A 55302-nucleotide genomic window follows, 5' to 3' on the forward strand; every position below is an offset into this window, starting at 1 on the left:
CGGTGAAATCACGGCTCGACCGGGAACAATCGCTGTCGTTCCTCGAATTCAACTACATGATCCTTCAGGCCTACGACTTCCTTGAGCTCAACCGCCGCTATGGCTGCCTGTTGCAGATGGGCGGATCAGATCAGTGGGGCAATATCGTCAACGGGATCGATCTGACGCGCCGGGTGCTGGACGCCGAGATCTTCGGCCTGACCTCGCCCCTGCTGACAACGAGCGACGGCAAGAAGATGGGCAAGAGCCAGTCGGGTGCGATCTGGCTGAACCCGGATATGCTCAGCCCCTACGAATTCTGGCAGTTCTGGCGCAATACCACGGACGCCGATGTCGGGCGTTTCCTGAAGCTTTACTCCGAACTGCCGGTGGAGGACTGCGACCGGCTCGGCGCGCTTCAGGGGTCCGAGATCAATCAGGCCAAGATCGTGCTGGCGAACGAGGTCACCAAACTGGCCCACGGGGCCGAGGCCGCCGCCGCCGCCGAGGCGACCGCGCGCGAAGTCTTCGAGAAGGGCGGCGTGGGCGAGGACCTACCGACCCTCACGCTCTCGGTGGGTGATGTCGCCGACGGGATCAGCCTGGCGCAACTCTTCGTGCGCTCGGGCCTCGCCAAATCCGGCAAGGACGCGAAACGTCTGATCGCCGAGGGCGGCGCGCGGGTGAACGATGACCTCGCCACAGATGCGGGCCAGATCTTCGGCGCGGGCGATTTTGCCGATGCCGTGAAACTGACGGCGGGCAAGAAGCGCCACGCCCTGGTGGTCATCGGGTGACAGGCACGGCCCGACAGCGGCGAGGGCGGATCGCGGCGCTTGATATCGCCCGCACCGTCGCGCTGATCGGCATGGCCATCTACCATTTCACCTACGATCTGGAGATGTTCGGCTATCTCACCCCGGGCACCGCCGTCACCGGCTTCTGGGCGATCTTCGCGCGCCTCGTCGCGGGCAGCTTCCTGTTCCTCGCCGGTATCAGCCTCTGGCTTGCCCATGCGCAGGGCATCCGCTGGCGGCCCTTTGTCCGCCGCTTCGCAATGATCGCCGGCGCGGCCCTCATGGTGACGCTGGGCACACGCATCGCGCTGCCACAGACATACGTCTTCTTCGGCATCCTCCATTCCATCGCCGCGGCGAGCCTCGTCGGCCTTCTCTTCCTGCGCCTGCCCGCCGCCATCACCATCGCCGTGGCCGCCTGTGTCTTCGCCATATCCCGACTGCCGCACGGGCCCGCCTTCGACGTGCCGCTCCTCTGGCCGCTCGGCCTGTCGACAAACGCGCCCCCCGCCATCGACTATGTGCCGCTCTTTCCCTGGCTCGCCCCCTTCCTCGCGGGCCTTGCGCTCGCCAAATTGGGCACAAGAACCGGGCTCTGGTCACGCCTCACGCATCACAGCGAACCTGGCCTCCTCGCCTGGCCCGGTCGCCACAGCCTCGCGATCTACCTCATCCACCAGCCTGTACTGATCGGCCTCGTCTGGGCCGCCACGCAGATCATGCGCTGATCCACTTTCTGTCCGAAAATACTCCCGCCGGAGGCAACCCGAGGAGGAGGCCGAAAGGCCGACGACGAGATAAAATCTCGCGCCGCAGGCGCTCATTCTGAAAACGCCTAGTCGCCCAGCATCCATTTCCCATCGGGATGGAAGGCATGGAAGGCAAAGGCAAAGATCACGTCATGAACCAGATCGCGGCCGGTCGCCGCGTCCTTCACCCGGATATTTCCCACATCGCGACCCTCAGCAATCCGGGCACTGTCAAGGGCAGAAGCCTGCCCGGCACTCCAGTCGATGATCACCCCGCCTTCCTCCAGCCGCCCGGCCTCCGCCACGCGCTCAAGCGGCCAGCCCCGGTTGCCGACACGCACGATGCGCGACAGGGGCTCGATCCCATGGGGCGGCATCTCGCCGGAATAGAGGAAAGGTTTGGCCAGACCGTCATAGCCGACATAGGGGTTCTGACCATAACGCCGGGGCCAGCCGGGTTCCGCCATCACCAGTCCATCCGGGTTTCGCGCCCGGAAAGCCCCCCAGCTTTCCATCCAGCCCGGAAGCTGCGTCAGCTTCTTGCCGGTCATCTCCCCGACGATCCCCTCGCCCAAAGCCTGCTGCCACCAGCTTTCGGTCTGCCGGTCATACATGATCATGTCCGAATGCCTGAGCTTGCCCGACACCCCGAAACTCAGGACCCACCCCTCCAGCCGCCGGTCAAAGATCATCCCGGCATTGCAGAGTGGGCAGAAGGTCACCGCGACCGGCACGCCCGCCACCTCGTCATTCACGATCTCATGCCAGGTCAGGTAACGTATCGGCCAGGCCCGTGCCTCGGCACCGTCCACCTCCAGCGCCATGACCGGTTCGGCATCGGCCAGCCGTGTTTCTGAACCGACCGGGATCATCTCGACATCATTAAGCGCCGGAATTCCGTCCTTCGGCGGGCCGCCCGACAGGATCTCCTCAAATGGCACTGCGGATCGGGAGAAATCGGTCTTCGGCCACTCACCGCGCCAGCGCTCGGGCGAGGCCAGAAGCGGAGCGGCCAGCACGAGGCCGGCAGCGAAGATCAGAAGATGGCGAGCATGAAACATGAAAACCCCCGCCTGCGATGGTGGCGCGGACGGGGGCGTTAGACCAGCCTTTGGGCGGGCATCTCACTCGAAGGTGAAAAGATGTGTCACTTGACGACCGTTACCTTGACCATCCGGTCGGGGTCGGTAACGGCGCCGTTCAGATCGGGTTCGCCCTTGCGGATCGCATCGACGACCTCCATCCCCGACACGACCTTGCCAAAGACAGTGTACTGGCCGTTCAGAAAGCTGCCTTCGGCGAACATGATGAAGAACTGCGAATTGGCGCTGTCGGGATTGCCCGCCCGCGCCATGCCGACGGTGCCGCGCTGGAAGGGAAGTTTGGAAAACTCGGCCGGCACGTTCTCCAGATCGGACCTGCCGGTCCCTGCGGCGGAAATGTCACCGCCATATTTGCCAAACTTCACGTCGCCGGTCTGGGCCATGAACCCTTCGATCACCCGGTGAAAGACCACATCGTCATAAGCACCGCTTTCGGCCAGTTCGACGATCCGGGCGACATGCTGCGGCGCGACTTCCGGCAAAAGATCGATCACGACCTCGCCGTTGGCTTCGCCCGCCACCTCGATCACAAGGTTCGGCCCCGGCCCGTCCTCGGTCGAGACCTCTCCGGTCGTGTTGCGCATGTAAAGGAAGGCAGCCGCGCCAATCGCAACCACCCCGACCGCCATGGCGCCGAGAAAGACGCGCGTATCAGACATCCGCCGCGACCTTGACCGAGATCATCCGGTCGGGCGATGCAGGCGGTTCGCCGCGCTGGATCTTGTCGACATGCTCCATCCCAGAAATCACCCGCCCATAGACGGTGTATTGCCCGTTCAGGAAATGGTTGTCCTTGAAGTTGATGAAGAACTGGCTGTTGGCCGAGTTCGGATTGGCAGACCGCGCAGCACCCAGCGTTCCCCGGTCATGCGGCAGCTTGGAAAATTCGGCCGGCAGGTCCGGCAGGCTCGATCCGCCGGTGCCGGACCGGCGCGGATTGTAGTCCTTTTCCATATTGGCATGCTCGACATCGCCGGTCTGGGCCATGAAGCCCTCGATCACCCGGTGGAAGGCCACGTTGTCGTACTGCCCGCCGCGCGCCAGTTCTTTCATGCGTTCGGAATGTTTCGGCGCCACGTCGGGAAGCAGCTCGATCACAACATCGCCGTCTTTCAGCGTCATGATGATGGTGTTTTCGGGGTCCTTGATCTCGGCCATGTGGGTCTCCTTGACTGTTGCGGGGGAACCTAGTGCGGGTGGACGCCCAAGAAAAGGGCAAAGCGCGCGTGTCGGTTGACCTTCGCCTATGGTTCGGGCGATCTGGCGGGAAGAAGTGTATCACCGCCTGCCCGCCCGAAAGGATTCGCCCGATGAGCTGGAAAACGATCGACGACATGGACTTCAACGGCAAGGTCGCCCTCGTCCGGGTCGATATCAACGTGCCGGTCGAAGCGGGTCGCGTCACCGACGCGACGCGGATCGAAAAGATCGTGCCAACGGTGAAGGCCATTCAGGAAAAGGGCGGCAAGGTCGTGCTCCTCGCGCATTTCGGTCGCCCCAAGGGGCAGGTCGTGCCGGAGATGAGCCTGCGCGTGACCCTGCCCGCGCTTGAAGCCGCCCTTGGCCAGAAGGTTTCCTTCGCCGAGGATTGCATCGGCGGCCCGGCCAAGAAAGCCGTCGCGGCGATGGCGCCGGGCGACGTGCTCCTTTTGGAAAACACCCGGTTCCATGCGGGCGAGGAAAAGAATGACCCGGCGATGGCGGCCTCGCTCGCAGCACTTGGGCAAGTCTATGTGAATGACGCTTTCTCGGCCGCGCACCGGGCACATGCCTCGACAGAAGGCATCGCGCATCTGATGGCCTCCTGCGCGGGGCGGCTGATGGAGGCGGAACTGAAAGCGCTGGACGCGGCCCTCGGCGATCCCATGCGGCCCGTCGTGGCGGTCGTCGGCGGGGCCAAGGTTTCGACCAAGCTCGACCTTCTCGGCAACCTCGTGGAGAAGGTGAACCATCTGGTGATCGGCGGCGGCATGGCCAATACGTTCCTTGTTGCGCAGGGGATCGAGGTCGGCGCCTCGCTCGCGGAACGCGACATGGCCGACACCGCCCGCGCGATCCTCGCCAAAGCCGAAGAGGCGAACTGCGCCATTCATCTGCCCACCGATGTTGTCGTTGCGCGGGAATTCAAGGCCGGTGCCGCGAATCAAACCGTCGCCGCCGGTGCCTGCCCGGCAGATGCCATGATCCTCGATGCCGGACCCGCGACGGTCACGGCCATCGCCGATGTCTTCACCGCCTGCCGGACGCTGATCTGGAACGGCCCCTTGGGCGCGTTCGAGATTGAGCCCTTCGATGCCGCGACGAATGCGGCGGCAGCCAAGGCGGCGGAGTTGACAAAGGCTGGCCACCTGACCTCGGTCGCGGGGGGCGGCGATACGGTGGCCGCGCTGAACAAGGCGGGCGTGGCGGGAGATTTCTCCTATATCTCCACAGCAGGCGGCGCGTTCCTCGAATGGATGGAAGGCAAGACCCTGCCCGGCGTCGCAGCCCTTGGCTGATCCGGTACTTACCCGCCCCGCCCGGCCGGACGATGCCGGGGCGATGTGCGCGCTTCTCAACGCGATCATCGCAAAGGGCGGAACAACGGCCCATCAAAGACCGTTCGACAAAGCGCGGATGCTGGCTCATTACATCCGCCCGCCGCGCCTGATTTCCTGCACCGTGGCCGAGGATGCGGGCGGCCTTCTGGGTTTTCAGCACCTCGAATGGTGCGATCCCGACTGGCCGGGACCGGGAAAGCTGCCCGCCGATTGGGCGGTCATCGCAAGTTTCGTCGCCGACGGCGAACAGGGTCGCGGAATCGGCAAGGCGCTGTGGTCGGCCACAAGGATTGCAGCCGAAGCCGCCGGTGTCCGCACGATCGACGCGACCATTCGCGCCGATAACACCGCAGGGCTCAGATACTACGGCGCGATCGGATTTGCCGATTACGACCGGCTCGTCGCGCTGCCGCTGCGGGATGGGACCAGGGTGGACCGGCAGCGCAAGCGCTTCGATCTGCCTTCCCGGGCGTAAGGTGGGTCGAAACCCACCTTACCAGGCAAGCCGGGACGTTACCGGGCGTTGTCGACGGGAATGTCGAGCGTGACCTCCCCGGCCTTCTCGAATGTCAGGGTGACAGTCACGCTGCCCCCATTTTCCGGGCGCTCCGCAAGCCCCATGAACATCACGTGATCGCCCCCGCGCTGCAGCGCATGGGTGCCTCCGGCCGGGACCTCAAAGCCTTCAGGCACATGCATCATCTGCATGACACCGTCGCTGCCGGTCTTGTGGGTATGCAGCTCGACCCGCTCGGCAATGTCCGAAGCGACGTCGACCAGCCGGTCGGGCTCCGCCCCGTGATTTTCGATCTGCATGAAGGCCGCACCTGCCATAGCCCCGGGCATGAACCGGGCATAGGCATCGGTCACGATGATCGTGTCCGCCGCGAAAGCGGGCACTGCAAAGGCGACCGCACAGGCGGTCAGAGTGGATTTCAGGAATGTCATCTTTTTCTCCTTGGTTTCAGTCTGATGGTTCGATCAGGCTGAAACCGGAGGTGCCCGCGCCCGCGACACCGGGGGCGCGTGGAATGTCGAAGACACGCCGTGAGAAACCACGACCTTCTCGGCCCGAACCACGGGTCGTTCAGGCTCTGGCGCGGTCAGCACATGGGCCGACAGAACCGATGCCACAAGGTCGGGGCAGAAATGGCTTTCGCCGGTGGGACTGCCATCGGCGTCGAGCGTGACCTGAACCAGACCGCCGCCCGAGCAGAGCACCACCACCTGCCCCGCAACGGAGACCTGACCCCGAGCGGTCGCGGCAGCAAGGCTCATCGCCGTCACGGCGACGACGAGAATCAGGGCAATCGCCTTGCGGAGCGGAAGGAAGATCATGGCCGGAACCTAGAGGCGGGAGTGGGGATTGAAAAGGCCCGCGCCAATCGGTCGCAGAGTGGGGGGAAACGCCCCGGTTTCAGATGTTTGGCTGGAACGGTGGTGAATTCGGTTAAGCCCCATACGATAAGCAGCGGTCGGACTCGGGACGAAACGGACCTTGCCGCATGCACAACGGTAGCCGGGTGGGCGCCTGCCCGTGGGGTGGCGCGGCAACCAGTATTCAATACAATTTATGGCAGCAAAACCCCTCTGACCTCATGCGAGGCGCGCGGTTGCAAAAGCGCCAGCCCGCCCGGACGGGCAGGCGCTCGCCCGGCGCCTTCGGCTTGTTCCGGGCGAAAAGGGTCGTACGCGCCAAATTCCGCAACGGGCTCAGAGCAAGCCTGTGCGATTTCCAGGCAATCAAAAAGAAAAGGCCGCGCAATTGCGCGGCCTCACTATCCCTCGGGATCGGCAGATCTTACTTGATCTTGCCTTCCTTGTATTCGACATGCTCACGCTTGACCGGGTCGTACTTCCGCACAACCATCTTCTCGGTCATGGTGCGGGCATTCTTCTTGGTCACGTAGAAGTGCCCGGTGCCCGCCGTCGAGTTCAGACGGATCTTGATCGTCGTCGGCTTCGCCATAGTCGTTCTCCACTAGCCGGACGGCAGCGCCGCCCGCGAAATCCTTGAAGCCCGCCTTTTAACCGTCTTCCCGGCCGAGTCAACCACCTCTTCGCACCGAACTGCAACGCCGGCCGGAAAGCGGTCAGTGCGTCAGTTCCAGATGCGCGAACGGAACTCCCAAGGCGATACGCCGTTCCCATCCTTGTCGGCCTGTTCGAAATGCGCGCGGGCCGCCGCAATGAACTCTTCCCGCGTCACAACGCCGTCCCCGTCGCCATCCATGGGATCAAAACGGGCCTGCTTGCGCGCCTGCCTGGCGTTCGAGTCGAAGCCGCCGACCCAGCCCATTCGGATCGCCATGAATTCGTCGAGCGTCAGGGCGCCGTCATCATCGAGGTCGAGCGCACTGAAGACCGCCGTGGAGTGCGCGGCGGCTTCCTCAGCCGTGACGGTTCCGTCCTGATCCAGATCCACCGGCGCGAATCCGCCGCGCCCCGGCATCATATGCCCCTGCCCTGGCGCACCGCCCCAACCGGGCATCATGCCTGAACCCGGCATACCGCCCCAGCCCTGCATCATGCCACCCCAGCCCGGACCACCGCCCCAGCCAGGCATTGTACCCGGGTCAGGGTATCCATCCGGCGCACCCCAGCCCGGCCCCCAGCCGGGGACCATTCCTCGGCGCTGGCTGAACCAGCCCCAACCTTCCGGCTCGCCGCCCCACGGCGCCATCATGCCATAACCGGGCATGCCAGGGCCCTGCCCCATGCCGTATCCCGGCCCAGATTGCGCCTGAAGAGCGGGCGCAACGACGCAAGCGGCGATAAGTGTCGCCATAAACGCATGACTTTTCATCGGATGTCCTTTCATGACCGCGATTGTCATCGCAGCCAAGAAAAGCCGAACTGGAGGTTCTCGCCCTGACGAATGTCAATCGCGGACTTCACGCTTGCGTGAGAGCGGAACGCCGCGCAGCGACCGGACCTGCGCTCCTGCGATACGCCCCCCTGTGTCAGGCGCCTGGCGGCGTCCGCCCCATTGCCGCGTGAAGCCGCGCCCGCGTTGCGGTGTCGAGCCCCAGTGCGGTGGCGAGCTGGTCCAGATAGGTCTGCTCTGCCGGCGTATCAAGCTGGATCGCCATCAGTGACGACGAGTAGACCTGCTCGCGCATCGAGGCGCCCGCTGCCTCGGCCATGGCCATCGCATCGACAGGCCGGTCAAGCTCGGCCTCGACAAAGGCGATCTCTTCGTCGCTGGCATCCGTGAGGTGATCAAGGATCTTCGCCCGTTCCTCGGCGTCGATCTCGCCATCCGCCTTGGCGGCCTGGATCATCGCCCGGATCATCAGGCGGGCATTTTCCTCGGCGATGGGCGAGGCTGGTGTCGCCCCGGTCATCGCCTCCATCATGTCGCCCATCGCCTTGCCGCCCGCCGTCGCCGCACTGGTCATGGACCCGATCAGGCTGCCGATTCCGGCCTCGGCAGCCTCCGACGCGCCCCCGAACTGTTCGTACATCTGCCGCACCATCTTCGCACCGCCCGGCAGGCCCATCTTCTCGGCCTGCTGGCCCCATTGATCGACCGCACCGCCCGGTTCCCCGGCCTTTTTCAGAGCGTCCTTGACGCCATCCATCCCGCCGACTTTGCGGTACTTGTCATAGCCCCGCGCGGCGGCGAAACCGACGGCGAGCGTAGCAAGGGTCTTGACGAAACTCATGAGGAACCTCCCGGACTGATTTCGCCCATCATAACGTGGGGATCGCGGCACGGGGGGAGAAAATGCGCGGATGGCCTGTAAGCCGGATTCTGTCTACCCCGGACCGTGATCCGGGGCTGGATGACCATTCCTCTCGCCCCGCCGTTACCGGCGGGATCAAGCTGCCAACCCGGGCCTCTCGGGCTGAAGCGTCCCTGCGGTCAGTATCCTTGCGGACTTGCCCCGCGCGAGGCCCCTATTTGGCATTGCTCCCGGTGGGGCTTGCCGTGCCGGTCCTGTCGCCAGTCCCGCGGTGGGCTCTTACCCCACCGTTTCACCCTTACCTCCGCCGAAACGGGGGCGGTATATTCTCTGTGGCGCTTTCCCTCGGGTTTCCCCGGCCGGGCGTTACCCGGCACCGTTGCCTCATGGAGTCCGGACTTTCCTCGTCCCCGAAAGGGGCCGCGATCATCCGGCCATCCGCGCGAAGACGGAGTTATGCGCTGATCCGGGCGGCGTCAACTGCCCTGCAGACCTGGTGCGGCGCATCACGCGGTTCAATATGAAAAGGGCGGCGCTTTCGCACCGCCCTTTCCGAATATCCGAACGTTACCGTTCAGCTCAGGCGAGCTGGAGGTTCGTCGCCGATTCACGGCCGTCACGGCCGGCTTCGATGTCGAAGGTCACTTTCTGACCGTCGGCCAGTTCGCGGATGCCCGAACGCTCAAGCGCCGAGATGTGCACGAACACGTCTTTTTTGCCGCCATCGGGAGCAATGAAGCCGAAACCTTTGGTAGCGTTGAACCATTTCACGGAGCCAGTAGCCATCGTGATATCTCCTCAGTAGTACCGCCCACACAGCGCAGCGGTCCGGCGCAGTCAGTCACAATCGAAGAACTGAGGCCGGTAAGGGAGACAGTGGTCGAAAGAGGTAACGTCGCCAGCGTCATATGCGCGTTCGCCGACGAATTTGCAAGAAATATCGGCAAGATGGCATGGGCAGGCTAAAACCCGCCCACGCGAGCTGATGTTATTTCTTGGTGATACGCCCGTCGAGGTAAGGCGTGTAAGGCCCCTTGGCGGCAAGATATTCCGCCGTGACATCGGCCAGATCGGGGCCGAAATCATAGGCGTTCATGCCGTCAGTCGCGAACATGTCAAAGCCGTCCCCGCCATTCCTGACATAGTTGTTGGTTACGACGCCGTAGACGGTATCGGCCTCAATCGGCGCCCAGTCATCGCCCGAGCCGACCATCACGTCCGACACGCGGGACCCGGGCTCGGCCGCCGGATCGAAGGTGTATTTCAGACCCGCGACCTGAGCGAAACGGCCAGCACCTTCCTCGACCTGGCTCACGCCGTTTTCAAGGGCGGCCACGATTGTTGCGCCCTTGGCCTGGAAGGTCGAAAGCGTGTTCTGGAACGGCAGCACGGTCAGCACCTCGCCCATCGTCACCTCGCCCGCATCGATGGAGGCGCGCAGGCCGCCGCCATTGGCAATCGCAATCTGGATACCCTGATCGGCGACGCGCGCCAGCATCGCATCGGCGACAAGATTGCCCATCTGGCATTCGACCGCCCGGCAATTCGCCCTGTCACCGTCGATGGCTTCGGCGGCCTCGGCCACGACCTTGTTGCGGATCTCATCGAGTGGCACGGCCAGTTCCGCGATCCGCTCCTTCGTCGCCCCGTCCTCGGTGACGGCCGCGTCCATGATCAGCGGTTCGCCCGTGGCCTCAATGATCTCACCGGCATCATTGAAGGTCACGTTCAGCTCGCCCAGGAACTTGCCATAGGCATAGGCCGAGACGATGGCGGTATTGCCCACCATGGTCGGATAGGGGCCTTCAGCACGGTCATTGCTGTTCGACAAAAGCGTATTCGTATGGCCGCCGACGATCACATCGACGCCCGTCGTTTCCGCCGCGACCTTCTGATCGACGCCATAGCCGGAATGCGACAGAACGATGATCTTGTTCACGCCCTCGGCGGTCAGTTTGTCGACCTCGCCCTGAACCGCGCCGACCGGATCGGTGAAGATCACGTTCTTGCCGGGGCTTGCCAGTTCGTCGGTATCCTGCGGCGTCAGGCCGATCAGGCCGAGTTTCTCGCCGCCCTGTTCGATGATCACCGATTTCTGGATTGCACCGTCCAGAAGCGGCTCGCCCGAGATATCGGCGTTCGACATCAGGATGGGAAAGTCGACCGTATCAACGAACCCGCGCAGAACTTCCGGCCCGTCGTCAAACTCGTGGTTGCCCACGGTCATCGCGGTATAGCCAAGCTTGTTCATGAATTCGGCCGAGGCCGCACCCTTGTAATATGTGTAAAACAAGGTGCCCTGGAACTGGTCGCCGCCATCGACGAGGATCGAGTTGTTCGACCGCGCCCGCGCCTCGGCAATCGCTGTCACCAGACGCGCGGTGCCGCCAAAGCATTCGCCCGCGTCGTTATCTTCGGCTGAACAACCCGAGTCGTATTTGGAGATTGGCTCAAACCGTGCATGAAAATCGTTGGTATGCAGAATCGTCAGCGAATAATCCGCCTGCGCCATACCCGCCGAAAGCGCGAGAAGTGCCGCGGAGGTGAGAATCCGGGTGGCCATGTGAAACTCCCTGTTATCGTTGATCGCATCAGAATGGGCGCAGATCGACGCGGTGTCAAAGCCCATCAAATGTGCCCTAGCGGCACTTTGTGACGCCCTGATAACGCAGGCGGGATTGACCGGACGGGCCTGACCGGGCATGAGCGGGCCATGCTGATCTACAAGATCTTCCGCCGCCCCGAATGGGATGCGTTCCGCAGCGCGGGCAAGACGCTCGGCGCGCCCGTAGATTTGGCCGATGGGTTCATTCATTTCTCCACCGCCGAACAGGTGACCGAGACGGCGGCAAAGCATTTCGCCACCGAAAGCGACCTTGTGCTCGTGGCCTTTCGGGCGGGTGACCTCGGCGCCGATCTGCGCTGGGAACCCTCGCGTGGCGGCGCGCTCTTTCCCCATCTTTACCGGCCCCTTTCGATCTCGGAGGTCGTCTGGGACAAGTCCCTGCCGCTTGGGGCCACCGGGCATATCTTCCCTGAGGGCATGCTGTGAATCTCATCGAACGCGCCGGTCTTTGTGCGTTGCATCAATTCGATCCTGAGGTCGCACACGGCCTGTCGATCCGCGCGCTTTCCGCTGGCCTCGTACCGCTGCCCGGCGTCTATCAAAGCCCGAGGCTGAAAACCCGCATCGCCGGGCTCGACCTGCTGAATCCGGTCGGACTTGCGGCAGGCTACGACAAGAATGCCGAAGCGGTTACGCCGCTCTCCCGCGCGGGTTTCGGCTTCGTCGAGGTCGGTGCGGCGACCCCTCTGCCGCAGCCCGGCAATCCGAAACCCCGCCTTTTCCGCCTGACCGAAGACCGCGCCGTCATCAATCGCTTCGGCTTCAACAATCAAGGTGCCGAGGCGATCGCCGCGCGGCTTGCCGGGGCCAAGCGCCATGTGCCGGTGGGCCTCAACCTCGGGGCCAACAAGACATCGGCCGACCGCGCCGCCGATTTCGCGAAGGTGCTGGCGACCTGCGGGCCGCATGTCGACTTCGCCACCGTCAACGTCTCCTCGCCCAATACTGAGAAACTGCGCGATCTTCAGGGCAAGGCGGCATTGTCCGCGCTGCTCGCGGGCGTGATCGCCACCCGCGATGGCCTGCCCCGCCGCATTCCGGTCTTCCTCAAGATCGCCCCCGATCTGAACGAGGCTGAACTGGCCGACGTGGCCGAGGTTGCCCTGACCTCCGGCATCGACGCGGTGATTGCCACCAACACCACGCTGTCACGCGACGGGCTGAGAAGCCGACACCGGGACGAGGCTGGCGGCCTGTCCGGCGCGCCGCTCTTTGAAAAATCCACACGCATCCTCGCGCGGCTTTCCCAGTTGACAGAGGGCAAGCTGCCGCTCATCGGCGTTGGAGGGATATTCTCGCCCGATGACGCGTATCAGAAGATCCGCGCCGGTGCTTCGGCCGTACAGATTTACTCAGCAATGGTCTATCAGGGTCTGTCGCTGGTCACCGAGATCGCCAGGGGCCTTGATGCGCTTCTCGCCCGCGATGGTTTCGCGACGGTGGCCGAGGCCGTCGGCACCGGACGAAAGGACTGGCTATGACAGAGATCTGGCACAATCCCCGTTGCTCCAAATCCCGCCAGACACTGGCGCTCCTGGAAGAACGCGGAATCGCCCCGACGATCCGCCTTTATCAGCAGGACGCACCAACCGAGACTGAAATCCGTGCCGCGCTTGCCGCGCTCAACATCCCCGCCATCGCCCTGATGCGCTCGGGCGATGCGCTCTTCAAGGAACTCGGCCTGACCAAAGACATGGAAGATGACCGCCTGATCACCGCCATGGCTGCGCATCCCGCGCTGATCGAACGGCCCGTCGTCCTGCATGAAGGCCGCGCCGCCCTCGGCCGCCCGCCGGAATCGGTGCTCGACCTCTTCTGATCTTCTTCTGTTCGGAAATACATCGAGGGGTCGTCCTTTGGTGCGCCATTGGTTTGAGAACCAATGGACGACGGGCAGCGCCCCCGGCACTCAGGCCGCCACCTCTTCCGCCCGCCGGTAGCGCAGGGCCATCGTCACCCCCCGCGCCACGTTAAGCACCATGAGTGCGGCCCAGAGCCCGTGATTGCCGAAGGCGTCGGGCAGGGTCATCAGGGCCACGACATAGATCGCGACGGAAACCAGCATCGCATTGCGCATCTCGCGGCTGAGCGTGGCGCCGATGAAGATGCCGTCGAACATCCAGCTCGCAACGCCGATGACGGGGGCAAGCGCCACCCAGATCAGGTAACCCCGCGCAGTGGCGCGTACATCCGGCTCGGTCGTCATCAGGTCGATCAGCAAAGGCCCTGCGATCCAGAAGAAGAGGCCAAGCGCCACCGCTCCGCCCACGCCCCACTGGCTGGTCACAACCGACGCGCGGCGCACGGTATAGGCCGACCGCGCGCCGACCGCCTGCCCTACGAGCGATTCCGCAGCAAAGGCGAACCCGTCGAGCCCGAAGGCCGTGATCTCGAGAAACTGCAACAGGACCTGATTGGCAGCCAGCGTCACATCCCCGAAATGCGCGCCCCAGAATACAAAAGTGGTGAAGGAGGCCTGCAGAACGACCGAGCGGATCATGATATCGCCGTTGACCTTCATCATCCGCACGATACGGACCCGGTCAAAGACCCGTGCCCAGTCGCACCATTGTCCGCCAGCAAAGGCCGGACGGCAGAGCCAGAGGCCAAGGGCAAGGCCGCTCCATTCCGCAATCAGCGTGGCGATGGCCACACCTTCCACCCCCCAGCCAAAGCCGAGGACGAAGACAAAATCGAGCCCGATATTCAGCCCGTTCATCCAGAGTTGCAGGACCAATACGCTGCGCGTCCGTTCGACCGCGATCAGCCAGCCTGTTACGGCATAAAGCGCGATGGTTGCCGGGGCGCCCCAGATGCGGATCGCGAGATACCCGCGCGTCAGCGCCTCCACCTCGTCCGAGGCGGGCGCCAGCCAGAAAGCGGCACGGAAGAGCAGCACCTGAGAGAGAATAAAGACGATACCGGCCGCGGCTCCAATCATCAGCGCCCGCATCAGGATCGCGCCGGTTTCAGCGGGGTCCTTTGCGCCATGGGACTGAGCGACAAGGCCCGAAGTCCCCATCCTGAGGAATCCGAAGATCCAGTAGATCGAGGCCAGAACCACCGCGCCCACACCCACCGCACCGATTGGCGCGGCCGCGCCCATCTGGCCGACAACGCCGGTATCGACCGCACCCAGAAGCGGCACAGTGGCATTCGACAATACGATGGGCAGCGCGATCTTCAGAACGCGACGGTGGGTGATTTCAGCCATCCGAACGGTCAGGCATCAGGAAATGCCCCGTTCCTTGCGCGAAAAGCCGCGACCGGTTGTCCTGCCAGGCTTCGACATGCACGCTGGCATAACGCCGCCCCGACCGGTTGACCCGCGCCCGCGCATAAGCGTCGCGCGGCAGGCCGGTGCGCAGATAATCGACGGTGAAGTCGATGGTCTTTGGCAGGCGCGGCAGATGGTCCGGGTCGAGCGTCTTCGGATCGAGCCGCCCGCTTTCCATCTCTTCCCAGATCAGCGACCACGAAAGCTCGATGATCGCCGCCACCTCAAGGAAAGCCGCCGTCACGCCGCCATGGATCGCGGGTAGCATGGGATTGCCGATGAGCTTGTCATCAAAGGGCAGGACAGCCGTCAGTTCATCACCGCGCCGTTCGAACTCGATGCCAAGGAACTGGATATAGGGAACGCCATGCACGATGGCCTTCAGGGCCGCATCGCGGCGTTCCTTGACGACCTGAACCGGCTCGGGCTTGGCGCGCTTCGTCATGCGCTTCCCTCCCTCTTCGGTGTGGGTGCCCGTTCCAGCGTGAAGGCCCCGGTTGCGGTTGCCACCGGCAGCGACATATCCGCGTCATGCGCTGTCGCGCGGACGAAGGCGACAGAGCGGGTGACGTGATAGCACTCGGCCCGCGCCGTGATCCGGTCGCCGGGCTTGGCTGGCCGCATGTAATCAATTCTAAGATCAATCGTCGCCGTCCCGATCACCCCGGTCGGGTGGCTCATCACCGCCGCACCGCCGCAGGTATCCATCAGGGCAGACACCGCGCCGCCATGGATGACACCCGTCTGCGGATCGCCGACGAATCGCGCATCATAGGGCATGGAGATCACCGCCACCCCGTCTTCGAGGCTGTCGAGCACCATTCCAAGCGCCCGGCTATGCGGGATCGCCTCGATGAACTGACGCGCGGCGGCGGTTTTTCTGCTTTCCATGGCCCGGATCCTTTCGGCCCGAGTTATTGGCCCTTGCCAAACCAGCCGCAAGTGGTATCTTCTGCAATTGAGAATAATTCTCAATTGCAGAGCATCATGCACAATACCGACCTGACCACCCCCACCCTGCCCGGAATTGGACTGACCCGGTTAGGCCCATTCCGCCCACGTCGTCTGCTATTGGTCGCAGCCCTTGTGGCGCTCGCGCTTGCACCCGGGGAACTGGGCGAGTTGACGCGCGGGCTGATGCAGGACGCGTTCGTGCAGGTCTCGGCCTTTGTCGCGGCAACGCTTCTTTTGTTTTACGGGCTCGAGAAACTCTTCCGCTTCGATATGGGCCTTGCCATGGGCAAGGCGCGTGGCATGCAGGTGCCGATTGCCGCCCTTCTTGGCGCGACACCCGGCTGCGGCGGCGCTGTCGTCGTGGTGGCGGCGTATGCCTCGGGCAAGGTTTCGTTCGGCGCGGTCGTGGCCACGCTGACCGCAACGATGGGAGACGCGGCCTTTCTCCTGATCGCGACCCGACCCGACGCGGCGCTGGTCCTGCTGCCCGTGCAGTTCGGCGCCGGCATCCTGACCGGCTGGCTCATCGACCGCTTCGTCGTGACCGACTATCGTCCGCAGGGCGGCGCCTGCGACATCGCCCCACGGATCGGCAAGACGCGCCTTCGCGACTACGCCTATCTTGCCGCTGCCATTCCCGGCCTGATCGTGGGGGCCGCACAGATCGGTGCGATTGAAATCAACCATGTCCTCGGCATACCTGTGACATGGTTCGCACTGGCGGGCGTCTTCACCGGCCTCGCGATCTGGGCCGCCTCACCCGTGAACGCGATGACGAATGCCTCGGACGGGCCGGTCACGCGGATGGCCGAGGAAACCTCCTTCATCTCGGTCTGGGTGATTATCGCCTATCTCGCCTATGACTACGCGGCCGCATATGCCGGGCTCGACCTGAAGGCGATGTTCGCCTCAATCGCGCCGGTTCTGCCGCTGATCGCCGCCGCTATCGGATTTGTCCCCGGCTGCGGGCCGCAGGTTCTGGTAGCAACGCTCTACATCAATGGCGCAATCCCCTTCTCGGCGCTGATGGCCAATGCGATCTCGAACGACGGCGACGCGCTCTTTCCCGCCATCGCTCTGGCCCCGAAAGCGGCGATCATGGCCACGGTATTCTCGACCATCCCTGCGCTGATCCTCGCCTACGGCTTCTACATCTTCGCGCCCGGGTTTCTGAACTGAGGTCAGGCGGCGATCGCGAGTTGTACGACGCCTCTCCTGCGGTTACCTTTTGCGCAGGAGGAGTCAGATGGCCGACGAAGAGCTCACCTTCAAGCAGATGTGCACGCGGTTCGACGTAACCCCGCGCACGCTGCGCTACTACGAATATATCGAGCTTCTGGCCCCCCGAAAGGACGGACGCGCCCGATTCTACGGTCCCCGCGAAAGCGCCCGCATGAAGCTGATCCTGCGCGGCCGCCGCTTCGGCTTCAGCCTTGAGGAAATCCGGCAATGGCTGCTTCTTTACGACCAGAAGGGCACCAAGGAGCAGTATCAGGTCTTCGTCGACCTCGCGAACCGGCAACTTGGCGAATTGCAGACTCAACGCAGCGAACTGGACCAGACGATCGGTGAACTGACCGCTTTGCGCGACACGACGGCCGAGTCGCTGAAGGGCTGAACCCCGCCCGCCGCCCCAATCCGGCGGCACGGAAATGTCGCCCGATTGGCAAAAATCCTTAGGACATTACGTCATAATTTTTGTGACGCCACGTTACAGTGACGTAAGCGTCAACTTCCCTTGTAAGGATCGAATTAACGTTCAATCTGCCCTACATGACGTTACGACAACCATGAAGGGCCCAACCGTGAGCACTGAAACCATGACCATCCGCGAAATGTGCGACGCGTACGACGTGACACCGCGCACGCTTCGCTTCTACGAATCCAAGGAACTCCTCTATCCGATACGCGAGGGGCAGAAGCGGCTTTACACGAAAAAGGATCGCGGACGCCTCACGCTGATCCTGCGCGGCAAACGCTTTGGCTTCAGCCTGGAAGAGATCCGGCAGCTTCTGGACCTCTACGATCCGCAAAGCCTGAACATGGCGCAGGTGGCCAAGACGCTCGACGTCGCCAAGCACCATCTGGCCGATATGACGCAACGGCGTGACGAACTGAACGTCGCAATTGCCGAACTCGAAGCCCATATCGAACTGGGTGAAAAACACCTCGTTAATCCGAAACCGATCAAGATCTGACACCAACGGAGAGCATTCATGCCCAGCTACACGGCGCCTACACGCGACATACAATTTGTCCTGAACGAGGTTCTGGACGTCGCGAACAGCGATGTGCCGGGCTATTCCGAACTGGAACCGGATTTTACGGCCGCCGTTCTGGAAGAATGCGGCAAGCTCAACTCTGAAGTGTTGGCGCCCCTGAATGTCGTCGGCGACAAGGAAGGCTGCCGGCTGGAAAACGGCGTCGTGCGCACGCCCACGGGCTTCAAGGCAGCCTTCGATCAGGTTCGCGAAGGCGGCTGGACCGGCCTCGACATGCCCGAAGAGTTCGGCGGCCAGAACATGCCTTACGTCATGGGCATCGCCACGCTGGAAATGTTCGCCTCGGCCAACCAGGCCTTCGCCATGTATCAGGGCCTCACCCATGGCGCTGCCTCGGCAATCCTTGTCCACGGTTCGGAAGAGCAGAAAGCGACCTACCTGCCGAAGATGGTCAATTGCGACTGGACCGGCACGATGAACCTGACCGAGCCGCATTGCGGCACCGATCTGGGTCTGATGCGGACCAAGGCCGAACCGCAGGACGATGGCAGCTATGCCATCACCGGGCAGAAGATCTTCATCTCGGCCGGCGAACACGACATGGCCGACAACATCATCCATCTGGTTCTGGCCAAGATCCCCGGCGGGCCCGAGGGCATCAAGGGCGTCAGCCTCTTCATCGTGCCGAAATTCCTGTTGAAGGAAGACGGAAGCCTGGGGGAACGCAACGCGCTCTCCTGTGGCAAGATCGAAGAAAAGATGGGCATCCACGGCAATTCGACCTGCGTCATGAACTATGACGGGGCCAAGGGTTTTCTGATCGGCGAGATGCATAAGGGTATGCGGGCCATGTTCACGATGATGAACGAGGCGCGTCTGGGCGTCGGCATGCAGGGGCTGGCGCAGGCTGAGGCCGCCTATCAGAACGCGGTCGCCTATGCCAAGGACCGGTTGCAGGGCCGCGCCGTGACAGGCGCCGAGAACCCCGACGGCCCGGCCGACCCCCTCATCGTCCATCCCGATATCCGCCGCAGCCTGATGGACCAGAAGAGTTTCACCGAAGGCGCCCGCGCCTTCATCCTCTGGGGCGCGATGCTGATCGACCAGGCGCAACGGGCAGGCGACAAGGATGCCGACGGGCTGATTTCGCTCCTGACCCCGGTCATCAAGGGCTTCCTCACCGATCGCGGCTACGACATGACCGTTCAGGCCCAGCAGGTCTATGGCGGCCATGGCTATATCGAGGAATGGGGCATGTCGCAGTACACCCGCGACGCCCGCATCGCGATGATCTACGAGGGTGCCAATGGTGTGCAGGCGCTCGATCTGGTCGGCCGCAAGCTGGCGCAGGATGGCGGCAAACACGTCATGGCCTTCTTCGACATGGTGAAGGGTTTCTGCAAGGAAAACGGCGATGTGGAGGGCATGGCCCCCTTCATCGAACCGCTGAAAGCCGCATCGAAGGACCTTCAGGCGGCAGGCATGTTCTTCATGCAGAACGGCATGAAAAACCCCAATGCAGCACTCGCAGGCTCCTATGACTTCATGCATCTCTTCGGCCATGTCTGCCTCGGCCTGATGTGGGCACGCTCGGCCAAGGTGGCGCTTGTGGCACTCGCTGGCGGCGCCTCCGACAAGGGCTTTTACGAAAACAAACTTACGACGGGGCGCTATTACATGGCCCGGCAACTGCCGATGACGGCGACCCATCTCGCGCGTATCCAGTCGGGTGCCGATGTCGTGATGACGCTGCCCGCCGACGCGTTCTAAAGTCTCGAGGAAGAGACACGCATGGACGGCTCCCGCGGCACCTCGCGGGGGTCAGACCGAACGCCACAGGACCCGAATGCCCAAACGCCTGCGCCTGACCCGACGTTTCCCGGCCGCGATGTCGAACGACGCCTATCGCACCCTGTCGCGCTTCGCGGACGAGGCCGAGATCACCACCGACGAGGCACTGACATTCCTCTTCGAGCATTTCGGATCGGTGACGCACAAGGACAACCTCACCCACCGGCTCAGGCTTTTCAAAGCCGAGCTTGAAGACCGAAAGGCATGAGCAGGATGGCGATGGCGGAATTGAGTATTTTTGCCAAGAAGAAATACAAGATGCGCCCCGGAAACGACGTCGGCCCTCAAAGCTGGGGTGCTTCTCGTCGATCCCGGAGCGACTTCTCCTTGGGCGGTCATCGGCACTCCTGCCTGTACCGCCCCACGAAACTCGCCCGATTCTGGTTAACAAATCCTTGTTCTTCTTGGCGAAAAAACTCCACGGGGGTGCGGGGGTGTGAAACCCCCGCTGGCGCAACAATCAGCAGGGGCACGGCATGACGGCAAAACTCCACTGCTTCGGCGAAAGCGGCAATGCCTATAAGGCGGCGCTGACGTTGGAACTGTCCGGCTATGACTGGGAACCAGTCTTCGTCGATTTCTTCAACGGCGCGACGCGCACGCCCGAGTTCCGCAAACTCAATGTCATGGGCGAGGTGCCGGTTTTCGAGGAAGACGGTCAGACCCTCAGCCAGTCGGGCGCGATCATGTATCATGTCGTCAGGCGGACGGGAAAACTCGGCGGCGCACCGGACGAGGCTGATGAGGTGCTGCGCTGGGTCCTGTGGGACAATCACAAGATGTCATCTCAGGCCGGGATGACCCGGTTCCTGATGAACTTCCTGCCCGAGTACAAACGCCCCAAGGATGTCATCGCCTTCATGCAGGCCCGTCTCAAGAACGCCTATGCCGCGCTCGACGCCCATCTGAAGGGCCGCGACTGGATCGTCGGCGGCGCCCCGACCATCGCCGACATCTCGGCCTGCGGCTATCTCTATTACCCCGAGCCCTTCGGTTTCGACCGCAAGGACTGGCCCGAAATCGACCGCTGGCTGGCGGGCATCTCTGCCCTGCCCGGCTGGAAACATCCCTATGACCTGATGCCCGGCAACCCCTCTGACCGGGCGGCGAACTGACCGGAGGACACCATGACCGAAGCCTATATCTACGACGCCGTGCGCAGCCCGCGCGGCAAGGGCCGCGCCGATGGCGCGCTCCATGAAGTGACCTCCGTCGCGCTTTCGGCGAAGATTCTGAACGCAGTCAAGGAACGCAACAACCTTGCGGGCCACGCGGTTGAGGACGTGATCTGGGGCAACGTAACCCAGGTCGGCGAACAGGGCGGATGCCTTGCCCGTTCGGCGGTGTTGCTGTCGGACCTCGACGAACGCATCCCCGGCCTTGCCATCAACCGCTTCTGCGCAAGCGGCATGGAGGCCGTGAACCTCGCCGCCAACCAGGTAAAGGGCGGTGCCGGGTCCGCCTATATCGCGGGTGGCGTCGAGATGATGGGCCGCGTCGCCATGGGGTCGGACGGGGCCGCGATCGCCGTCGATCCGACCTTGGCGATGAAGACCTATTTCGTGCCGCAGGGCATTTCCGCCGACATCATCGCCACCGAATACGGGTTCAGCCGCGATGACGCCGACGCGCTTGCGGTGGAGTCTCAAAATCGCGCCGCAAAGGCTTGGGAAGACAAGCGTTTCGCCAAGTCTATCGTCACGATCCGCGACCAGAATGGGCTGCCGATCCTCGACCATGACGAATACATGCGCCCCGGCACCGACATGCAGACCCTTGGCGCGCTGAAAGCCTCGTTCAAGGATATGGGCGAGGTCATGCCCGGTTTCGACAAGGTCGCGCTGATGAAATATCCGCATCTGGAGCGGATCAACCATATCCACCATGCCGGCAACTCCTCGGGCATTGTCGATGGTGCCGCCGCCGTCCTGATCGGCAACAAGGAATTCGGTGAGGCCCACGGCCTGAAACCCCGCGCCAGAATACGGGCGACGGCAAAGATCGGCACCGATCCAACCATCATGCTCACTGGCCCCGTACCGGTGACCGAGAAAATTCTGAAGGACAGCGGCATGTCGATCAGCGACATCGACCTTTTCGAGGTCAACGAGGCCTTTGCCTCGGTCGTCCTGCGCTTCATGCAGGCCTTCGACGTCGACAATTCCAAGGTCAACGTCAATGGCGGCTCCATCGCCATGGGCCACCCCCTCGGCGCGACCGGCGCGATCATCATCGGCACGCTCCTGGATGAGCTGGAGCGCAGCGGCAAAGGCACGGGCCTTGCCACGCTCTGCATCGCGAGCGGAATGGGTGCGGCCACGATCATCGAGCGGGTGTGACGATGCCCGTCATCGACAAGAGCAAGGTGCCGGTCAAGACCGGCTCCATCTATCCCCAACCCTATGCCAGCCAGATGGCGGGGCGTTCCAGCCTGCGCCTCGGCGATGCAGGCGGGCTTACGCAGTTCGGCGCGAATGAGGTGATCCTCCAGCCCGGCGCGCTGTCATCGCTGCGCCACTGGCATCACCGCGAAGATGAGTTTGTCATGGTGACCCAGGGCGAATGTGTGCTGGTGCAGGACGAAGGCGAAACCACCATGCGCCCCGGTGACTGCGCGGCCTTTCCGGCCGGCTATCCGAACGGCCATCATTTCATCAACAAGACGGACGCCGAGGCACGGTTCCTCGTCATCGGCTCCCGCATGAACCCCGAAAAAGCCACCTATTCCGATGTCGATCTGGAAGTGGAGCTGAAGGACGGCAAGGCCACCTTCACCCACAAGAACGGCACCCCCTATCAGGGAGACAGAACATGACCGATTTCACCTATGCCGTGGACGCTGACGGCGTCGCAACCATCACATGGGACGTCCCGAACAAGTCGATGAACGTGCTGAACCTCGACAGCATGGTGACGCTGGAGGGCTTCGTCGATCAGGCTCTGGCCGACGACAAGGTCAAGGGCGTGATCCTGGCCTCCGGCAAGAAGGATTTCGCCGGAGGCATGGACCTGAACGTCATCGCCAAGATGAAGGAAAGTGCCGGGGACTATCCGGCGCGGGGCCTTTTCGACGGGATCATGAAGTTCCACGGGCTGGAGCGGAAGATCGAGCTTGCGGGCATGGACTTCAAGACCAAGAAGGGCGGCAAGCCCATCGTCGCGGCCCTGCCCGGCACGGCCCTCGGCATCGGGCTCGAAATCCCGCTCTCCTGCCACCGCATCATCGCCGCCGACAACCCGAAGGCCAAGATCGGCCTGCCGGAAATCATGGTCGGCATCTTCCCCGGCGCGGGCGGCACGATGCGGCTGACGCGCAAGCTGGGCGCGATGGCGGCGGCGCCCTTCCTGCTGGAAGGCAAGCTTTCGGACCCCAAAAAAGCCAAGGCAGCGGGCATCATTGATGAGGTCGTAGCCCCGGAAGAGCTGATGAGCCGCGCCAAGGAATGGGTGCTGTCGGCAACGGATGCCGATATCGTCAAGCCGTGGGATGCCAAGGGCTACAAGATGCCGGGCGGCGCACCCTATCATCCGGCGGGCTTCATGACCTTTGTCGGCGCCTCGGCCATGGTCCATGGCAAGACGCAAGGCGTCTACCCGGCGGCAAAGGCTCTGCTGGCGGCGGTGTATGAGGGCGCTTTGGTGCCCTTCGATACCGCGCTGAAGATCGAGGCGCGCTGGTTCACCAATGTGTTGATGAACCCCTCGTCGGCGGCGATGATCCGCAGCCTCTTCATCAACAAGGAGGCGCTGGAAAAAGGTGCGAACCGGCCCAAGGTCGAGGATCAGACGGTGAAGAAAGTCGGCGTGCTCGGTGCGGGCATGATGGGCGCGGGCATCGCCTATGTCTCGGCCAACGCGGGCATCGAGGTTGTGCTGATCGACGCGGCTCAAGATGCGGCCGACCGGGGCAAGGCCCATGCCGAGGGTATTCTCGACAAGGGCATGAAGCGCGGCAAGGTCACGGCCGAGAAGAAGGTCGAAGTGCTGGCCCGGATCAACGCCACGACCGACTATGCAGCCCTTGAGAGCTGCGACCTGATCGTCGAGGCGGTGTTCGAGGATATGGGCGTCAAGGCCGACGTGACAGCGAAGGCCGAAGCCGTCATCCCGGCGGGCGCGATCTTTGCCACCAACACTTCGACCCTGCCGATCTCGGACCTCGCCAAGGCATCGAAGCGGCCCGAGCAGTTCATCGGCATCCACTTCTTCTCGCCTGTCGACAAGATGATGCTGGTGGAGATCATTAAGGGCAAAGAGACCGGCGACGTTGCCGTGGCCAAGGCGCTCGACTTCGTACGTCAGATCCGCAAGACCCCGATCGTCGTCAACGACGCGCGGTTCTTCTACGCCAACCGCTGCATCATTCCCTACATCAACGAGGGCATCCGCATGGTGGCCGAGGGCGTCGAACCGGCGCTTATCGAGAATTCCGCGAAACTCCTCGGCTTCCCGCTCGGGCCGCTGCAACTGGTTGACGAAACCTCCATCGACCTTGGCGTGAAGATCGCCAAGGCGACGAAGGCCGCGATGGGTGACGCGTACCCTGACAGCGCCGTGGATGAGGTGCTGTTCGCCATGGCCGACAAGGGCCGCCTGGGGCGCAAATCCAGTTCGGGTTTCTACGCCTATGACGAAAAGGGCAGCCGTCAGGGGCTGTGGCAAGAGCTGGGCGCGGTCTGGCCGGTGGCCGACACGCAGCCCGATCTGCACGAGGTCCAACACCGGCTGATGATGGCGCAGGTGCTGGAAGCGGTCAGGGCGCTGGAAGAGGGGGTTCTCGAAGACATCCGCGAAGGCGATGTCGGCGCGATCCTCGGCTGGGGCTTCGCGCCATGGTCGGGTGGGCCGTTTGCCTGGCTCGACATTATCGGGGCCGAACAGGCTGTAGCGATCTGCGGCGGGCTGGAGAACCGTTACGGCGCACGCTTTGCGGCACCGAAGCTCCTCCGCGACCTCGCCGCGAAAGGCGAGACTTTCTACGGTCGCTTCACGCACACCGCCAAGGCGGCCTGACCCTCGGGCGGGGGGGCCGGTCCCCCCGCCTGCCCAACCGGCGGCGGCGAGCGCGCGCCAATCGCGCACAGTTCGACCGCCGCCGAAGCATCCCCCGATAATAACGAAGTACGAAGGGCTTGCGGCCCCACGGGCGGCATGCAAGCTGCGACGCAGGGGGTGCCATGGCTTTTCCGATTCACGAACTGGCGGCGCTTGGCACCGCGACCTGCTGGGCGACAACCGGCATTCTTGCCTCGGATGCCGTCCGGGCGCTCGGCCCGTTTTACTTCAATCTGATCCGTCAGGGTCTGGTGGCTCTGCTTCTGGCGATAATCGTCCTGGCCTCAGGCGCGATGACACTGCCCGACTGGCACGGGATCGCGGTGCTGGCGCTGTCGGGCGCTGTCGGCATTCTGCTCGGTGATACATTCAACTTCGCTGCGGTCGGCCGGCTCGGACCACGACGCGCGGGCGCGATCTATGCGCTGAACGCCCCGATGGCCGCCGTGCTCGCATGGCTGGTCCTTGGCGAACGGCTTGGCTGGCAGGCGGCGCTTGGCATCGGCATCACTGTGGCGGGTGTCGCGCTGGCGATCATGGGGCGTCCACCCCAGACCGCGCACCGGTTCGAGCAGATGAGCGGCCGGCTGCGAGCGGGTCTGCTCTTCGGCCTTCTGGCGGCACTCGGGCAAGCGATCGGGGCGCTGATCGCCCGGCCCTACATGCAGGGCGGGCTTGACCCCTATGTGGGTTCGCTGATCCGGGTCGGCGCCTCGGGTCTCGCCATGGGGATCGTTGCCACCCTGCCCCTTGCGCCTCCTCGCCCAAGGTCGATCAGCCGGTCAACGCTCGTGCTGACAGCGCTGACGGCGGTGATCGGGCTTCTTCTGGGCATGACCTTGTTCCTTTACGCCTTGCAAGGCGCGCAGACCGGTATCATCGCAACACTTTCAGCAACGTCACCGGTGATCATCCTGCCGCTTCTCTGGCTCAGGACCGGACAGCGGCCAAGCGCCAAAAGCTGGGCAGGCGCAGCCCTGGCGGTGGCAGGGCTGGCGCTGATCTTCACGAGATAGGCGCACCTAGCCGGGGTCGAAGCGATAGCCAAACCGCTCAATGTCAGCGGCGCAAACTTGCGCGACCGTTTCGGCATCGTCAGCCGAATAAAGCGGCCGCCAGTCGCGCGGTCGATCCGATGCATTCTCGACGGCGAGCGGTGCGAGCCGGAAGCCGAGATGGGCCTCGAACGGTATCACGTCTTCGTCGAAATGCTCCAGCCGGATAAAGAGGTCACAACGCTCGTCCCCTCCGGAGGTTTTCACATAACTTCCATAGGGATGTAAGGCAAAGCTCGTGCAGGTTACGGGCGCGTTCAGGAAGTCACTGAACTCCGTTTCCTTCGCCAGCGTCACGGCGGGATGGGCGAAGCTCTGGGCGCGCAGCCAGTGGTAATAACTGACCATCCGGTTCCAGGGATTGCGCACCATGGTCACGGTGAAAAACGAACCAATTTCTTCGTCCGTGGCAAGGCCGCGAATATCGGCAAGCGTCGAATGCTTCCAGAGCCGCCCGGTGGTCTCAACCCCGTTCAGCCGCCCTTTCCGCGCCTTCGCCTTGGGCGTGTCGCCGACGAAGATATCGTCGCGTTTCGCCCGCGCCTCCAACGCCAGCGTCAGCGCCGTTCCCCCGGTCTTGGGGATATGGATGAAGATATAGCGGCGCCCGCGCGACAGGATCATTCAGGCGAATTTATCTCCCGCGAAGCGCGATGATAAGCCCTGCCGCAAAGATCATGACGATCCCCCAGACCGCCGTCGGGGCCAGTACATCGCCCCAGATCACATAGGCCCAAAAGGCCGAGGCGGGCAGGATCACGTATTCGAAGATCGCAACCCGGCTGGCCTCGGCAACCTGATAGGCCTTGATCATCATGCCCACCCCAAGAAGCGAGCCCGCCGCCTGCACGAAGGTCCAGAAAAGGAAGGTCGATGTGGGCCAAACCGCGCCGCGCAGGATGAACCCGTCGGCCCCCGCAGGCACGTCCTGCGGCCAGAGGGCGAAGACGCCCATGCCAATCAGGCCGAAAATGCCCAGCATCGCGAAGAACCCCATCAGCAGCGTTTCCGCCGTCTCGCCCGCGCACCATTGCCGCGTTGCGATATTGCCAAGCGCATAGAGCGCGCCTGCGCCGATGGGCAGGATCGTGAGCGGGCTCAGGATCGTCCCCTGCCCCGGTCCCAGAACAAGGATCGCGCCGCAAAAGCCCAAGACTACACCGAAAATCCGGAACGGGCCGAGTGACTGACCGAAGGCAAAGCGGGAAATCAGCAGGGTGAAGATGGGTGCCGTGAAAAGCCCGGCCGCGACGGTCGCCACTGGCAGGAATGCCAAACATCCGAAATAGACGATCATCGCCGTACCATGCAGCGCGCTCCGGCCCGCCACGGCCGCCCAGTTGCGCGGGCGAAGCCGCCAGCCCATGACCGCCGCGACCGCACCGAGGATAACGAAACCGAAAGCCGTCCGCGTCGCGAAGAACTGCCAGAGCCCGGCATCGCGCGCGATAAGCTGCACGTAATTGTCGGTAAATCCGATCGCCATGGCGTAACCAAGGATCAGAAAGGCCGCCAGGATCGTCGCATTCACCGCTCTCGGCTCAGCTTCTGTCGTCATATCGCCACCAAATGTCGAATCCCGGTATCCTTGAAGCCGTTGCAATGGCAATAATCGCGCCGGTTAGCGACATCTTCGGTCGGGGAGGACTGGTATGGGTTGGATGGCGGATGAAACCGGACTGGGTCGGAATGCGGCGAATTTCGTGCCTCTGACGCCCCTCTCGTTTCTGGCGCGCGCAGGCGATGTCTTTGCCGATCACACCGCCGTGGTCTATCGCGGCACGCGCCGCAGCTATAGCGAATACCGCGCCCGGGTCAGCCGCCTTGCCTCTGCCCTCATGGCGCGCGGCGTGCAGCCGGGCGATGTTGTGGCGACGCTCCTTCCGAATATCCCGGCGCAGGCCGAGGCTGCCTTCGGAATTCCTGCCGCAGGCGCCGTACTGAACACGATCAACACAAGGCTCGATACCGATACGGTCGCCTATATCTTCGGCCATGGTCAGGCGAAAATCGCGCTGGTGGATACCGCGCTTCTGCCGCTGGCCGAGGCAGCAATTGCCGAAATGGGCGGGCGAGGGCCCGAGATCATCGAGGTCGCCGACCGCGAGGCGGGCTTTGCCCCGTCCGGCCGCTACACCGAATACGAGGCGCTGTTGAAACAGGGCGACCCCGACGCAGAATGGATCATGCCGCAGGACGAATGGGAAAGCCTGTCGCTCAACTACACTTCCGGCACCACGGGCCGTCCGAAGGGTGTCGTCTATCACCATCGCGGCGCCTATCTGCTCGCGATGGGGACTGCCGTGACATGGGCCGTTGGCATAAGGCCGGTCTACCTGACCATCGTGCCCCTGTTCCACTGCAATGGCTGGTGCCACACTTGGATGATGCCCGCCGTCGGCGGCACGCTCGTCTGCTGCCGCGACGTGACCGCAAAGAACATCTACGACGCCATCGCCGATGAGGGCGTGACCCATATGGGCGGCGCGCCGATCGTGCTGAACTCGATCATCAATGCCAAGGACGCCGACCGCCGACCCTTCGACCACGTTGTCGAGGTCTATACCGCCGGCGCCCCGCCCCCCGCCGCGACCTTGGCCGCCATCGAGCCCCTCGGCTTCCGCGTCACGCAGGTCTACGGGCTGACCGAAACCTACGGCCATGTCACCGAATGCCTATGGCACGACCGCTGGGACGGGCTGGCGCAGGGCGAACGCGCGTCGATCAAGGCCCGCACCGGGGTCTTGATGCCCTTCATGGAGGACATCACGGTCCACGACGAAACCGGCAATCCGGTGCCCCGCGACGGCAAGACCGTGGGCGAGATTGCCATTCGCGGCAATTCGGTCATGAAAGGCTATTACAAGAACCCCGAGGCCACGGCCGAGGCATTCAAGGGCGGGTTCTTCCGATCCGGCGACATCGCCTTCCAGCACGAGGACGGCTATATCAAGATCACCGACCGCGCCAAGGACATCATCATCTCGGGCGGCGAGAACGTATCCTCGGTCGAGGTCGAGGGCGCGCTGATGCACCATCCGGCAGTCTCGCTTTGCTCTGTCGTGGCCAAGCCGGATGACAAATGGGGCGAGGTGCCCTGCGCCTTTGTCGAGCTGAAAGAGGGCCGGACGGCGGATGAGGCGGAGCTTATCGCCTTTGCCCGCGAGCGGCTGGCAGGGTTCAAGACGCCCAAGCGGGTGGTCTTCTGTGAACTCCCGAAGACCTCGACCGGCAAGGTGCAGAAATTCGAACTGAGAGCGCGGGCCAAGGAGCTTTGATCTGTCCGTCCGCGCGACCGGGCAATTGGTTCAAAGGAACGGCCTGTCCGCCAATCGTCCAGGTCCGCTTTTCGGAACGGAGCGGGCTACTGCTGCGACTTCACAAATGTCGGCTTAGCGCATCAAACCATTCTGCTGAATTGCGCTGCCAGAATGCCAGACGTCAGCACCCTCTGGACGGATTTAGGGGGGTGAGCAACGAAGGGCTTCTGGTTCATCGAAGCCAGCATGGGCGATGATGAACAAGACATCCGGAACATCGGAGAACGCCGCGGACAAGCTGGCAAGGGGCATCAAGCGGAAGGCATGACAGTACTACTCGACCGACGAGAAGATCGGAATCGTTCTGGCAAGCCTTCGGCACGAGGAGACTATTTCAGTACTGTGCTGGGGCGACGGCTTTGCCGGGAGCCGGTACTATTCCTGATCGAAGAAGCTACGATTTGTCGGCCATGAACCCGGCATAACTCGGGTCAATACGACGCTTGGGGTGCTCGGTTTAGCGATCAGTTTATTGTTTTCCTGCGAATACCGGGGGCAATTCTCGTTTCAGGCAATCAATGAAAGCTTCAAACGCGGGTAGAAGGCCCTGTCGGGATGGCATCAGCAGGCTGATTTGCGGACAACCCGCTGTCCAGCTTGGCAACACCCGGACGAGAGTTCCAGCATCGACCTCTGGCAGGCAGACATAAGACGGCAAGGCAGCAATTCCCAAGGAAGATATCGCAGCGCGCTTGAGCGTGGTCATGTCGTCGCTGGCCAATCGAACGTGACAGGGCACCGAAGCGCTTTGCCCGTTCACATCGGCAAGCAGCCACTGATGCGCCTCCGCCGGGCGCCCGAGGACAAGGGCCGGATGATTGGTCAGGCAGGAAGGCTCATCAGACGATGGCAGGTTTTCGAGATACCTGGGTGAACAGAACAGGTGCCATTCCAGCTTCGCAAGCTTCACCTGGATGAGACTTGAATCGGGCAGCGTGTCCATATGCCCACGGATCGCCACGTCGATCCCGTCCTTCACCAAATCCTCCATCCGGTTCGATGCCCGCTGCACAACGTCCACCTTTGGATTGTCCTGCAGAAATCGCGGTATGATCCGGTCGAGGGCAAACTGTGCCATGCCGACGGAACAGGATACTGTAACGACACCTTCGATCCTGTTGGTCTTGCGGCGAACAGCTGTTTCGGCGGCTTCGAACCCGGTTATTGCGGTCTGCGTCTGGCGATAGAACTCCTCACCGATATCCGTGGTGGTCACGACGCGCGAGGTTCGCTGCAGAAGGCGGACCCCCAGATGTTCTTCGAGTTGCCGGACCCGTCGGCTCAACCGCGACTTCGGGATCTGCAATGCTCGGGAGGCGGCTGAGAAGCCACCCTTCTCGACGACCTGAACAAAATAGAAAGCGTCGTTCAGATCCATGCGCGCCTCTCTTATTGTTCTAAAATTAGAACGGTTGGTTCCGATATTGACCGATTTTCGTTCAATTGTCTCGCTCGTATCGTCAATGGGACTGAAGCGAGAATGAAGATGAACACCAAACGCATCGATACAATTGCCGGAGTGCCGTGTGAGACCTATGCCGCAAGCGGCGGCAGGGCAGTCATGAAGGGCGAAGGTTTTTCGGCCAAAAGCTACCGGCACTCCGATTTCGGGGGGCTGATGGACCCGCTGATCATGGTGGATCATTTCATCATGACTGAACCCACGTTCGGGACGCATCCCCATGCCGGGCTTTCGGCGGTCACGGTCATGTTCCAGGACAGCGAAGGTGCTTTCCGCAATCGCGACTCTTTGGGCAACGATGTCGATCTGGCGCCCGGCGATCTCTACTGTTTCAAGGCCGCGCGCGGCGCGGTTCACAACGAAGAGCCACGCCCCGGGGCCAGGACGCATGCGCTGCAGGTTTTCGTGGGATTGCCCGCCGAGAAGAGGTACGACGCGCCTGCGGCATTCCACATCCGTGCAGAGGATATTCCTCTTCTACCGGGCGAACGGTCCACGGCTCGACTGGTTTTGGGCGACAGCAACGGCGTTAGAGGCCCAGCTGTGCCCGACGTCCTGCTGACGCTCTTGGACATCGACATTCAGGCCGGGGGCCGGTTTCTGCACCAAGGCGCCGGCGACCAACACGCCTGGATTCTCTCTATCACAGGGGCGCCGACCGTCACATGGAACCGGTCTTCAACCGTTCTGCCGAGCGGCTCGGCCATCGCCTTTGGAGGCGCGGCGGACATCACAATGTCGGCGGACCACGCGGCGCATGTCGTTCTTTTCCGGGGAAAGCCGCTGCGTGACGCATTCATCCAGAGAGGCCCCTTCGCGATGGGCAGCGAGGCCGAGATCGACGCGGTCGAGGCCGCCTATCGCGCCGGTCGGCTTGGATCAATCGACTGAAAACCATCCACCACAACCGACCACCGACCCTGAAAGGAGACGACCATGAAACCCGCAGGTATCCCGATCTTTCTTGCTCATACCGCAATCATAGGCCTTGCGGTCATCGGTCTTTCCACACCCGGAAAGGCCGGATCGGAGCGCGGCCACAATCCCGCCAACACCATCTCATCCGAGCCCGATCACCCCGACAGTTTCCGTCACTTCGCGCCGGAGCTCCCGGCGATGAAGGCGCGAGTTCCGGCGGTCAATACCGAATTCGGACTGCATGTCAGCGAGATCGAGCCCGGCCTCTTCTTCCTCACCGACTTCATCTACCAATCCGCGTTTCTGGTGACCGATGAGGGCATCGTCGTCTTCGATGCGCCGCCGAGCTTTGGCGAGCGGCACCGGATGGCGATCGAGATGTCGGCGCCGGGTATACCGATCACCCATTTCATCCTCAGCCACAAACATGCCGATCACAATGGCGGCGGGCATGCTTTTGCCGATATCGAAGGACTGACCGTCATCGGCGCGCAGGCAACCGCCGACAGCCTTGCGGCCAATCCGCTGCGCGGCGTTCTCACGCCGACAGAGACATTCGAGGATGCGCTGTCGCTGTCTGTCGGTGGTGTGCCCGTCGAGTTGCAGACCGCCAATTTCCACGCCAACGACACTGATGTGATGATCCATCTGCCCCAGCAGAAGTTCCTCATGGCGATTGACACCATTACTCCGGGCGAAGCGCCTTTCATGAACTTCGGTGCGACCAGCAACCTTGAGGGCTACCTGACCAACTTCGAAACTTTTCTGTCCTATGATTTCGAGCACTTCCTGTCGGGTCATGTTTCGGTCTTGGGCAACCGCCAGGATGTCGAGACAGCGCGCGACTATGCCTTTGACGTTCGGGACACCGTCTACGGTCTGTGGCCCGATTTCCTCGACCGCTTCAATGCGAAAATGGAACTGACCGGGTTTGCAAACGGCAATCTCGCCTATCGCATGACGATGGAAGAGGTCCGCGATGAGTGTACCGACCAGATTATTGACCGCTGGGAAGACAAGCTTTCCGTGGTGGATCTCTGGGCCGACAGCCACTGCGAAACGGTTGTACTGCACGCGATCATGCATTGAGGGCCTGAGGGCGGGTCGCGTGAGGTGATCCGCCCGCCGGTTTCAGCCATCGACCAACGCCAGAAAGGACCTGACCGTGTCCACCTTCATCCTTTTGCTGATGCAGCTTTCTGTCATTGTCTACGCGCTCGTCGCGGGTGTCTTTCTTGCCTTTTCCGACTTCATCATGCGGTCGCTGGCCCTCACAACCGGCGATGGCGGGGTCGAAGCGATGCAGGTCATCAATCGCGAAGTCTTCCGCTGGGTGTTCATGGGGCTGTTTCTCGGTATGGCCCCCATATCGCTCGCGATCGGTGGATACGCCTGGATCTATGTGAGCGGTCCGCCGGGTCTGCTGATCCTGTCGGCGGCACTCATCTACCTTGTCGGCTGCTTCGGGGTCACGATTGTCTTCAACGTGCCGATGAACCAAGCGCTTGCGGGCATGGCATTGTCATCCGATGCAACGCGGGACTACTGGCTGCAGACCTACGTGCCGCGCTGGACCTTCTGGAACACCGTCCGCACGGTTGCGGCGACGGTGTCCGCCGCCCTCCTGCTTGCCGGTCTCTCTGGCTGACACAGACGCAAATTCAACATGCACTATCCGTCGTCGGAGTTCTCCGGAGAGCTGAGGCGGTTTTATAACGGGGGCTCTGGTTCGGTTTCTGTTTGAGTTTATGCGGCAGCGGCTTGGTGCTGCAAGCGGCGGTTTCGGATTGTCTGCTTCGGGATCTCCTCTCTCATCTTCAGGATTTTGTCACCTCGGCCGACGTAGACGTCGGCGGGCGTTAGGTTGTCCAGGATCTTGTGGTCGCGACGGTTGGTGCAGTGATCGAAGATGGTGCCGATCTGTCGTACGAGATCGCCGGGCAGGTAGTAGTTTTCCAACAGCACCCGGTTCTTCGTCGTCGTACAGAGCTTCCGGACGATGATGTAACGGCCGTAGTCGTCGAGAATGGCCGAGAGACAGAACCAACCCCAGCAGATCACCTTCAGGTAGGCGTCGATGTCAGATATGTTGATGCTCAGGAAAGCATAGGGTTCGTCCGGAAAGTTTCGGTCCTGCCGAGAGCCGCGCACCAAATACGTTTCCCGCACAGGCTAGATGTTTTCCGGTCATACCGTGGCAACGTAAAAATCTGATTCGAAATAGATTTTCGGTACTTCGAACCGAGAGCTTAGCGGTCTTGCGCAATCAATTGCTTACTTTGACTGCTGACCTCCTTGGGATTTATCGCAGCCCGGCGCGCCATTCCGCTTGGCGGTCAGATTTGCAAAGGCTATCGTCCGCTTCGCAAAGCCCCGGGGGAAGGACGATGGCCACCCAGAAACTCTATGCCGGCGTGAAGCTGCGCGAAACGCGCAACCGTCTGGGACTGACGCAAAAGGCCTTTGCCGCCAAGCTCGGCGTGTCGCTGCCCTATCTGAACCAGATGGAGAACAATCACCGCCCGGTCTCGGCCGCCGTGGTGCTGGCGCTGGCGGGCGAGTTTGGGCTTGATGTGACCGAGCTTTCCTCGGGCGATGCCGAACGGCTCGTCTCGGACATGCGCGAGGCGCTGGCCGATCCGATCTTTGCCGACAGCACACCACCGCTCGCCGATCTCAGGCTCGCTGCCTCGAACGCGCCGATGCTGGCGCGCGCCTTTCTCGAACTGCATCGCGCCTACCGGCAGACCCATGAACGGCTCGCCTCGCTCGACGAGGCACTGGGGCGCGAGGAAAGCCCCGCCCGCGCCTCGCCCTGGGAAGAGGTGCGCGACTTCTTCCATTATTGCGACAATTATATCGACGCCGTCGACCGCGCCGCCGAACGCTTTGCCGAGGCGCAGGGAAAGGGCGCCGATCCCGAAGCGCGGGCCCGCGCGGCTCTGGCCGAAAAGGGGATCGAGGTGGTGCTGTCCGATGACAGTGACATCCGTGCGGTCGCTGACCGCCGCATCACGCTTTCGACCCGGTCCACGCCCGAAACACGGCGCTTTCAGCTTCTGCACCAGCTTGCACTCGTCACCCAGAACGAGCTTCTGGAGGCGACACTGGACCTCGCCCGCTTTCAGTCGGAGGCGGCGCGCTCCATCGCCAAGATCGGGCTCGCCAACTACTACGCCGGGGCCGCCCTTCTGCCCTACCGCACCTTCCTTGAGGCGGCGGAAGAGACCCGGCACGATCTGGAGCGGCTCGCCGACCGTTTCGGTGCCTCGATTGAACAGGTCGCCCACAGGCTCTCAACGATGCAGAGGCCGGGGCTGAAGGGCATTCCCTTCTTCTTCGTCCGCGTCGATCAGGCCGGCACGATCACCAAACGCCATTCGGCGACACGCCTGCAATTCGCCCGGTTCGGCGGCGCCTGCCCGCTCTGGAACGTGCACCGTGCCTTTGAAACGCCCGGCCGCTTTCTCAGGCAACTGGCCGAGACGCCCGACGGGGTGCGCTACCTGTGCCTTGCCCGCGACGTATCGAAACCCGGCGGCTCTTTCCACGCGCCGGTCCGGCGCTATGCCATCGGGCTCGGCTGCGAGGTGAGCCACGCCAAGGGCCTCGTCTATGCCGACGATCTGGACCTGACGAATTCCCGCGCCTTCGAGCCCATCGGTATTTCCTGCCGCATCTGCGAAAGGAAGGATTGCCACCAGCGCTCGGTTCCGCCGCTGGAACGCAGGCTGCGCGTCAATCCCGACCGGCGCGGGCTGTTGCCCTACGAAATCGACTGAAACGCAAAGGACGCCGTATATGGACCTCACCGGAAACCGCATCATCGCCGCCCCCCGCGCCACGGTCTGGGCGCGGCTCAACGATGCCGAAACACTGAAAGCTGCCATTCCCGGCTGCACCGAACTGACTGGCTCACCAGAAGAGGGGTTCAGCGCAACCGTCGTGCAGAAGGTCGGCCCGGTTAAGGCGACCTTCAAGGGCAGCGTCACGCTGTCGGACATCGTTGCGGGCGAAAGCTACACGATCACCGGCGAAGGCTCGGGCGGTGTCGCGGGATTTGCCAAGGGCGCAGCGAAGGTGCGGCTCGCGGATGTCCCGGAGGGCACCGACCTCGTCTATGAGGTCGAGGCCCGGGTCGGCGGCAAGATCGCCCAGCTCGGCGCCCGCCTGATCGACGGTTTCGCCCGCAAGATGGCTGACCAGTTCTTCACCCGCTTTCAGGAAGCCGTGGAACCGCCGACGGAATAGGCCCTTGCCCCAAAACGTGGGACCGGAAGGATTTTGAACCAAAATCCTTCCGGCAGGCGTGAAAAGTTTTGACCAAAACTTTTCGCGCCCCGCCCTGATTATCCGGTACCCCGTTGTCAGACCGCCGCCAGCATCCGCGCGATCTCATCCTTCAAATGGGCGCGTTTCTTGCGCATCTCGGTTTCGACCATTTCCGCCACCGGCTCCACCCCGGTCTCGGCCCGGTGCACATCGCGATTGACCGCATGGTATTCCTCGGCCAGCCGGGCGAAATGCGCATTCGAGACCTTCAGCTCGTGGATCTTTTCAGCTTCGGCGGGAAACTCTTCATGCAGTTCATGCGGGGTATTCGACATCATCGCGCTCCATATTGACGTTCCCCCGATTTATGGAAGGTCGCCACACCGCAAACCTTGACCTCGGTCAAACCGGCCTACCCTGTCGACGCGAATGACATGAAAAGCGCCGGCAACGCGCTTGCGCTCGCGGGCCCAAGCGCCCAAGTTCGCCGCGAGATTCCCATGGCGGTGACGACCCGTATGATCCTGCTCGAACATGGCCCGGACGGCGCGCCCGCGCTCTTCGACCGCCCCCGGCGGCTGATCCGTGCTGACGGGCCGGGGGAGGTCGCACCCGCGCTTGCCGCGCTCGACAGGGCGCAGGCCGACGGGCTTTGGATCGCAGGTTTCGCATCCTACGAGCTTGGCTATGCGCTCGAACCGCGCCTTGAGGCCCTGATGCCTGAGGGGCGCCGCGTGCCGCTTCTGGCCTTTGGCATTTACGATGTGCCCGACAACGCCGACGGCGTGCTCGCAGAGGCTGCCGCCGAGTCTGGTGCGGCGCGCCTCAGCCGCCCCGACCCGGTCTGGAGCGCCACAGATCACGGCGCGGCGCTGTCGCGCATCCATGACTATATCGGCGCAGGGGACATCTATCAGGCGAACCTGACGATGCAGATGCGGGCCATGCGGTCCGGCAGCGCACTTGGTCTTTACGGCGCGCTCGCCGCGCGCCAGCCGGTTCGGCACGGCGCCTTCGTGGCGCTTGACGATCTGCCGGTCCTCGTCTCGCGCTCGCCCGAGCTTTTCTTTGCGACCGACGCCACGGGCCGGATCGAGACCCGGCCGATGAAGGGCACCGCACCCCGCGCCTCCAACCCAGCCCATGATGCGGCGCTGAAGATGGAGCTTCAGCAAAGCCTTAAGAACCGCGCCGAAAACCTTATGATCGTTGATCTTTTACGCAACGATATCTCTCGCATCTGCGAAATCGGCTCGGTCCGGGTGCCCGAGCTTTACGCCATCGAAAGCTATGCCACCGTGCATCAGATGGTCAGCCGCGTGACCGGCCAGTTGCAACCCGGCACAGAACCCTCGGCCCTCTTCCGCGCGCTCTTTCCCTGCGGCTCGATCACCGGCGCGCCGAAAATCCGTGCGATGGAGATCATCCGCGACCTCGAATCCGGCCCGCGCGGCGCCTATTGTGGGGCGATCGGCTGGATGGGGCCGGATGGCGCATCCAGCTTCAATGTCGCGATCCGCACCTTGACACTTTACGGCGAGACGGAAGTGGAGTTCGGTGTGGGCGGGGGCATCGTAGCCGATTCCACTGCGGCGGGCGAATATGAGGAGGCGCTGTGGAAAGCCCGATTTGCCGAGCTGATACAAGACTGATCGAAACCTTTGGCTGGGATGGCGACTGCTTTTCCTGGCTTAACGCCCATCTGGCCCGCGCCCGTGCCTCCGCTGCCGTGCTGGGCTTCATCTGGGACCAGACCGCCATCGACGCGGCGCTTGCCACCGTGACCGGCACAAAGCCGCTCCGTGTGCGGCTGACCGTCGGCCGTGCAGGCGATGCCGAGGTCACGACGAGCCTTCTGACCCCAAACCCGCCGGAATGGCGGGTGATCCTGTCCGCTGAAAAGCTCGACCCCAACGCTCCCCTGCTCGCATTCAAGACAACCGAACGCGCGCTCTATGACCAGACCCGGGCCAACTTGCCCACCGGAATCGACGAGGCGCTTTTCCTCAACACCCGTGGCGAGGCCGCAGAAGGCACGATCACCAATCTCTTTGCCGATTTCGGCAACGGCCTTGTGACGCCGCCGCTCACCTCCGGCTGCCTTCCGGGCATCCTCCGCGCCGAACTGATCCATGAGGGCCGCGTCCGCGAAAAGGTCATCCGCGCCAAGGACCTGCCCCGCGCGCGCCGCCTGTTCATGGGCAACGCGCTGCGCGGCCTCATCCCCGCCCGGCTGGTGCCCGTCGCCTGATCCGCTGATCTCTTCTGTTTGCAGATACTCCGGGAGGGTCCGGGAGGGCAGCGCCCTCCCGGCGGATCGGCCCGCCGAAAGCGGGACGAAACAAGGTGCAACGTCTCCTAAAGCGCCCGCAACAGCGTCAGTGATGGCTCTCCTGTCACCGCAAGGCCCCGGGACGCCTGATAGGCGCTGATCGCCTCGCGGGTCTTCGGCCCGATCACGCCGTCGGTGCCGCCTGTATCAAAACCCCACGCCGTCAGGCCGCGCTGCAGCGCGATGCGGTCAGCTTTGCTCATGCCATAGACATCTGGCGGGAACGTGCCCCGCAAGGGTCCCGCTCCGCCGATCCGGTCAGCGAGATGCCCGACCCCGATCGCATAGGCATCGGAATTGTTGTAGCGCTTGATCGCCCTGAAATTACCGGTCACGGCAAAACGCGGGCCGCCCGGCTGTGGCTGGATCACATTGCCCGTGGCCCCCGCGCCCGCCTCGGCACCCCAGCGAACCCCACGCTGCCAGCCGCTCCGCGACAGATAGGCAGCGGTCGAGGCGAGCGCATCACTCGGGTCTTCAGACCAGATATCGCGCCGCCCGTCACCGGTGTAGTCAACCGCATAGGCAAGATACGAGGTCGGGATGAACTGGGTATGCCCCATCGCACCCGCCCAGCTTCCGGTCATCCTCTCGGCCGTGATGTCACCGTTTTGCAGGATCTTCAGCGCCGCGACGAGCTGGCTTTCGAAGAACGCACCCCGTCGCCCGTCATAGGCGAGCGTCGAGAGGGCCGAGATCACCGGCACATCGCCGCGCCTCTCGCCGTAGAAACTCTCCAGCCCCCAGATTGCCGTGATGATATGGGCATCGACACCGTAACGCGCCTCCAGCGCCGACAGCGTGGTCCCGTGACGGGCATAGGCCGCCCGTCCCTTCGCCACCCGTTCGTCGGAAACCGCGATGGAAAGATAGTCCTCCAGCGTGCGCGTGAACTCCGTCTGGTTGCGGTCGCGCTCGATCACGCCGGGCAGGAAACCCGCATTGCGAAATCCCGACGCAAGGGTCGCGTCGGATATGCCGTAGCCCCCAGCCCGTGCCCGGAACCGCGCGACCCAGGCGTCATAACCGGGATTGGCGACGGGTCGCAGATCGGCTGCCAGCCCGCCCGTATTGCGCGACGCAATGGGGGCCGTGCTGGTGCAGGCGGCAAGCCCGAAGGCGGTAAGAGAGAATGCGAAATGCCGTCTGCTGATATGCATGATCCTGCCCGTGGTTTGTTCTTTTCACCGATGGTAACGGAACGGGTGGCAGGCGCAATCCGCGCATCTTGGCGGTGGCCGGGTTTCGCGCAAGCCCCCGCCCTGCCCGACATCTGTCGGGACGGATGCCAGACGGATGCGGGACGGGAACGTGACGCAGGCCAGCGCTCAGCGCTGCGCGGTTTTCCAGCGCGGAGAATTCCACGGCTCGGAATTGGCAGGCGCCAGCATACCCCTGCCCAGCACGTGATCGGCGGCCTTCTCGCCCACCATGATCGAGGGCGCGTTAAGGTTGCCATTGGTGATGCGCGGGAAGATCGAGCTGTCCGCGACACGCAGCCCCTCAACCCCGATCACCCGGCATTCCGGGTCGACCACCGTCATCGGATCATCCCTGCACCCCATCTTCGCGGTGCCACAGGGGTGATAGGCGCTTTCCGCATGCTCGCGGATGAAAGCGTCGATTTCGTCATCGCTTTCAATGCCTTGTCCGGGCTGGATCTCATGCTTGACGAAGGGCTCAAAGGCCTCCTGCCCAAAGATCTCGCGCGTCAGGCGCACGCATTTGCGGAATTCTTCCCAGTCGTCGGGATGCGACATGTAGTTGAAGCGGATGACCGGCGCTTCCCTCGGATCGGCGGACCTGAGCGTGATGGCGCCGCGGGATTTCGACCGCATCGGCCCGGTATGGGCCTGAAACCCATGCCCCTCGGCCGCTGCCTTACCGTCATAGCGCACGGCGATCGGCAGGAAATGGTACTGGATGTCGGGGTAGTCGACGCCCTTGTCCGACCGGATGAAGGCGCAGCTTTCGAATTGGTTCGAGGCACCGAGACCCGTGCGGGTAAAGAGCCACTGCGCACCCACGAAAGCCTTGCCCCAGAGGTTCCAGTATTTATAAAGCGTGATCGGCTGTTTGGAGGCGAATTGCATATAGATTTCAAGGTGATCCTGCAGGTTGGCACCCACACCTTTGCGATCCGCGACAACATCAATCCCGTGTTCCGCCAGATGCGCCGAAGGCCCGATTCCCGACAACATCAACAGTTTCGGCGTATTGATCGACGAGGCGGCGAGGATCACCTCGGCGCGGGCCGAAATCACCTCGACCCGGCCTGACCGTTCCACCTCGACCCCGACCGCCCTGCCCTCGCGGATCACCACCTTGCGGGCAAAAGCCCGGACCAGAGTGCAGTTTTCGCGCTTCAGCGCGGGTTTCAGATAAGCGTTTGCCGCCGACCAGCGCTGGCCCTTGTGGATCGTCGCCTCGAAGGGCCCGAACCCCTCCTGTTTTTCGCCGTTATAATCCTCGGTGACCTCATAGCCCGCCTGCCGCCCGGCCTCGACAAAGGCATGGAACAAAGGGTTCTTGCGCGGCCCACGCGAAACATGGAGGGGGCCGGAGCGGCCCCTGAATTCGCTGGCGGTCCCGTTGCCGCCATGCCAGGTCTCCATCCGCCGATAATAGGGCAGGACATCGGCATAGGACCAGCCCGAGGCCCCCGCCTCGGCCCAGTGGTCGAAATCCTTGGCGTGACCCCGCACAAAGACCATGCCGTTGATCGAGGACGACCCGCCGATCACCTTGCCGCGCGGCGTGGCCAGTTTCCGATTGTTCAGATTCGGCTCGGGCTCTGACTGGAACCCCCAGTCATAGAGCGACATGTTCATCGGATAGGAGAGCGCACCCGGCATCTGGATGAAGGGCCCTGCATCGGTTCCACCATGTTCGATGACGATCACGGATTTACCCGCCTCGGCTAGCCGATAGGCCATGGCGCAGCCACCGGACCCGGCACCTACAACGACATAATCGGCTTCCATCATCGTCTCCACTTCATCCCGGGTGAACACCGCCACCCTCATTCCTTCCGTTCTAGACATCTCCACCCGACGGCCCGGGCCGCGCGGGTGGGTGGCCGGTGCGCGGGCCGGGCCGTCGACCTGACCTCTCAGTAGGGCGCTTCGACCGCGCCCATGCCGACATAGACCGACTTCACCTGACTGTAGTGCTCGATCGCAGCCTTGGAGTTTTCGCGCCCCACACCGGATTGTTTCACCCCGCCAAAAGGCGCCTCAACGGGCGCGAGGTTATAGGCATTGATCCAGCAGGACCCGGCCTGAAGCTCCGCGATCACCCGATGCGCGCGGGTCAGATCACGGGTAAAGATTCCCGCCGACAGGCCGAATTCCGTTGCATTGGCGCGGGTTACAGCCTCTTCCTCATCTTCGAAATCCAGTACCGCCATCACCGGACCAAAGATCTCTTCCCGTGCGATGGTCATCTCGTCCGTGACATCGGCAAAGACGGTCGGTTCCAGATAGAAGCCGGAATTGACCGGGCCGCGCCCGCCGCCGGTGATCAGCCGCGCGCCCTCTTCCTGCCCTTTGCGAACATAACCCAGCACCTTCTCAAGCTGCGCCTCGGACACCAAGGGCCCCATCTGCGTCTCCTCGTCCAGAGGATCGCCCAGACGGATCGCCTGCGTGCGCTCCTTCAGCCGGGCAAGGAACTGCTCCTTGATCCCCTTCTGAACAAAGACACGGGTGCCATTGGAACAGACCTGCCCCGAGGAATAGAAGTTCCCCAGCATCGCGCCGCCCACCGCATCCTCGATATCGGCGTCGTCAAAGACGATCAGCGGCGACTTGCCGCCCAGTTCCATCGTCACATGCCGCATTCCGGCAGCGGCCGTGGCATAGACCTTCTTGCCGGTTTCGACCGATCCGGTCAGCGAGACCTTCGCCACGCGCGGGTCCGAGATCAGCGCACCCCCAACAGCGCCACGCCCCTGGACGACGTTATAGAGTCCTGCGGGTAACCCGGCCTCAACCAGAATTTCCGCCACTTTCAATGCAGATAGAGGTGTCACTTCAGATGGCTTGAAGACCATCGCATTGCCGAGCGCCAAGGCAGGCGCGCCTTTCCAGCACGCGATCTGGGTCGGATAATTCCAGGCACCGATGCCGACGCAGACCCCCAAAGGCTCGCGGATCGTGTAGACGAAATCGCGGCCAAGCGGGATCGTTTCGCCAGTAACGGTCGGCGCCAAACCTGCGAAGTATTCCAGCGCATCGGCCCCCGACGTCGCATCGGCCACCAGCGTTTCCTGCAAAGGCTTGCCGGTGTCGAGCGTTTCCAGCTCCGACAATTCCCGGTTCCGTTCGCGCATCATGTCGGCGGCGCGACGCAGGATGCGGGCGCGTTCGACGGGCTGGCGCGCGGCCCAGTCCTTCTGTGCGCGCTCAGCCGAGGTCAACGCGCGATCGATGATCGCTGGTGTCGCTTCATGCAGTCGGGCGATCACCTCGCCCGTCGCAGGATAGACAACGTCGATCACCGCGCCCGCAGTGTCTTCCAGATAGGCGCCATCGACGAAATGGCTGGCTGTCGGTTGCGCCTTCATCGGGCCTCCAGTTCGCGGTCGAGATAGTCGGTGACGATGGCGGCCGCGGCGGCCCCGTCGGGCGTGCCATGTTTCAGCGCCTCGCGGATATAGACCCCGTCGATCATCGCGCCGATACCGCCCGCAAGCGCCTCGGCACGGTCGCCGACCAAGCGTTTCAGCGCATGTACGAGGTTCGACTGCATCCGCCGCTGATAGACCTGCAGAAGCCGCGCGGCCTCTTCCTGCTGCTGGGCCAATACGTAAAAGTTCAGCCAGGCGCCGATCACTTCGCGCCGGAAGTTCGATGTGGTGAAGCTCGCCCGGATGATACCGTTGATGCGGCCACGCTCGTCATCAGCGGCAGCCAGCGCGCCCCGCACCTCGGCCCCATAGAGCGTCAGGACATGGCGCATCGCGGCCAGGAATATCTGTTCCTTTGACCCGAAATAGTGATGGGCGAGCGCCGAGGACATGCCTGCGCGTTTCGCGATCTGGCTGACCGTCACGTCGAGCGAGCCGGTACGGCCGATCTCGGTGATCGTCGCCTTGACCAAAGCCGCCTTGCGAATCGGCTCCATCCCAACTTTCGGCATGACTCGCCCCCTTCTAACGATTCACTCGCTATCCGACCTTTTATTGACTCGTCAATCAAGAAAAATCGACCCGGTGACGTCGTTTCTTTCAGAATCCCCTTCCCTCGACTAGGCTCAGAGCCACAAAACGCCGGATTCTCGGCAAGGAAGAAAAAAACCCTTGCCAGAAACGGTGAATTGTAAGTTTATTGACTCGTCAATCAAGAAAACAGGGAGCAACCAATGACCTTCACCAAGACCCTGCGGGCGACCTTGCTGGCTTCGGCCGCGCTGACCGCCGCCGTCCCGGCCTTCGCCGCCGGCTGCGACACCGTAACCTTCTCGGATGTGGGCTGGACCGATATCACCGCCACGACCGCGGTCACGACGACGATCCTCGGGGCGCTCGGCTACGACACGGACGTCAAGGTCCTGTCGGTGCCCGTCACCTATACCGGCCTTGCCGAAGGCGATATCGACGTGTTCCTCGGCAACTGGATGCCGACGATGGAGGCCGATATCGCGCCCTATCGCGAGGCAGGCACCGTTGAGACCATCGGACGCAACCTCGAAGGCGCGAAGTACACGCTGGCCACCAACAAGGCCGGCGCCGACCTCGGCATCACCGACTTTGCCGCGATCGCCGCGCAGAAAGATGCGCTAGAGGGCAAGATCTACGGGATCGAGCCGGGCAATGACGGTAACCGCCTGATCATTGACATGATCGCGGCAAACCAGTTCGGCCTTGAGGGCTTCGAAGTGATCGAAAGCTCTGAACAGGGGATGCTGGCGCAGGTCGGCAATGCCGACAGTGACGGCAAGCCGATCGTCTTCCTCGGCTGGGAACCGCATCCGATGAACGCCAATTTCGAACTCACCTACCTGTCAGGTGGCGACGATGTCTTCGGCCCGAACTACGGCGGCGCCGAGGTCTTCACCAATACCCGCGCAGGCTATGTCGGCGAATGCCCGAACACGGGCAAACTGCTCACCAACCTCAGCTTCACGCTGGCCATGGAAAACGAGATCATGGGCGCGATCCTGAATGATGGCGAAGCGCCGGAGGATGCGGCCAAGGCTTGGCTCGCGGCCAATTCCGATGTGCTCGGCCCCTGGCTTGACGGGGTGACGACGAAAGATGGCGGCGACGCGATGGCCGCCGTGCAAGACGCGCTGAACTGACGCCACCGCCCAGCTCGCGCGACCCCCTCTCCGCCACCCTCCCTGCGGCGGAGAGGGGAAATGCCGACAACAAAAATAATGAAGAGGCGGCTTTCCGGGCCGCACGTGCCTTCGGGGGATGAGAAATGGAATGGCTCGAATATCTCTGGCTAGAGAACTACAAGATTCCTGTCGGAAAGGTCGCCAAGACCCTCTTCGACTGGATGAAGGACAATCTGAAACCGGCCTTCCGGCTTATCTCGGATGTCATGGATGGGATGATCAATGGCATCCTCTGGCTCCTCGAGACGCCGCATCCGCTGTTCATCGTGGCGATTTTCGTCGGCATCACCTGGCTCGTGCAGCGCAGCTGGAAGACGTGCCTTCTGGTCTTGCTCGGCTTTCTCTTCATCCTCAATCAGGGCTACTGGGACGAGACGATGCAGAGCATGACGCTGATCCTGTCCTCGTGCATCGTCTGCATGGCCGTGGGCGTGCCCATCGGCATCGCCGCGGCGCACCGACCCCGGCTTTACACCGCGATGCAGCCGATCCTAGACCTGATGCAGACGTTGCCGACCTTCGTCTACCTGATCCCGGCGATCATCTTCTTCGGTCTCGGCATGGTGCCGGGCCTCTTGGCGACCGTGGTCTTCGTCCTGCCCGCGCCGATCCGGTTGACGCATCTTGGCGTCTCCTCGACGCCCAAGGCGCTGACCGAAGCACTGACCGCCTTCGGTGCCACCAAAAGTCAGGTCCTGTGGAAGGCTGAATTGCCTTACGCCTTCCCGCAGATCATGGCGGGGCTGAACCAGACCATCATGCTGTCGTTGTCGATGGTCGTCATCGCGGCGCTGGTGGGCGCCAGCGGCCTTGGCGTGCCGGTCATGCGGGCGCTGCAATCGGTAAACACCGCACTTGGTTTTGAAAGCGGTTTCGTCATCGTGGTCGTGGCCATCGTGCTCGACCGGATGCTGCGGCGGGGGGATATGTGATGGGCGCGGAAATACAGAACGGAACCGGCATCGCCGTCGAGTTCGACAAGGTCAATATCGTGTTCGGTGACCATCCCGAACGCGCCCTGCCGATGATGGATCAGGGCATGAGCCGCTCGGATATCCAGAAGGAAACGGGACAGGTCCTCGGCGTTCATGATTGTTCGCTGACCGTGGCCAAGGGCGAAATCCTTGTACTTATGGGTCTTTCCGGTTCGGGCAAATCGACACTTCTGCGCGCGGTGAACGGGCTCAACCCGGTCTGCCGGGGGTCGGTCACGATCCATGATGACGGCTGGAGTTGCGAAGTGGGCGCAGCATCGGTGCCCGACCTTCTCAAGGTGCGCCGCGAATGCGTGGCCATGGTCTTCCAGCAATTCGGTCTTCTGCCCTGGCGGACGGTGCGCGAGAATGTGGGCCTCGGACTTGAACTGGGCGGCCAGTCGGCCGCAGTCCGGCAGGCGAAGGTCGACGAACAGCTTGCGCTTGTGGGCCTCTCGGACTGGGCCGAGCGCAAGGTGGGTGAGCTGTCGGGTGGAATGCAGCAGCGCGTCGGCCTTGCCCGCGCCTTTGCGACCGAGGCACCGATCCTTCTGATGGACGAACCCTTCTCGGCCCTCGATCCGCTGATTCGGACGCGGTTGCAGGACGAATTGTTGGAGTTGCAGGAAAAGCTTCACCGCACGATCATCTTCGTCAGCCACGATCTGGACGAGGCCTTCAAGATCGGCAACCGTATCGCGCTGATGGAGGGAGGTCGGATCGTGCAATGCGGCACCGCGCGCGAGATCATCGCCAATCCGGTGTCCGACTACGTGGCCGACTTCGTGGCGCATATGAACCCGCTTGGCGTTCTGCGCGCCTCGGACATCATGGAACCCGTGACGGTCCGCGCCCCGAACACGCCAGAGGTCGACCCGGAAGCGCCTGTACGCGATGTGATGGAGCGCCTGCGCGAGGTCCCTGCCCTCGCCGTGACCGATGGCGGCAAGACACTTGGACGCATCACGCGGGAAAGCGTGATCGGTCGGTTGCTCGACCCGCGCGGCTGAGCCGTTACAGGTCTTAGCCTGTCCTTTCTGCCGTCAGGTCGGAGGAGTAGTCCGGTCGCCAACAAACGATGCGCGGGTGTCGTGACACAGCGTTTCGCGTTCACTCGCCGCTGCCCGCCCCGGTGCATGTCGGGCGGTGGAGAAATGCGGGGCCGCAACACGGCCCCGCATTCAATGCGTTACTTGAGCAGTTCAGTCCAGATCGCGGTATAAAGATCGGTCGCTGACTGCGGGCATGTCGGCAGGAATTGCCCGCCCGCCGCAAACTCTGCCGGCGTTACAATCTCGGGTGCGGTCTTCATGTCTTCGGGCATGAATTCCTCGGACCCGGCGACACCGTTTGCATAGCGTGCAAAGCTTGAGATCATCGCGGCATTTTCAGGATCGAGGATGAAGTTGATGAACTGGTAGGCTTCATCGACGTTCTGCGCGTCCGACAGCAGGGCGACCGAATCCATGAACAACGGATAGCCCTCTTTGGGATAGCCATAGACGACGTCCGGATTGTTGATCCGGGCGCGCATCGTGGATCCGTTCCAGTTCACCGAGGCCGCATAGTCGCCCGAAGACAGCTTGTCGGTCGTGCCGTAGTCCATCGACAGCCATTTCGGCTTGGCCGCCATCATCTTGTCGCGGACCTTCTTCAGCAGTTCGAGGTCTTCTGTGCAGGCCTCGCCTCCAATATTGAAGATCGCCATATTAATGACATCCGTCATCTCCGGCACGACGTTGATCTTGCCCTCCAGTTCCGGTGGCGGATCCATGAACAGTTCAGATGTGTTCACGTCACCGGAATAGACACTGGTGTTAACGGCGATCCCCACCGAACCCCACTGCCACGGCACCGAATACTTCCGGGCCGGATCGCAAGCGTGACCGTTCCGTGATGCCCGTCCGGCGCGACCGCAAGCAGATCGCCCGTTCCGATACGGATCTGGCCAGACTTGACCGTCCCATCCAGAAAGACCGTTTCGCCAATAAAATCGGCGACAAACCGGTTGACCCGACGTTCATAGATTTCGTGCGGCGTACCTACCTGCAAAAGCGCGCCGGCCGACATGACGCCGATGCGGTTCGACATCGTCAGCGCCTCTTCCTGATCGTGTGTGGCGAAGATGAATGTAACCCCAGTCTCCGCCTGAAGTCGCTTCAGCTCGCTCTGCATCTCCTTGCGCAACTTGAGATCGAGCGCCGAGAGCGGTTCGTCCAGCAGCAGAACCTGCGGTTCCGGCGCCAGCGCCACCCGTTGCTGCTGTCCGTCGGACAATTGCTGCGGCAGGCGGTTTGCGAAATCCTCGAGCTTGACCAATGCAAGGACACGCTCGACCGCGCTCGTCACTTCAGCGGCGGGCTTTCCCAGCATCTTGAGCCCGAAGCCGACATTCTGCGCGACGGTCAGATGGGGAAACAGGGCGTAGGACTGGAACACCGTGTTCACCGGACGCTGATTGGGCGGCGTATAGGTGATGTCCTGCCCGGACAGGAAAATCGCCCCCGATGTCGGGGTCTCAAACCCTGCAATGCACCGAAGCAACGTCGTCTTGCCGCACCCGGATGGACCCAGAAGTGTGAAAAACTCACCTTTGGCAATGGCGATCGACACATCGCCGAGCGCAGTCACCGCGCCGGCGCCCGCCCCTTAGATCTTGCCAACGTTGCGAGCGTCAATTGCGGTATCTGTGCTCACGTCCTGCCCCATGCCGTTCACTCGGCTATGTCTTCCGAATCTATGCAAGATTTCCGTTAGATTATGTTGGGACGTGCAATTTCGGCGTCGGACGTCGCGATGTTCAGATGGACCGGCCGCCTTGCGGGCGCGAACCGCGTCAGACGCCCAAACCCCGCAGAATTTGAGTGCGGGATATGTCGGCCCCTGCAGGGAATCTCGAAAGTAGCGTCGTTAATCTATCCGTTCACCGCCTCGGAGCGGTTCATGGGGCGATAGGCGGCGTAGGCCAGTTGGATCGCAATCTGGTCGGCGATGAACCGTGCGTCATGCCAGACGCCCCAGATGAAGGACGATCCGCGCCGGGACAGCCAGGGCAGCCCGAGGAAATAGACGCCTGGTTCCGTCGAAACACCACGCCGGTGGTCGGGCTGACCGTTTTCGTCAAACGCATCGACCTGCAGCCACCCATAATCACGCGCAAATCCGGTCGCCCAGATCACCGACGTTATCCCTGCCCCCGCCAGATCAAGCTCGCGGATAGGATTGGTCAGGCAGTCCGGATCGGGCCGGATATCCCGCGCGGCTGGGTCAGGCGGAAAGTCCAGCCCGTGACGCGCGACATAGGCGTCGGCTTCATCGAGAACCGACAGGTAGTTCCGGTCACCCTGTTCGATATTACGCCTCAGGTCGTCGGAAAACCGCAGGACGCCGTCCTCATAGGCTGCCGTCCGGCCGACAAGCGTAATGCCCGACGCCGCAAAACGCCGGAAATCCACGGTCTGACCGCCATTCGCACCGCTGATCGCGACGGTGACATGCTCCGTGCCGGGGGCCGGTGTCTGCAGGTCCCATTTGCCAAGCACACCCAGCCACCAGACGAAATCCCGGCCGCGATAGCTGCGTGGCGTCCGGTCATGCGGTCCGACGGACAGATAGACCTTGCGCCCGGCCGCCATCAATTCCTCGGCGATTTGCGCCCCGGAAGACCCCGCCCCGACCACCATCACCGCACCATCGGGCAATTGCGACGGGTTACGATAGGCGGCGGAGTGGATCTGCATCACCGCTGCATCCGACGGGATCAGGCTGGGAATGACCGGCACCTGAAACGGCCCGGTCGCGGCGACGACATGACCCGCTTGCAGGGTGCCTTCCGATGTCTCCACCTCGAATCCGCTCTTGCCTTCGACTTTGCGGACCCGCGTCACCTCGACCCCGCAACGGACCGGCGCGCCGATCTTGCTTGCATAGGCCTCGAAATAGTCGGCGACGGCCTCTTTTGGAACGAACTCATCCGGGTCATGCTTCGTAAATTCCATGCCCGGAAAGCGGTCGTGCCAGGCAGGACCGTTGGCCACGAGCGAATCCCACCTTTCGCTGCGCCAGCGTTCCGCGATGCGGCTGCGTTCAAGAACCACATGGCCAATGCCATGCGCGCCGAGATGTTCGCTCATCGCGATCCCGGCCTGGCCGCCACCGACGACCACCACATCGACGTTTTCCGTTATCATTGGCTTTGTGTCCTGTTTCAGCCCATAGTTTCGCGCAGGCTCGGGTGATGGACCTTAGACAGATCGCCGGACCACTGAAAAATACGGAATGCCACAGCATTGATTAGGCATTGCCTAAAGCCTTACGCGCCCGAAGGCCCGGCCTTATTAGGAAACGCCTAATCCCTGCTGAGAAAGTCCGTACTTTCCGACCGGCGCGTGCCACCCGATCCTGCAAGGGGAACGACTCTGCGCGGAGAACGGGACATGGCGATGGACGGAAACGGGCCAGAGGTCGTGGCGCTCTTGCGCGCGGCGACCAACCGGTCGTTCGAACAGGCGACCGCAATGCCGCCCGAGGTCTACAGGACGCAAAGCTTCCTCGACCTTGAGATCGAGCACATATTTTCCAAGGAATGGTACTGCGTCGGACGCGCCGACAGCCTGCCGGGGGCCGGCGATTACCTGACCTGCGACCTGGCGGGTCAGCCGATCGTCGTCCTTCGCGATCAAGAGGGGCGGCTGCGCGCGCAATCCAATGTGTGCCTGCATCGCATGTCCACCCTCTTGTCCGGCCGTGGCAATACCCGCTCCATCGTCTGCCCCTATCACGCATGGACCTACAATCTCGACGGTCGCCTGCGCGGGGCCCCGGCCATGACGCGGAACGAGGGCTTCTGCCGCGACGCCTACCGGCTGCCGCAGGTCCGCTGCGAGGAATGGCTGGGCTGGGTCTTCGTCTCGCTGAACCCCGCGGCCGTGCCCGTGGCCGAGCAGCTGGCGGATGTGGAAAAGCTGGTCGCGGGTTATGACATGACCCATTACACCGAGGCCTTCTTCGAAGAACATATCTGGGACACGAACTGGAAGGTTCTGGCCGAGAATTTCATGGAAAGCTATCACCTGCCGGTCTGCCATGCGGGCACGATCGGCGGGCTCTCGAAGCTCGATGAGATGGTCTGCCCGCCGGGCCTGCCCGCCTTCAACTACCACACGATCCTGAAGGACCCGTCCCTGCGCATCGCCATGGCGCATCCGTCGAATACCCGCCTGAAGGGGGACGAGCGGCGCACGACCTATCTGCTGGCGATCTACCCATCGCTGCTGATCACGCTGACGCCGGGCTATTTCTGGTATCTCTCGCTGCATCCAAAAGGGCCGGGGCAGGTTCATATCCGCTTCGGCGGCGGCATGTCGGACGACTATAAGGACGACCCCGACGCGCAGCAGAATTTCAGAGATCTGAAGGCCCTGCTGGACGATGTGAATGTCGAGGATCGCGGCTGTACCGAGAAGGTGTTTCGCGGGCTTTCCTCCCACCTCGCCCGGCCCGGCCACCTGTCGCATCTGGAACGGCCAAACTACGACTTCGCCACCTATCTCGTCTCGAAAGTCGCGCCATGACCGCACATTCCCTTCCCGACCGGCACGGGCGGTTGCCGGGGTTGCTCGACGGGCTGCGGCTGACGGCGGCCCTGCCTGCCGACCGGCCGATGGGCCTGCACGGGGCCTATTACACCTCGCCAGACCTCTTCGAACTGGAGAAGGCGACGGTTCTGCGGGACGGCTGGCATTGCCTCGGCCGCGCCGATGAAATCCCCGAACCGGGCGATTACTTCGCGGCCCGGCTTCTGGGCGAGCCGCTGATCGTGATGCGCGGCGATGACGCGGTGATCCGGGTCTTCGCCAATGTCTGCCGCCACCGGGGCATGCTTCTGGCCGAGGGGCGGGGGAACGTCAAACGGCTGATCTGTTCGTATCACGCCTGGAGCTATGGCCGCGACGGCGGCCTCCTGCGCGCGGCCCATATGGACAATGCCGGTTTCGACCGGGCCAATTGCCGGCTGGCGGAGTTTGCCTGCGAGATCTGGCAGGGCTTCCTCTATGTCAGCCTTGCCGACACACCCCGCCCACTCGCGGAACAGCTTCAGCCGCTGGCCGAGACGCTGGCGCCCTATGAGACGGGCAGCTTCCGCATCGTGCATTCAGCCGAAGAGGACTGGCAGTGCAACTGGAAATGCCTCGTCGAGAATTTCATGGAAGGCTATCACCTGTCGGTCGTCCATCCGCAGACCCTGCGGGGTTATACCCCGACCGAATTGTGCACCAAGGGGCCGTCCGCCCCGGCCTTCACCAGCTACAATGCGAATTACCCTGACGGAATCCCCAGCCGGGGCAAGGGCGCGCCGGGGCTTGATGACCGCCAGCGCCAACGCTCGTTCCTGTTCAACGTCTTCCCGACGCAGGTCGCCAGTCAGGCCGCGAGCCTTCTCGCGTCGCTCAGCCTGCAACCCGTCAGCGTGGATTGCGTTCATGTTAAGTGGACTCTCTCGGTCTATGGTGACGATCTGGATGCGGACACAATCGCGCAGCGCATCGCGCTCTGGACCGAGGTCAACCGCGAGGACCGGGAGAAGCTCGAAAAGCTGCAACAGGCTCTTGGGTCCTCCCGTGCCGATCCCGGGCCCTTGGCGGGCGAGAATTTCGAAGGGACAATCCGCGACTTTCACCTTTATCTTGCGGGGGCACTGACCCCGGCCAATCCGACCTGACAAGGAGCCCTAAATGGCGCATTACCGCCACCGCAAGTTCAACACCAAGGATACCTATCCCGAACAGAAGCTCGACAACGACCTCTGTCAGGCGGTGGTCACCCAAGGCGGGCGCACCATCTACCTGCGTGGCCAGTGCCCGCAGGATCTGGACACCGCGAAGAATATCGAGAGCCACGATCCCGTGGAGCAGACCCACAAGGTGATGCAGAACATCAGGCAACTGATCGAGGAATGCGGCGGACGGATGGAGCATCTGGTGAAGGTCGTCGTCTACATCACCGATGTCCGCCACCGCGAGGCGGTCTATCGCACGATGGGCGAATATCTTAAGGGCGTACATCCGGTCTCCACCGGGCTCGTCGTCTCGGCGCTCGCCCGGCCCGACTGGCTGGTCGAGATCGACGGCACTGCCGTGATCCCGGATGAGGCGCCATGACCTTCTCGCTCGTCGCCCGCTGCGAGATGACCGGTATGTTCGGGGTCGCGATTTCCTCGTCCTCGCCCGCTGTCGCCGCGCGCTGTTCCTATGCCCGCGCAGGCGTGGGGGCCGTCGCCTCGCAGAACGTCACCGACCCGACGCTCGGGCCTCTGGCGCTCGATCTGATGGAAAGTGGTCTCAGCGCAGCCGAATCTGTGGCCGAGGTGAAACGGCGCGGGGCCTTCATCGAGTACCGGCAGGTTCTGGCCGTGGACCGGACCGGGATGACGGCAATCCATTCCGGGCCGAATTCGCTGGGCATCTGGACGCAAGCCATGGGGCCGAATGTCGCCTCGGGCGGCAATCTTCTGGCCAACGACAGCGTGCCGCAGGCCATCGTCGATGGGTTCCTGTCGGCCAAGGGCCATCTCGGTGACCGGCTGATCGCGGCGATGCGCGCTGGCCTTGCCGCCGGGGGCGAGGCCGGGCCGGTCCATTCGGCGGGCATGAAGCTGGTCGACAAGGTCGCCTGGCCCGTCGCCGACCTGCGCTGCGACTGGACCGAGGACTGCCCGATCGAAGCCGTCGCCACCGCATGGGACGTCTACAAGCCCCAGCTTGACGCCTATGTGCAGCGCGCGCTCGATCCCCGTGCGGCCCCGTCCTACGGCGTGCCGGGCGACGAATGATCCAGGAAACGGGAACTTTCCCTCTCTTCCCTTGATAATCTTGCCGCAGTCGGCCCAACCTGTCCCGGCGAACGGAAATCTTACCCGGGCCCCGGAATCACGATGCTGAGATTCACATTGCGGCAGCTGGAATACTTCGTTGCCGTCGGCGAAAGCGGCAGCATCGCGCTGGCCGCAGCCAAGGTGAACGTGTCGTCACCGTCGATCTCCGCCGCCATCAACCAGCTTGAAAAGGAACTCGGCCTGCCGCTCTTCGTTCGCCAGCATGCGCAGGGGCTGTCGCTGACGCTTGCGGGCCGGCAGTTGATGACACAGGCCCAGCGGGTGCTTTCCGACGCCGAACAGCTTGTCGATCTCGCGGGCGACATCGCGGGCAGCGTGCGCGGGCCACTGGCTCTGGGCTGTCTTCTGACCTTCGCGCAGGTCGTCGTACCGGCTCTTCGGGCCTCGTTCGAACGGCTCTACCCGGACGTGCGGATCGGGCAGACCGAGCTGAACCAGTCCGAGATCTTCAGCAAGCTCCGGCGGGCCGAGATTGACGTCGCCCTGACCTATGATCTCGATCTACCGGCGGATCTGAGGTTTCAGACGATCACATCGCTGCCGCCCTACGCGATCTTCGACGCGGGCCATCCGCTGGCCACGCGCGGCTCGGTCGAGGTGGCCGATCTTGTCCCCTACCCCATGGTCCTTCTCGATCTGCCAATCAGCTCAGACTATTTCCTCGCCTTCTTCTCCCGCGCGGGGCTGAAGCCCAATATCGCCGAACGCACCCGTGATTTCGCCGTCATGCGCAGCCTCGTGGCGAACGGCTTCGGCTATTCCATTGCCAATGTCCGACCGCTGAACGACCTCGCGCCTGACGGAAAACCGCTGCGCTTCGTTCCCCTGTCGGGACAGGTGCGGCCGATCAATGTCGGCATCCTGACGACGCCCGATGCGGCGAACGCCAATATCATCCGCGCCTTCATCGACCATTGCCGCACCGCCCATGCGGCGGGCCAGATCCCCGGGCTGAGCCTGAAACCGGTCGGGGAGAACGCGCCTTGAAACTTGTTCTCGAAACGCTCGACCGGCTTATCGCGTTCGACACGATCAGTGCCCGGTCCAACCTTGCGCTGATCGGGTTTGTCGAGGCCTTCTGCCGCGAAAGGGGTGCCGAAACCCGCCGGATCAGCGGCACGAGAAGCGACAAATGCGGGTTGATCGCCCGGTTCGGTCCGGACCGGGAGGACGGTATTCTCCTGTCCGGCCACACCGATGTCGTTCCCGCCGAAGGGCAGAACTGGACGCGTCCCCCTTTCGCGCTGACCCGCGAGGGCGACCGTCTCTTCGGGCGCGGCACGACCGACATGAAGGGCTTTCTGGCCTGCATGCTCGATGCCGCCGACACCGCCGCCCGCGCGGACCTCACCCGACCTCTCACGCTCCTCTTTTCCTACGATGAGGAAATCGGCTGCGTCGGCATTAAGGAAATGCTTCCAGAGCTTAAAACCCTGCTGAGGCCGCAACGGCTCTGTATCGTGGGCGAGCCGACGGGAATGCTGGTCGCCACGGGCCACAAGGGCAAGGCCGCGCTCAAGGCGCGCTGCACCGGCCAAAGCGGCCATTCTGCCCTCGCCCCGCATTTCGTCAACGCCCTGCATCTGGCCAGTGACTTCGTGACCGGTCTGCGCGGGGTTCAGGCATGGTTCGAGGCGAACGGCGCGCGGGACGCGGCTTATGATGTGCCCTATACGACCCTTCACGCCGGTCGCATGACCGGCGGCACCGCGCTGAACATCGTGCCGGACCGGGCCGAGGTTATCTTCGAATACCGCTACCTTCCCGCCGATGGCGACGCGGCCGTGTTGTCGCGCATCGAAAAGATGGCAGAAAGCATTGCCGCATCCTATGCCGGGCAATGGGACGGGACCGCCATCGCCATCGAACGCCTGAACGCCTATCCCGG

At 63.0% G+C, this 55302-nt stretch carries 58 protein-coding genes, 1 other RNA gene and 1 pseudogene (2 of these 60 running past the window's edge); 34 read left to right on the plus strand and 26 right to left on the minus strand.

Annotated elements, in window-relative coordinates:
* Together tyrS and QKW60_RS06960 are read left to right on the plus strand one after the other, a co-directional pair.
* Nucleotides 1-776, plus strand: partial view of a tyrosine--tRNA ligase gene (gene tyrS, locus QKW60_RS06955; RefSeq protein ID WP_282367782.1) — the 3' portion only. It extends 475 nt beyond the left edge of the window; the window shows 776 of its 1251 coding nt (coding positions 476-1251); its start codon lies off the left edge, out of view; the stop codon is at nucleotides 774-776.
* Nucleotides 773-1504 (plus strand): heparan-alpha-glucosaminide N-acetyltransferase, encoded by a 732-nt coding sequence (locus tag QKW60_RS06960; protein ID WP_282367517.1) that lies wholly within the window; start codon nucleotides 773-775, stop codon nucleotides 1502-1504. The genes tyrS and QKW60_RS06960 overlap by 4 nt, the downstream gene beginning before the upstream one ends.
* 107 nt (nucleotides 1505-1611) lie before the next feature.
* On the opposite strand, the gene QKW60_RS06965 is transcribed toward QKW60_RS06960, so the two are convergent.
* The 3 genes from QKW60_RS06965 to QKW60_RS06975 form a co-directional block, all read right to left on the minus strand.
* Nucleotides 1612-2586, minus strand: coding sequence for a DUF3179 domain-containing protein (locus QKW60_RS06965; RefSeq protein WP_282367518.1), 975 nt, complete (start codon nucleotides 2584-2586; stop codon nucleotides 1612-1614).
* An 86-nt stretch (nucleotides 2587-2672) separates the two neighbouring features.
* On the minus strand, nucleotides 2673-3287 hold the full coding sequence (locus tag QKW60_RS06970) for a peptidylprolyl isomerase (RefSeq protein WP_282367520.1): 615 nt from the start codon (nucleotides 3285-3287) through the stop codon (nucleotides 2673-2675).
* Nucleotides 3280-3786 (minus strand): peptidylprolyl isomerase, encoded by a 507-nt coding sequence (locus QKW60_RS06975; RefSeq protein ID WP_282367522.1) that lies wholly within the window; start codon nucleotides 3784-3786, stop codon nucleotides 3280-3282. The genes QKW60_RS06970 and QKW60_RS06975 overlap by 8 nt, the downstream gene beginning before the upstream one ends.
* Before the next feature lie 152 nt (nucleotides 3787-3938).
* On the opposite strand from QKW60_RS06975, the gene QKW60_RS06980 reads away from it, so the two are divergent.
* Together QKW60_RS06980 and QKW60_RS06985 are read left to right on the plus strand one after the other, a co-directional pair.
* Entirely contained in the window at nucleotides 3939-5126 is a 1188-nt protein-coding gene (locus QKW60_RS06980) for a phosphoglycerate kinase (RefSeq protein WP_282367523.1), read from the plus strand.
* The gene (locus QKW60_RS06985; RefSeq protein WP_282367525.1) at nucleotides 5119-5643 is read left to right on the plus strand and encodes a GNAT family N-acetyltransferase; all 525 of its coding nucleotides are present in this window, start codon (nucleotides 5119-5121) and stop codon (nucleotides 5641-5643) included. Before QKW60_RS06980 ends, QKW60_RS06985 begins: the two co-directional genes overlap by 8 nt.
* 38 nt (nucleotides 5644-5681) lie before the next feature.
* Here the strand turns inward: QKW60_RS06985 and QKW60_RS06990 are convergent, their stop codons facing one another.
* The 8 genes from QKW60_RS06990 to QKW60_RS07025 form a co-directional block, all read right to left on the minus strand.
* Nucleotides 5682-6116, minus strand: a complete 435-nt coding sequence (locus QKW60_RS06990) for a copper chaperone PCu(A)C (protein ID WP_282367527.1) — start codon at nucleotides 6114-6116, stop codon at nucleotides 5682-5684.
* Between the two features lie 33 nt (nucleotides 6117-6149).
* Nucleotides 6150-6506: a hypothetical protein gene (locus tag QKW60_RS06995; RefSeq protein ID WP_282367529.1), complete on the minus strand. Its 357-nt coding sequence runs from the start codon at nucleotides 6504-6506 to the stop codon at nucleotides 6150-6152.
* A 463-nt stretch (nucleotides 6507-6969) separates the two neighbouring features.
* The gene (rpmG, locus tag QKW60_RS07000; protein WP_017928995.1) at nucleotides 6970-7137 is read right to left on the minus strand and encodes a 50S ribosomal protein L33; all 168 of its coding nucleotides are present in this window, start codon (nucleotides 7135-7137) and stop codon (nucleotides 6970-6972) included.
* A gap of 132 nt (nucleotides 7138-7269) precedes the next feature.
* Entirely contained in the window at nucleotides 7270-7974 is a 705-nt protein-coding gene (locus QKW60_RS07005) for an EF-hand domain-containing protein (RefSeq protein ID WP_282367531.1), read from the minus strand.
* A 157-nt stretch (nucleotides 7975-8131) separates the two neighbouring features.
* Complete coding sequence (locus QKW60_RS07010) at nucleotides 8132-8836, minus strand: DUF533 domain-containing protein (protein WP_282367533.1); 705 nt, start codon at nucleotides 8834-8836, stop codon at nucleotides 8132-8134.
* A gap of 62 nt (nucleotides 8837-8898) precedes the next feature.
* An RNA gene (gene rnpB / locus QKW60_RS07015) (RNase P RNA component class A) lies at nucleotides 8899-9299 on the minus strand.
* Between the two features lie 137 nt (nucleotides 9300-9436).
* Complete coding sequence (locus tag QKW60_RS07020; protein WP_282367535.1) at nucleotides 9437-9643, minus strand: cold-shock protein; 207 nt, start codon at nucleotides 9641-9643, stop codon at nucleotides 9437-9439.
* A gap of 202 nt (nucleotides 9644-9845) precedes the next feature.
* Nucleotides 9846-11420 carry a bifunctional metallophosphatase/5'-nucleotidase gene (locus tag QKW60_RS07025; protein ID WP_282367784.1) on the minus strand — a complete coding sequence of 525 codons (1575 nt, stop codon included), beginning with the start codon at nucleotides 11418-11420 and terminating at the stop codon, nucleotides 9846-9848.
* 150 nt (nucleotides 11421-11570) lie between these two features.
* On the opposite strand from QKW60_RS07025, the gene QKW60_RS07030 reads away from it, so the two are divergent.
* The 3 genes from QKW60_RS07030 to arsC are packed head-to-tail and all read left to right on the plus strand — an operon-like array spanning nucleotide 11571 to nucleotide 13302.
* Nucleotides 11571-11909: a DUF952 domain-containing protein gene (locus QKW60_RS07030; protein WP_282367536.1), complete on the plus strand. Its 339-nt coding sequence runs from the start codon at nucleotides 11571-11573 to the stop codon at nucleotides 11907-11909.
* Nucleotides 11906-12964, plus strand: coding sequence for a quinone-dependent dihydroorotate dehydrogenase (locus QKW60_RS07035; RefSeq protein WP_282367537.1), 1059 nt, complete (start codon nucleotides 11906-11908; stop codon nucleotides 12962-12964). The genes QKW60_RS07030 and QKW60_RS07035 overlap by 4 nt, the downstream gene beginning before the upstream one ends.
* Nucleotides 12961-13302: an arsenate reductase (glutaredoxin) gene (gene arsC / locus QKW60_RS07040; RefSeq protein WP_282367538.1), complete on the plus strand. Its 342-nt coding sequence runs from the start codon at nucleotides 12961-12963 to the stop codon at nucleotides 13300-13302. Before QKW60_RS07035 ends, arsC begins: the two co-directional genes overlap by 4 nt.
* Nucleotides 13303-13392: 90 nt before the next feature.
* On the opposite strand, the gene QKW60_RS07045 is transcribed toward arsC, so the two are convergent.
* Genes QKW60_RS07045 through QKW60_RS07055 form a run of 3 tightly spaced genes read right to left on the minus strand, consistent with a single transcriptional unit; the run spans nucleotide 13393 to nucleotide 15651 of the window.
* Entirely contained in the window at nucleotides 13393-14697 is a 1305-nt protein-coding gene (locus tag QKW60_RS07045) for an MATE family efflux transporter (RefSeq protein WP_282367539.1), read from the minus strand.
* Nucleotides 14690-15205 (minus strand): PaaI family thioesterase, encoded by a 516-nt coding sequence (locus QKW60_RS07050; RefSeq protein WP_282367540.1) that lies wholly within the window; start codon nucleotides 15203-15205, stop codon nucleotides 14690-14692. Before QKW60_RS07050 ends, QKW60_RS07045 begins: the two co-directional genes overlap by 8 nt.
* Nucleotides 15202-15651 (minus strand): PaaI family thioesterase, encoded by a 450-nt coding sequence (locus QKW60_RS07055; RefSeq protein ID WP_282367541.1) that lies wholly within the window; start codon nucleotides 15649-15651, stop codon nucleotides 15202-15204. Before QKW60_RS07055 ends, QKW60_RS07050 begins: the two co-directional genes overlap by 4 nt.
* A gap of 96 nt (nucleotides 15652-15747) precedes the next feature.
* Between QKW60_RS07055 and QKW60_RS07060 the strand changes: the two genes are divergently transcribed.
* The 10 genes from QKW60_RS07060 to QKW60_RS07105 all read left to right on the plus strand — a co-directional run bounded on the left by QKW60_RS07060 (nucleotide 15748) and on the right by QKW60_RS07105 (nucleotide 25858).
* Nucleotides 15748-16893 (plus strand): putative manganese transporter, encoded by a 1146-nt coding sequence (locus QKW60_RS07060; RefSeq protein ID WP_282367542.1) that lies wholly within the window; start codon nucleotides 15748-15750, stop codon nucleotides 16891-16893.
* A gap of 67 nt (nucleotides 16894-16960) precedes the next feature.
* Complete coding sequence (locus tag QKW60_RS07065) at nucleotides 16961-17332, plus strand: MerR family transcriptional regulator (RefSeq protein ID WP_282367544.1); 372 nt, start codon at nucleotides 16961-16963, stop codon at nucleotides 17330-17332.
* A gap of 187 nt (nucleotides 17333-17519) precedes the next feature.
* Entirely contained in the window at nucleotides 17520-17912 is a 393-nt protein-coding gene (locus QKW60_RS07070; protein WP_282367545.1) for a MerR family transcriptional regulator, read from the plus strand.
* Between the two features lie 18 nt (nucleotides 17913-17930).
* The gene (locus QKW60_RS07075) at nucleotides 17931-19706 is read left to right on the plus strand and encodes an acyl-CoA dehydrogenase C-terminal domain-containing protein (RefSeq protein ID WP_282367546.1); all 1776 of its coding nucleotides are present in this window, start codon (nucleotides 17931-17933) and stop codon (nucleotides 19704-19706) included.
* 76 nt (nucleotides 19707-19782) lie between these two features.
* Nucleotides 19783-19995 (plus strand): hypothetical protein, encoded by a 213-nt coding sequence (locus tag QKW60_RS07080; protein WP_263738431.1) that lies wholly within the window; start codon nucleotides 19783-19785, stop codon nucleotides 19993-19995.
* Nucleotides 19996-20263: 268 nt separating this feature from the next.
* Nucleotides 20264-20902 (plus strand): glutathione S-transferase family protein, encoded by a 639-nt coding sequence (locus tag QKW60_RS07085; RefSeq protein WP_282367547.1) that lies wholly within the window; start codon nucleotides 20264-20266, stop codon nucleotides 20900-20902.
* A gap of 12 nt (nucleotides 20903-20914) precedes the next feature.
* Nucleotides 20915-22126 (plus strand): acetyl-CoA C-acetyltransferase, encoded by a 1212-nt coding sequence (locus QKW60_RS07090; RefSeq protein WP_282367548.1) that lies wholly within the window; start codon nucleotides 20915-20917, stop codon nucleotides 22124-22126.
* A gap of 2 nt (nucleotides 22127-22128) precedes the next feature.
* On the plus strand, nucleotides 22129-22602 hold the full coding sequence (locus QKW60_RS07095; RefSeq protein WP_282367550.1) for a cupin domain-containing protein: 474 nt from the start codon (nucleotides 22129-22131) through the stop codon (nucleotides 22600-22602).
* Complete coding sequence (locus tag QKW60_RS07100; protein WP_282367552.1) at nucleotides 22599-24800, plus strand: 3-hydroxyacyl-CoA dehydrogenase NAD-binding domain-containing protein; 2202 nt, start codon at nucleotides 22599-22601, stop codon at nucleotides 24798-24800. Before QKW60_RS07095 ends, QKW60_RS07100 begins: the two co-directional genes overlap by 4 nt.
* A 164-nt stretch (nucleotides 24801-24964) precedes the next feature.
* Entirely contained in the window at nucleotides 24965-25858 is an 894-nt protein-coding gene (locus tag QKW60_RS07105) for a DMT family transporter (RefSeq protein ID WP_282367554.1), read from the plus strand.
* A gap of 6 nt (nucleotides 25859-25864) precedes the next feature.
* Here the strand turns inward: QKW60_RS07105 and QKW60_RS07110 are convergent, their stop codons facing one another.
* Together QKW60_RS07110 and QKW60_RS07115 are read right to left on the minus strand one after the other, a co-directional pair.
* Nucleotides 25865-26521 (minus strand): sulfotransferase family 2 domain-containing protein, encoded by a 657-nt coding sequence (locus QKW60_RS07110; protein ID WP_282367556.1) that lies wholly within the window; start codon nucleotides 26519-26521, stop codon nucleotides 25865-25867.
* Between the two features lie 10 nt (nucleotides 26522-26531).
* The gene (locus QKW60_RS07115; protein WP_282367557.1) at nucleotides 26532-27455 is read right to left on the minus strand and encodes a DMT family transporter; all 924 of its coding nucleotides are present in this window, start codon (nucleotides 27453-27455) and stop codon (nucleotides 26532-26534) included.
* Nucleotides 27456-27549: 94 nt separating this feature from the next.
* On the opposite strand from QKW60_RS07115, the gene QKW60_RS07120 reads away from it, so the two are divergent.
* Nucleotides 27550-29175: an AMP-binding protein gene (locus QKW60_RS07120; RefSeq protein WP_282367558.1), complete on the plus strand. Its 1626-nt coding sequence runs from the start codon at nucleotides 27550-27552 to the stop codon at nucleotides 29173-29175.
* A gap of 511 nt (nucleotides 29176-29686) precedes the next feature.
* Here the strand turns inward: QKW60_RS07120 and QKW60_RS07125 are convergent.
* Complete coding sequence (locus QKW60_RS07125) at nucleotides 29687-30817, minus strand: LysR substrate-binding domain-containing protein (protein ID WP_282367559.1); 1131 nt, start codon at nucleotides 30815-30817, stop codon at nucleotides 29687-29689.
* 18 nt (nucleotides 30818-30835) lie between these two features.
* On the opposite strand from QKW60_RS07125, the gene QKW60_RS07130 reads away from it, so the two are divergent.
* The 3 genes from QKW60_RS07130 (at nucleotide 30836) to QKW60_RS07140 (ending at nucleotide 33245) form a co-directional block, all read left to right on the plus strand.
* Nucleotides 30836-31570 carry a pirin family protein gene (locus tag QKW60_RS07130; RefSeq protein ID WP_282367561.1) on the plus strand — a complete coding sequence of 245 codons (735 nt, stop codon included), beginning with the start codon at nucleotides 30836-30838 and terminating at the stop codon, nucleotides 31568-31570.
* 45 nt (nucleotides 31571-31615) lie between these two features.
* Nucleotides 31616-32686, plus strand: a complete 1071-nt coding sequence (locus QKW60_RS07135; RefSeq protein WP_282367562.1) for an MBL fold metallo-hydrolase — start codon at nucleotides 31616-31618, stop codon at nucleotides 32684-32686.
* Between the two features lie 76 nt (nucleotides 32687-32762).
* On the plus strand, nucleotides 32763-33245 hold the full coding sequence (locus QKW60_RS07140; protein WP_282367563.1) for an anthrone oxygenase family protein: 483 nt from the start codon (nucleotides 32763-32765) through the stop codon (nucleotides 33243-33245).
* Between the two features lie 98 nt (nucleotides 33246-33343).
* Here QKW60_RS07140 and QKW60_RS07145 read toward each other — a convergent pair whose 3' ends face one another.
* The gene (locus QKW60_RS07145) at nucleotides 33344-33751 is read right to left on the minus strand and encodes a hypothetical protein (RefSeq protein WP_282367565.1); all 408 of its coding nucleotides are present in this window, start codon (nucleotides 33749-33751) and stop codon (nucleotides 33344-33346) included.
* A gap of 233 nt (nucleotides 33752-33984) precedes the next feature.
* On the opposite strand from QKW60_RS07145, the gene QKW60_RS07150 reads away from it, so the two are divergent.
* Nucleotides 33985-35379, plus strand: coding sequence for a helix-turn-helix domain-containing protein (locus QKW60_RS07150; protein ID WP_282367566.1), 1395 nt, complete (start codon nucleotides 33985-33987; stop codon nucleotides 35377-35379).
* 19 nt (nucleotides 35380-35398) lie between these two features.
* The gene (locus QKW60_RS07155) at nucleotides 35399-35848 is read left to right on the plus strand and encodes an SRPBCC family protein (protein WP_282367568.1); all 450 of its coding nucleotides are present in this window, start codon (nucleotides 35399-35401) and stop codon (nucleotides 35846-35848) included.
* A gap of 116 nt (nucleotides 35849-35964) precedes the next feature.
* On the opposite strand, the gene QKW60_RS07160 is transcribed toward QKW60_RS07155, so the two are convergent.
* A complete protein-coding gene (locus QKW60_RS07160; RefSeq protein WP_282367570.1) occupies nucleotides 35965-36204 on the minus strand; it encodes an HP1242/YdcH family protein in 240 nt (79 codons plus the stop codon).
* A gap of 183 nt (nucleotides 36205-36387) precedes the next feature.
* Here QKW60_RS07160 and QKW60_RS07165 point away from each other — a divergent pair, with 183 nt between their 5' ends.
* Both QKW60_RS07165 and QKW60_RS07170 read left to right on the plus strand, forming a co-directional pair.
* Complete coding sequence (locus tag QKW60_RS07165) at nucleotides 36388-37521, plus strand: aminodeoxychorismate synthase component I (RefSeq protein ID WP_282367786.1); 1134 nt, start codon at nucleotides 36388-36390, stop codon at nucleotides 37519-37521.
* Complete coding sequence (locus QKW60_RS07170; protein ID WP_282367572.1) at nucleotides 37485-38120, plus strand: aminotransferase class IV; 636 nt, start codon at nucleotides 37485-37487, stop codon at nucleotides 38118-38120. Before QKW60_RS07165 ends, QKW60_RS07170 begins: the two co-directional genes overlap by 37 nt.
* Nucleotides 38121-38227: 107 nt before the next feature.
* Here QKW60_RS07170 and QKW60_RS07175 read toward each other — a convergent pair whose 3' ends face one another.
* The 4 genes from QKW60_RS07175 to betI all read right to left on the minus strand — a co-directional run bounded on the left by QKW60_RS07175 (nucleotide 38228) and on the right by betI (nucleotide 43343).
* Entirely contained in the window at nucleotides 38228-39361 is a 1134-nt protein-coding gene (locus QKW60_RS07175) for a lytic murein transglycosylase (protein ID WP_282367574.1), read from the minus strand.
* A gap of 168 nt (nucleotides 39362-39529) precedes the next feature.
* Nucleotides 39530-41185, minus strand: coding sequence for a choline dehydrogenase (betA, locus tag QKW60_RS07180; protein ID WP_282367787.1), 1656 nt, complete (start codon nucleotides 41183-41185; stop codon nucleotides 39530-39532).
* Nucleotides 41186-41313: 128 nt separating this feature from the next.
* Nucleotides 41314-42768, minus strand: a complete 1455-nt coding sequence (betB, locus tag QKW60_RS07185) for a betaine-aldehyde dehydrogenase (RefSeq protein WP_282367576.1) — start codon at nucleotides 42766-42768, stop codon at nucleotides 41314-41316.
* Nucleotides 42765-43343, minus strand: coding sequence for a choline-binding transcriptional repressor BetI (gene betI / locus QKW60_RS07190; protein ID WP_282367578.1), 579 nt, complete (start codon nucleotides 43341-43343; stop codon nucleotides 42765-42767). The genes betB and betI overlap by 4 nt, the downstream gene beginning before the upstream one ends.
* Before the next feature lie 222 nt (nucleotides 43344-43565).
* Here betI and choX point away from each other — a divergent pair, with 222 nt between their 5' ends.
* From choX to choV, 3 genes are all read left to right on the plus strand, one after another.
* Complete coding sequence (gene choX / locus QKW60_RS07195; RefSeq protein ID WP_282367580.1) at nucleotides 43566-44504, plus strand: choline ABC transporter substrate-binding protein; 939 nt, start codon at nucleotides 43566-43568, stop codon at nucleotides 44502-44504.
* Between the two features lie 125 nt (nucleotides 44505-44629).
* Nucleotides 44630-45478, plus strand: a complete 849-nt coding sequence (choW, locus tag QKW60_RS07200) for a choline ABC transporter permease subunit (RefSeq protein WP_282367582.1) — start codon at nucleotides 44630-44632, stop codon at nucleotides 45476-45478.
* On the plus strand, nucleotides 45478-46530 hold the full coding sequence (gene choV, locus QKW60_RS07205) for a choline ABC transporter ATP-binding protein (protein ID WP_282367583.1): 1053 nt from the start codon (nucleotides 45478-45480) through the stop codon (nucleotides 46528-46530). The genes choW and choV overlap by 1 nt, the downstream gene beginning before the upstream one ends.
* A 179-nt stretch (nucleotides 46531-46709) precedes the next feature.
* Here choV and QKW60_RS07210 read toward each other — a convergent pair.
* The 3 genes and pseudogenes from QKW60_RS07210 to QKW60_RS07220 form a co-directional block, all read right to left on the minus strand.
* Nucleotides 46710-47402 (minus strand): annotated as a pseudogene (locus QKW60_RS07210) (extracellular solute-binding protein); the annotation flags it as partial.
* The gene (locus QKW60_RS07215; RefSeq protein WP_282367584.1) at nucleotides 47312-48151 is read right to left on the minus strand and encodes an ABC transporter ATP-binding protein; all 840 of its coding nucleotides are present in this window, start codon (nucleotides 48149-48151) and stop codon (nucleotides 47312-47314) included. The gene QKW60_RS07215 and the pseudogene QKW60_RS07210, both read right to left, overlap by 91 nt.
* A gap of 284 nt (nucleotides 48152-48435) precedes the next feature.
* Nucleotides 48436-49710 carry a flavin-containing monooxygenase gene (locus tag QKW60_RS07220; RefSeq protein ID WP_282367586.1) on the minus strand — a complete coding sequence of 425 codons (1275 nt, stop codon included), beginning with the start codon at nucleotides 49708-49710 and terminating at the stop codon, nucleotides 48436-48438.
* 252 nt (nucleotides 49711-49962) lie between these two features.
* Between QKW60_RS07220 and QKW60_RS07225 the strand changes: the two genes are divergently transcribed.
* The 6 genes from QKW60_RS07225 to argE all read left to right on the plus strand — a co-directional run.
* A complete protein-coding gene (locus QKW60_RS07225; RefSeq protein WP_282367788.1) occupies nucleotides 49963-51093 on the plus strand; it encodes an aromatic ring-hydroxylating oxygenase subunit alpha in 1131 nt (376 codons plus the stop codon).
* On the plus strand, nucleotides 51090-52241 hold the full coding sequence (locus QKW60_RS07230; protein WP_282367587.1) for an aromatic ring-hydroxylating oxygenase subunit alpha: 1152 nt from the start codon (nucleotides 51090-51092) through the stop codon (nucleotides 52239-52241). Before QKW60_RS07225 ends, QKW60_RS07230 begins: the two co-directional genes overlap by 4 nt.
* Nucleotides 52242-52254: 13 nt before the next feature.
* Entirely contained in the window at nucleotides 52255-52680 is a 426-nt protein-coding gene (locus QKW60_RS07235; protein ID WP_263740709.1) for a RidA family protein, read from the plus strand.
* Complete coding sequence (locus QKW60_RS07240; protein WP_282367590.1) at nucleotides 52677-53351, plus strand: DUF1028 domain-containing protein; 675 nt, start codon at nucleotides 52677-52679, stop codon at nucleotides 53349-53351. Before QKW60_RS07235 ends, QKW60_RS07240 begins: the two co-directional genes overlap by 4 nt.
* Nucleotides 53352-53453: 102 nt before the next feature.
* A complete protein-coding gene (locus QKW60_RS07245) occupies nucleotides 53454-54401 on the plus strand; it encodes a LysR family transcriptional regulator (RefSeq protein WP_282367591.1) in 948 nt (315 codons plus the stop codon).
* On the plus strand, nucleotides 54398-55302 hold the 5' portion of the coding sequence (gene argE / locus QKW60_RS07250; protein WP_282367592.1) for an acetylornithine deacetylase. Its footprint extends 244 nt past the window's final position; 905 of the gene's 1149 nt are visible here — the first part of the coding sequence; its start codon is at nucleotides 54398-54400; its stop codon lies beyond the right edge, outside the window. Before QKW60_RS07245 ends, argE begins: the two co-directional genes overlap by 4 nt.

Origin of the sequence: Albidovulum aestuarii (assembly GCF_029961185.1) — a bacterium.
GTDB lineage: Bacteria > Pseudomonadota > Alphaproteobacteria > Rhodobacterales > Rhodobacteraceae > Albidovulum > Albidovulum aestuarii.

Excerpts from the sequence above, each read along its gene's own strand:
- QKW60_RS07130 (WP_282367561.1), top strand. The coding sequence starts at position 30,836 with ATGGACCCGCTGATCATGGTGGATCATTTCATCATGACTGAACCCACG.
- QKW60_RS07105 (WP_282367554.1), top strand. The coding sequence starts at position 24,965 with ATGGCTTTTCCGATTCACGAACTGGCGGCGCTTGGCACCGCGACCTGC.
- arsC (WP_282367538.1), top strand. The coding sequence starts at position 12,961 with ATGACAGAGATCTGGCACAATCCCCGTTGCTCCAAATCCCGCCAGACA.
- QKW60_RS07155 (WP_282367568.1), top strand. The coding sequence starts at position 35,399 with ATGGACCTCACCGGAAACCGCATCATCGCCGCCCCCCGCGCCACGGTC.
- QKW60_RS07240 (WP_282367590.1), top strand. The coding sequence starts at position 52,677 with ATGACCTTCTCGCTCGTCGCCCGCTGCGAGATGACCGGTATGTTCGGG.
- QKW60_RS07150 (WP_282367566.1), top strand. The coding sequence starts at position 33,985 with ATGGCCACCCAGAAACTCTATGCCGGCGTGAAGCTGCGCGAAACGCGC.
- QKW60_RS07030 (WP_282367536.1), top strand. The coding sequence starts at position 11,571 with ATGCTGATCTACAAGATCTTCCGCCGCCCCGAATGGGATGCGTTCCGC.
- QKW60_RS07245 (WP_282367591.1), top strand. The coding sequence starts at position 53,454 with ATGCTGAGATTCACATTGCGGCAGCTGGAATACTTCGTTGCCGTCGGC.
- QKW60_RS07010 (WP_282367533.1), bottom strand. The coding sequence starts at position 8,836 with ATGAGTTTCGTCAAGACCCTTGCTACGCTCGCCGTCGGTTTCGCCGCC.
- QKW60_RS07120 (WP_282367558.1), top strand. The coding sequence starts at position 27,550 with ATGGGTTGGATGGCGGATGAAACCGGACTGGGTCGGAATGCGGCGAAT.
- QKW60_RS07060 (WP_282367542.1), top strand. The coding sequence starts at position 15,748 with ATGCACAATACCGACCTGACCACCCCCACCCTGCCCGGAATTGGACTG.
- QKW60_RS06990 (WP_282367527.1), bottom strand. The coding sequence starts at position 6,116 with ATGACATTCCTGAAATCCACTCTGACCGCCTGTGCGGTCGCCTTTGCA.
- QKW60_RS07080 (WP_263738431.1), top strand. The coding sequence starts at position 19,783 with ATGCCCAAACGCCTGCGCCTGACCCGACGTTTCCCGGCCGCGATGTCG.
- QKW60_RS07160 (WP_282367570.1), bottom strand. The coding sequence starts at position 36,204 with ATGTCGAATACCCCGCATGAACTGCATGAAGAGTTTCCCGCCGAAGCT.
- QKW60_RS07055 (WP_282367541.1), bottom strand. The coding sequence starts at position 15,651 with ATGGAAAGCAGAAAAACCGCCGCCGCGCGTCAGTTCATCGAGGCGATC.
- QKW60_RS06970 (WP_282367520.1), bottom strand. The coding sequence starts at position 3,287 with ATGTCTGATACGCGCGTCTTTCTCGGCGCCATGGCGGTCGGGGTGGTT.
- choV (WP_282367583.1), top strand. The coding sequence starts at position 45,478 with ATGGGCGCGGAAATACAGAACGGAACCGGCATCGCCGTCGAGTTCGAC.
- QKW60_RS07165 (WP_282367786.1), top strand. The coding sequence starts at position 36,388 with ATGATCCTGCTCGAACATGGCCCGGACGGCGCGCCCGCGCTCTTCGAC.
- QKW60_RS07075 (WP_282367546.1), top strand. The coding sequence starts at position 17,931 with ATGCCCAGCTACACGGCGCCTACACGCGACATACAATTTGTCCTGAAC.
- choX (WP_282367580.1), top strand. The coding sequence starts at position 43,566 with ATGACCTTCACCAAGACCCTGCGGGCGACCTTGCTGGCTTCGGCCGCG.
- QKW60_RS07135 (WP_282367562.1), top strand. The coding sequence starts at position 31,616 with ATGAAACCCGCAGGTATCCCGATCTTTCTTGCTCATACCGCAATCATA.
- QKW60_RS07020 (WP_282367535.1), bottom strand. The coding sequence starts at position 9,643 with ATGGCTACTGGCTCCGTGAAATGGTTCAACGCTACCAAAGGTTTCGGC.
- QKW60_RS07095 (WP_282367550.1), top strand. The coding sequence starts at position 22,129 with ATGCCCGTCATCGACAAGAGCAAGGTGCCGGTCAAGACCGGCTCCATC.
- QKW60_RS07115 (WP_282367557.1), bottom strand. The coding sequence starts at position 27,455 with ATGACGACAGAAGCTGAGCCGAGAGCGGTGAATGCGACGATCCTGGCG.
- QKW60_RS07100 (WP_282367552.1), top strand. The coding sequence starts at position 22,599 with ATGACCGATTTCACCTATGCCGTGGACGCTGACGGCGTCGCAACCATC.
- QKW60_RS06980 (WP_282367523.1), top strand. The coding sequence starts at position 3,939 with ATGAGCTGGAAAACGATCGACGACATGGACTTCAACGGCAAGGTCGCC.
- QKW60_RS07220 (WP_282367586.1), bottom strand. The coding sequence starts at position 49,710 with ATGATAACGGAAAACGTCGATGTGGTGGTCGTCGGTGGCGGCCAGGCC.
- QKW60_RS07025 (WP_282367784.1), bottom strand. The coding sequence starts at position 11,420 with ATGGCCACCCGGATTCTCACCTCCGCGGCACTTCTCGCGCTTTCGGCG.
- QKW60_RS07085 (WP_282367547.1), top strand. The coding sequence starts at position 20,264 with ATGACGGCAAAACTCCACTGCTTCGGCGAAAGCGGCAATGCCTATAAG.
- betI (WP_282367578.1), bottom strand. The coding sequence starts at position 43,343 with ATGCCGAAAGTTGGGATGGAGCCGATTCGCAAGGCGGCTTTGGTCAAG.
- QKW60_RS07225 (WP_282367788.1), top strand. The coding sequence starts at position 49,963 with ATGGACGGAAACGGGCCAGAGGTCGTGGCGCTCTTGCGCGCGGCGACC.
- QKW60_RS07175 (WP_282367574.1), bottom strand. The coding sequence starts at position 39,361 with ATGCATATCAGCAGACGGCATTTCGCATTCTCTCTTACCGCCTTCGGG.
- betB (WP_282367576.1), bottom strand. The coding sequence starts at position 42,768 with ATGAAGGCGCAACCGACAGCCAGCCATTTCGTCGATGGCGCCTATCTG.
- QKW60_RS07050 (WP_282367540.1), bottom strand. The coding sequence starts at position 15,205 with ATGACGAAGCGCGCCAAGCCCGAGCCGGTTCAGGTCGTCAAGGAACGC.
- QKW60_RS07235 (WP_263740709.1), top strand. The coding sequence starts at position 52,255 with ATGGCGCATTACCGCCACCGCAAGTTCAACACCAAGGATACCTATCCC.
- QKW60_RS06965 (WP_282367518.1), bottom strand. The coding sequence starts at position 2,586 with ATGTTTCATGCTCGCCATCTTCTGATCTTCGCTGCCGGCCTCGTGCTG.
- betA (WP_282367787.1), bottom strand. The coding sequence starts at position 41,185 with ATGGAAGCCGATTATGTCGTTGTAGGTGCCGGGTCCGGTGGCTGCGCC.
- QKW60_RS07230 (WP_282367587.1), top strand. The coding sequence starts at position 51,090 with ATGACCGCACATTCCCTTCCCGACCGGCACGGGCGGTTGCCGGGGTTG.
- choW (WP_282367582.1), top strand. The coding sequence starts at position 44,630 with ATGGAATGGCTCGAATATCTCTGGCTAGAGAACTACAAGATTCCTGTC.
- QKW60_RS07090 (WP_282367548.1), top strand. The coding sequence starts at position 20,915 with ATGACCGAAGCCTATATCTACGACGCCGTGCGCAGCCCGCGCGGCAAG.
- QKW60_RS07045 (WP_282367539.1), bottom strand. The coding sequence starts at position 14,697 with ATGGCTGAAATCACCCACCGTCGCGTTCTGAAGATCGCGCTGCCCATC.
- QKW60_RS06995 (WP_282367529.1), bottom strand. The coding sequence starts at position 6,506 with ATGATCTTCCTTCCGCTCCGCAAGGCGATTGCCCTGATTCTCGTCGTC.
- rpmG (WP_017928995.1), bottom strand. The coding sequence starts at position 7,137 with ATGGCGAAGCCGACGACGATCAAGATCCGTCTGAACTCGACGGCGGGC.
- QKW60_RS06975 (WP_282367522.1), bottom strand. The coding sequence starts at position 3,786 with ATGGCCGAGATCAAGGACCCCGAAAACACCATCATCATGACGCTGAAA.
- QKW60_RS07065 (WP_282367544.1), top strand. The coding sequence starts at position 16,961 with ATGGCCGACGAAGAGCTCACCTTCAAGCAGATGTGCACGCGGTTCGAC.
- QKW60_RS07005 (WP_282367531.1), bottom strand. The coding sequence starts at position 7,974 with ATGAAAAGTCATGCGTTTATGGCGACACTTATCGCCGCTTGCGTCGTT.
- QKW60_RS07110 (WP_282367556.1), bottom strand. The coding sequence starts at position 26,521 with ATGATCCTGTCGCGCGGGCGCCGCTATATCTTCATCCATATCCCCAAG.